The sequence below is a fragment of the Campylobacter sp. BCW_6464 genome (assembly GCF_001762775.1).
Lineage (GTDB): Bacteria > Campylobacterota > Campylobacteria > Campylobacterales > Campylobacteraceae > Campylobacter_D > Campylobacter_D jejuni.
Genome location: NZ_MJXM01000046.1, coordinates 1 through 57671, shown reverse-complemented (window position 1 = coordinate 57671; position 57671 = coordinate 1). Strand labels below are relative to the sequence as shown.

General features: G+C 30.7%; 53 protein-coding genes, 1 other RNA gene and 2 pseudogenes. 42 read left to right on the top strand and 14 right to left on the bottom strand.

Features of this window, described 5'->3' with window-relative positions; all coding sequences use genetic code 11:
- The 3 genes from hemH to AJ885_RS04610 are packed head-to-tail and all read right to left on the bottom strand — an operon-like array spanning nucleotide 1 to nucleotide 2859.
- Nucleotides 1-918, bottom strand: coding sequence for a ferrochelatase (gene hemH / locus AJ885_RS04620; protein ID WP_002861236.1), 918 nt, complete (start codon nucleotides 916-918; stop codon nucleotides 1-3).
- Nucleotides 915-1781 carry a Gfo/Idh/MocA family protein gene (locus tag AJ885_RS04615; protein WP_070209759.1) on the bottom strand — a complete coding sequence of 289 codons (867 nt, stop codon included), beginning with the start codon at nucleotides 1779-1781 and terminating at the stop codon, nucleotides 915-917. The genes hemH and AJ885_RS04615 overlap by 4 nt, the downstream gene beginning before the upstream one ends.
- A gap of 4 nt (nucleotides 1782-1785) precedes the next feature.
- Nucleotides 1786-2859, bottom strand: a complete 1074-nt coding sequence (locus AJ885_RS04610) for a DegT/DnrJ/EryC1/StrS family aminotransferase (protein ID WP_070209760.1) — start codon at nucleotides 2857-2859, stop codon at nucleotides 1786-1788.
- Nucleotides 2860-2973: 114 nt separating this feature from the next.
- Here AJ885_RS04610 and alaS point away from each other — a divergent pair, with 114 nt between their 5' ends.
- Genes alaS through AJ885_RS04595 form a run of 3 tightly spaced genes read left to right on the top strand, consistent with a single transcriptional unit; the run spans nucleotide 2974 to nucleotide 7981 of the window.
- Nucleotides 2974-5502 (top strand): alanine--tRNA ligase, encoded by a 2529-nt coding sequence (gene alaS, locus AJ885_RS04605; protein WP_070280811.1) that lies wholly within the window; start codon nucleotides 2974-2976, stop codon nucleotides 5500-5502.
- A complete protein-coding gene (gene maf / locus AJ885_RS04600) occupies nucleotides 5502-6053 on the top strand; it encodes a septum formation inhibitor Maf (protein WP_044779938.1) in 552 nt (183 codons plus the stop codon). Before alaS ends, maf begins: the two co-directional genes overlap by 1 nt.
- A complete protein-coding gene (locus AJ885_RS04595; RefSeq protein WP_070209762.1) occupies nucleotides 6050-7981 on the top strand; it encodes a penicillin-binding protein 1A in 1932 nt (643 codons plus the stop codon). The genes maf and AJ885_RS04595 overlap by 4 nt, the downstream gene beginning before the upstream one ends.
- Before the next feature lie 28 nt (nucleotides 7982-8009).
- Here the strand turns inward: AJ885_RS04595 and AJ885_RS04590 are convergent, their stop codons facing one another.
- Together AJ885_RS04590 and AJ885_RS04585 are read right to left on the bottom strand one after the other, a co-directional pair.
- A complete protein-coding gene (locus AJ885_RS04590) occupies nucleotides 8010-10583 on the bottom strand; it encodes an ATP-dependent Clp protease ATP-binding subunit (protein WP_044794215.1) in 2574 nt (857 codons plus the stop codon).
- 111 nt (nucleotides 10584-10694) lie between these two features.
- Nucleotides 10695-10985, bottom strand: coding sequence for a metal-sensing transcriptional repressor (locus tag AJ885_RS04585; RefSeq protein ID WP_002859054.1), 291 nt, complete (start codon nucleotides 10983-10985; stop codon nucleotides 10695-10697).
- Nucleotides 10986-11102: 117 nt separating this feature from the next.
- Between AJ885_RS04585 and AJ885_RS04580 the strand changes: the two genes are divergently transcribed.
- The 11 genes and pseudogenes from AJ885_RS04580 (at nucleotide 11103) to AJ885_RS04530 (ending at nucleotide 20700) form a co-directional block, all read left to right on the top strand.
- Nucleotides 11103-12437 carry a S41 family peptidase gene (locus AJ885_RS04580; protein ID WP_079860275.1) on the top strand — a complete coding sequence of 445 codons (1335 nt, stop codon included), beginning with the start codon at nucleotides 11103-11105 and terminating at the stop codon, nucleotides 12435-12437.
- Nucleotide 12438: 1 nt separating this feature from the next.
- Complete coding sequence (gene purC, locus AJ885_RS04575; RefSeq protein ID WP_002880951.1) at nucleotides 12439-13149, top strand: phosphoribosylaminoimidazolesuccinocarboxamide synthase; 711 nt, start codon at nucleotides 12439-12441, stop codon at nucleotides 13147-13149.
- Nucleotides 13150-13157: 8 nt separating this feature from the next.
- Complete coding sequence (gene purS / locus AJ885_RS04570) at nucleotides 13158-13403, top strand: phosphoribosylformylglycinamidine synthase subunit PurS (RefSeq protein ID WP_070209764.1); 246 nt, start codon at nucleotides 13158-13160, stop codon at nucleotides 13401-13403.
- 1 nt (nucleotide 13404) lies between these two features.
- A pseudogene (gene purQ, locus AJ885_RS04565) lies at nucleotides 13405-14077 on the top strand (phosphoribosylformylglycinamidine synthase I).
- Nucleotides 14049-15245: an SH3 domain-containing protein gene (locus AJ885_RS04560; protein ID WP_070280807.1), complete on the top strand. Its 1197-nt coding sequence runs from the start codon at nucleotides 14049-14051 to the stop codon at nucleotides 15243-15245. The pseudogene purQ and the gene AJ885_RS04560 overlap by 29 nt, the downstream one beginning before the upstream one ends.
- A complete protein-coding gene (locus AJ885_RS04555) occupies nucleotides 15226-15918 on the top strand; it encodes a lysophospholipid acyltransferase family protein (RefSeq protein ID WP_070209766.1) in 693 nt (230 codons plus the stop codon). The genes AJ885_RS04560 and AJ885_RS04555 overlap by 20 nt, the downstream gene beginning before the upstream one ends.
- Nucleotides 15912-16280 (top strand): fluoride efflux transporter CrcB, encoded by a 369-nt coding sequence (crcB, locus tag AJ885_RS04550; RefSeq protein ID WP_070209767.1) that lies wholly within the window; start codon nucleotides 15912-15914, stop codon nucleotides 16278-16280. Before AJ885_RS04555 ends, crcB begins: the two co-directional genes overlap by 7 nt.
- Before the next feature lie 72 nt (nucleotides 16281-16352).
- Nucleotides 16353-18179 carry a molecular chaperone HtpG gene (gene htpG, locus AJ885_RS04545; protein WP_070209768.1) on the top strand — a complete coding sequence of 609 codons (1827 nt, stop codon included), beginning with the start codon at nucleotides 16353-16355 and terminating at the stop codon, nucleotides 18177-18179.
- Nucleotides 18176-18493, top strand: a complete 318-nt coding sequence (locus AJ885_RS04540; RefSeq protein ID WP_002861250.1) for a rhodanese-like domain-containing protein — start codon at nucleotides 18176-18178, stop codon at nucleotides 18491-18493. Before htpG ends, AJ885_RS04540 begins: the two co-directional genes overlap by 4 nt.
- Nucleotides 18493-18927: a hypothetical protein gene (locus AJ885_RS04535; RefSeq protein ID WP_070248437.1), complete on the top strand. Its 435-nt coding sequence runs from the start codon at nucleotides 18493-18495 to the stop codon at nucleotides 18925-18927. Before AJ885_RS04540 ends, AJ885_RS04535 begins: the two co-directional genes overlap by 1 nt.
- Nucleotides 18928-18930: 3 nt before the next feature.
- Nucleotides 18931-20700 (top strand): Na/Pi cotransporter family protein, encoded by a 1770-nt coding sequence (locus AJ885_RS04530; RefSeq protein ID WP_053872542.1) that lies wholly within the window; start codon nucleotides 18931-18933, stop codon nucleotides 20698-20700.
- Here AJ885_RS04530 and AJ885_RS04525 read toward each other — a convergent pair.
- From AJ885_RS04525 to mltG, 5 genes are all read right to left on the bottom strand, one after another.
- On the bottom strand, nucleotides 20697-22505 hold the full coding sequence (locus tag AJ885_RS04525; RefSeq protein ID WP_053872541.1) for a peptidoglycan D,D-transpeptidase FtsI family protein: 1809 nt from the start codon (nucleotides 22503-22505) through the stop codon (nucleotides 20697-20699). The two genes, AJ885_RS04530 and AJ885_RS04525, sit on opposite strands and share 4 nt — an antisense overlap.
- A gap of 6 nt (nucleotides 22506-22511) precedes the next feature.
- On the bottom strand, nucleotides 22512-22808 hold the full coding sequence (fliE, locus tag AJ885_RS04520; RefSeq protein WP_002856884.1) for a flagellar hook-basal body complex protein FliE: 297 nt from the start codon (nucleotides 22806-22808) through the stop codon (nucleotides 22512-22514).
- A 6-nt stretch (nucleotides 22809-22814) separates the two neighbouring features.
- Nucleotides 22815-23309 carry a flagellar basal body rod protein FlgC gene (flgC, locus tag AJ885_RS04515; RefSeq protein WP_002855235.1) on the bottom strand — a complete coding sequence of 165 codons (495 nt, stop codon included), beginning with the start codon at nucleotides 23307-23309 and terminating at the stop codon, nucleotides 22815-22817.
- A 9-nt stretch (nucleotides 23310-23318) separates the two neighbouring features.
- On the bottom strand, nucleotides 23319-23750 hold the full coding sequence (gene flgB, locus AJ885_RS04510; RefSeq protein WP_070209770.1) for a flagellar basal body rod protein FlgB: 432 nt from the start codon (nucleotides 23748-23750) through the stop codon (nucleotides 23319-23321).
- A gap of 79 nt (nucleotides 23751-23829) precedes the next feature.
- Nucleotides 23830-24831: an endolytic transglycosylase MltG gene (gene mltG / locus AJ885_RS04505; protein ID WP_053872539.1), complete on the bottom strand. Its 1002-nt coding sequence runs from the start codon at nucleotides 24829-24831 to the stop codon at nucleotides 23830-23832.
- Between mltG and AJ885_RS04500 the strand changes: the two genes are divergently transcribed.
- The 21 genes from AJ885_RS04500 to AJ885_RS04400 all read left to right on the top strand — a co-directional run bounded on the left by AJ885_RS04500 (nucleotide 24746) and on the right by AJ885_RS04400 (nucleotide 46496).
- Nucleotides 24746-27316, top strand: a complete 2571-nt coding sequence (locus AJ885_RS04500) for a DUF3971 domain-containing protein (protein ID WP_070209771.1) — start codon at nucleotides 24746-24748, stop codon at nucleotides 27314-27316. The genes mltG and AJ885_RS04500 overlap by 86 nt on opposite strands.
- 115 nt (nucleotides 27317-27431) lie before the next feature.
- Nucleotides 27432-29636 (top strand): NADP-dependent isocitrate dehydrogenase, encoded by a 2205-nt coding sequence (locus tag AJ885_RS04495; protein WP_053872537.1) that lies wholly within the window; start codon nucleotides 27432-27434, stop codon nucleotides 29634-29636.
- On the top strand, nucleotides 29633-30535 hold the full coding sequence (locus tag AJ885_RS04490; protein ID WP_053872536.1) for a malate dehydrogenase: 903 nt from the start codon (nucleotides 29633-29635) through the stop codon (nucleotides 30533-30535). The genes AJ885_RS04495 and AJ885_RS04490 overlap by 4 nt, the downstream gene beginning before the upstream one ends.
- Nucleotides 30536-31699 carry an ADP-forming succinate--CoA ligase subunit beta gene (sucC, locus tag AJ885_RS04485; protein ID WP_002855069.1) on the top strand — a complete coding sequence of 388 codons (1164 nt, stop codon included), beginning with the start codon at nucleotides 30536-30538 and terminating at the stop codon, nucleotides 31697-31699.
- Between the two features lie 9 nt (nucleotides 31700-31708).
- Nucleotides 31709-32578, top strand: a complete 870-nt coding sequence (gene sucD, locus AJ885_RS04480; RefSeq protein WP_044779927.1) for a succinate--CoA ligase subunit alpha — start codon at nucleotides 31709-31711, stop codon at nucleotides 32576-32578.
- Nucleotides 32579-32590: 12 nt separating this feature from the next.
- Complete coding sequence (locus AJ885_RS04475) at nucleotides 32591-32902, top strand: 4Fe-4S binding protein (RefSeq protein ID WP_032599199.1); 312 nt, start codon at nucleotides 32591-32593, stop codon at nucleotides 32900-32902.
- An 8-nt stretch (nucleotides 32903-32910) separates the two neighbouring features.
- A complete protein-coding gene (locus AJ885_RS04470) occupies nucleotides 32911-34035 on the top strand; it encodes a 2-oxoglutarate synthase subunit alpha (RefSeq protein WP_002921590.1) in 1125 nt (374 codons plus the stop codon).
- A complete protein-coding gene (locus tag AJ885_RS04465; protein WP_002854895.1) occupies nucleotides 34036-34881 on the top strand; it encodes a 2-oxoglutarate ferredoxin oxidoreductase subunit beta in 846 nt (281 codons plus the stop codon).
- Nucleotides 34878-35435, top strand: coding sequence for a 2-oxoacid:acceptor oxidoreductase family protein (locus AJ885_RS04460; RefSeq protein ID WP_002870949.1), 558 nt, complete (start codon nucleotides 34878-34880; stop codon nucleotides 35433-35435). Before AJ885_RS04465 ends, AJ885_RS04460 begins: the two co-directional genes overlap by 4 nt.
- 138 nt (nucleotides 35436-35573) lie before the next feature.
- Complete coding sequence (locus AJ885_RS04455) at nucleotides 35574-35837, top strand: DUF2018 family protein (RefSeq protein WP_002854834.1); 264 nt, start codon at nucleotides 35574-35576, stop codon at nucleotides 35835-35837.
- A 2-nt stretch (nucleotides 35838-35839) separates the two neighbouring features.
- Nucleotides 35840-36376 carry a hypothetical protein gene (locus AJ885_RS04450; RefSeq protein ID WP_002870948.1) on the top strand — a complete coding sequence of 179 codons (537 nt, stop codon included), beginning with the start codon at nucleotides 35840-35842 and terminating at the stop codon, nucleotides 36374-36376.
- A 13-nt stretch (nucleotides 36377-36389) separates the two neighbouring features.
- Nucleotides 36390-37283: a hexaprenyl-diphosphate synthase gene (locus AJ885_RS04445; RefSeq protein WP_044779925.1), complete on the top strand. Its 894-nt coding sequence runs from the start codon at nucleotides 36390-36392 to the stop codon at nucleotides 37281-37283.
- Nucleotides 37283-38581, top strand: coding sequence for a glutamyl-tRNA reductase (hemA, locus tag AJ885_RS04440; protein ID WP_053872533.1), 1299 nt, complete (start codon nucleotides 37283-37285; stop codon nucleotides 38579-38581). Before AJ885_RS04445 ends, hemA begins: the two co-directional genes overlap by 1 nt.
- Complete coding sequence (locus tag AJ885_RS04435; protein ID WP_079860276.1) at nucleotides 38565-40274, top strand: proline--tRNA ligase; 1710 nt, start codon at nucleotides 38565-38567, stop codon at nucleotides 40272-40274. Before hemA ends, AJ885_RS04435 begins: the two co-directional genes overlap by 17 nt.
- Nucleotides 40271-40660 (top strand): FxsA family membrane protein, encoded by a 390-nt coding sequence (gene fxsA / locus AJ885_RS04430; protein ID WP_002861266.1) that lies wholly within the window; start codon nucleotides 40271-40273, stop codon nucleotides 40658-40660. Before AJ885_RS04435 ends, fxsA begins: the two co-directional genes overlap by 4 nt.
- On the top strand, nucleotides 40657-41580 hold the full coding sequence (hemC, locus tag AJ885_RS04425) for a hydroxymethylbilane synthase (RefSeq protein ID WP_053872531.1): 924 nt from the start codon (nucleotides 40657-40659) through the stop codon (nucleotides 41578-41580). Before fxsA ends, hemC begins: the two co-directional genes overlap by 4 nt.
- Nucleotides 41577-43379 carry a menaquinone biosynthesis decarboxylase gene (locus tag AJ885_RS04420; protein WP_070280798.1) on the top strand — a complete coding sequence of 601 codons (1803 nt, stop codon included), beginning with the start codon at nucleotides 41577-41579 and terminating at the stop codon, nucleotides 43377-43379. Before hemC ends, AJ885_RS04420 begins: the two co-directional genes overlap by 4 nt.
- Before the next feature lie 154 nt (nucleotides 43380-43533).
- Nucleotides 43534-43899 carry a FlaG family protein gene (locus AJ885_RS04415; protein WP_044778755.1) on the top strand — a complete coding sequence of 122 codons (366 nt, stop codon included), beginning with the start codon at nucleotides 43534-43536 and terminating at the stop codon, nucleotides 43897-43899.
- Nucleotides 43900-43901: 2 nt separating this feature from the next.
- Nucleotides 43902-45842, top strand: coding sequence for a flagellar filament capping protein FliD (gene fliD, locus AJ885_RS04410; protein ID WP_070280797.1), 1941 nt, complete (start codon nucleotides 43902-43904; stop codon nucleotides 45840-45842).
- A gap of 11 nt (nucleotides 45843-45853) precedes the next feature.
- Nucleotides 45854-46240: a flagellar export chaperone FliS gene (gene fliS / locus AJ885_RS04405; RefSeq protein WP_002861271.1), complete on the top strand. Its 387-nt coding sequence runs from the start codon at nucleotides 45854-45856 to the stop codon at nucleotides 46238-46240.
- The gene (locus AJ885_RS04400; protein WP_002861272.1) at nucleotides 46221-46496 is read left to right on the top strand and encodes a hypothetical protein; all 276 of its coding nucleotides are present in this window, start codon (nucleotides 46221-46223) and stop codon (nucleotides 46494-46496) included. Before fliS ends, AJ885_RS04400 begins: the two co-directional genes overlap by 20 nt.
- Here the strand turns inward: AJ885_RS04400 and rnpB are convergent.
- Nucleotides 46493-46813, bottom strand: an RNA gene (gene rnpB, locus AJ885_RS04395) — RNase P RNA component class A. The genes AJ885_RS04400 and rnpB overlap by 4 nt on opposite strands.
- 127 nt (nucleotides 46814-46940) lie before the next feature.
- Between rnpB and efp the strand changes: the two genes are divergently transcribed.
- The 3 genes from efp (at nucleotide 46941) to AJ885_RS04380 (ending at nucleotide 49971) form a co-directional block, all read left to right on the top strand.
- Nucleotides 46941-47510 (top strand): elongation factor P, encoded by a 570-nt coding sequence (efp, locus tag AJ885_RS04390; RefSeq protein ID WP_002855210.1) that lies wholly within the window; start codon nucleotides 46941-46943, stop codon nucleotides 47508-47510.
- Nucleotides 47511-47870: 360 nt separating this feature from the next.
- Nucleotides 47871-49163, top strand: coding sequence for an SLC13 family permease (locus AJ885_RS04385; RefSeq protein WP_079860277.1), 1293 nt, complete (start codon nucleotides 47871-47873; stop codon nucleotides 49161-49163).
- A gap of 10 nt (nucleotides 49164-49173) precedes the next feature.
- Nucleotides 49174-49971: an amidohydrolase family protein gene (locus tag AJ885_RS04380; RefSeq protein WP_070248451.1), complete on the top strand. Its 798-nt coding sequence runs from the start codon at nucleotides 49174-49176 to the stop codon at nucleotides 49969-49971.
- On the opposite strand, the gene AJ885_RS04375 is transcribed toward AJ885_RS04380, so the two are convergent.
- Both AJ885_RS04375 and AJ885_RS04370 read right to left on the bottom strand, forming a co-directional pair.
- On the bottom strand, nucleotides 49968-51053 hold the full coding sequence (locus AJ885_RS04375) for an FUSC family protein (protein WP_070248453.1): 1086 nt from the start codon (nucleotides 51051-51053) through the stop codon (nucleotides 49968-49970). The genes AJ885_RS04380 and AJ885_RS04375 overlap by 4 nt on opposite strands.
- Entirely contained in the window at nucleotides 51050-52282 is a 1233-nt protein-coding gene (locus tag AJ885_RS04370) for a glutamate-5-semialdehyde dehydrogenase (RefSeq protein ID WP_052821944.1), read from the bottom strand. The genes AJ885_RS04375 and AJ885_RS04370 overlap by 4 nt, the downstream gene beginning before the upstream one ends.
- A gap of 70 nt (nucleotides 52283-52352) precedes the next feature.
- Between AJ885_RS04370 and AJ885_RS04365 the strand changes: the two genes are divergently transcribed.
- Together AJ885_RS04365 and AJ885_RS04360 are read left to right on the top strand one after the other, a co-directional pair.
- Nucleotides 52353-53288, top strand: coding sequence for an NAD(P)-binding domain-containing protein (locus AJ885_RS04365; RefSeq protein ID WP_070280795.1), 936 nt, complete (start codon nucleotides 52353-52355; stop codon nucleotides 53286-53288).
- Between the two features lie 206 nt (nucleotides 53289-53494).
- The gene (locus AJ885_RS04360) at nucleotides 53495-54823 is read left to right on the top strand and encodes an MATE family efflux transporter (protein WP_070280794.1); all 1329 of its coding nucleotides are present in this window, start codon (nucleotides 53495-53497) and stop codon (nucleotides 54821-54823) included.
- Between the two features lie 49 nt (nucleotides 54824-54872).
- On the opposite strand, the gene AJ885_RS04355 is transcribed toward AJ885_RS04360, so the two are convergent.
- Nucleotides 54873-55802, bottom strand: a complete 930-nt coding sequence (locus AJ885_RS04355) for a DUF2860 family protein (protein ID WP_070248457.1) — start codon at nucleotides 55800-55802, stop codon at nucleotides 54873-54875.
- Between the two features lie 139 nt (nucleotides 55803-55941).
- Between AJ885_RS04355 and AJ885_RS04350 the strand changes: the two genes are divergently transcribed.
- Nucleotides 55942-57318, top strand: coding sequence for a replicative DNA helicase (locus AJ885_RS04350; RefSeq protein WP_070248459.1), 1377 nt, complete (start codon nucleotides 55942-55944; stop codon nucleotides 57316-57318).
- Between the two features lie 248 nt (nucleotides 57319-57566).
- Nucleotides 57567-57671 (top strand): annotated as a pseudogene (locus AJ885_RS10960) (autotransporter); the annotation flags it as partial.

The following is a 57671-nucleotide window of genomic DNA, read 5'->3' as shown; positions in this document are numbered from 1 at the left end:
TCATTCTTGGTTAAGATCAGATAAATATTTTAAAATAAATTCCATAAATTCATCACTATCATTAGGACAACTTATTAAATCATAATCACATTTTGCTAAATGTTTATACTCCATACCTAGTTCAAAAATCGTTTCAGAACAATCAATGCAAAAAGAAATAGGATAAATCAAAGCTTTATCGTTTAAATTTGCCAAAATATCGCTTGTATTTGGTTCAAGCCATTTTACAGGGCCTAGTTTGGACTGATAAGCTAAAATAAATTCATCAAAATGATCTTTTAATTTTTCTTTTAAAATTTCTACATGATTATTTACATGCTTTTCGTATAAATCACCCTTATCAATAATGCTTTGTGGTAAAGAATGCGCTGAAAAAATCAAAATTTTGGCATCAAATTTACTTTTTTTATCCAAAATGTGCGAAACTATCATCTCATTATAAAGCTCATTTTTGTAAAAAATATCTATAGTTTTTACTTTTGCTTGAATTTTTTGCTTTGAAATTTCATTTTGCAGAACTTCTAAAGATGAAGTTACTGTGGTGCAAGAATGGTGCGGATAAAGTGGAAAAAGAATAATTTCATCATTTTCATTTAAAGTGTATTTTTGCAAAATTTCTGTGGCAAAAGGAGGCACATAAAGATTTACAAAATCAAATTTAAATTCATCTTGTTTTAAATTAAGTTTATTACACAGGCTTTGAGTAAGTTCGTTTAAAGGGGATTTTCCACCCATTTTTCTATAGTTTTCTTGCATGGCTTTAACGCGAGCCTTTGTTATGATCCATGCTACAAATTTTCTTAAAAATCGATTTTTGATTCCTAAAATATAAGGATCATTAAACATATTTTTTAAAAAAACTTCACAATCTTGTAAATTTGTAGCTCCGCCCATATTTAAAAATAAAACTAATTTCACGCAAACCTTTCTAAAATTTCTTGAACTTTGTAAGCATCGCTCGTACTGGCTAGATGATTGGGTTGATTATCGATAAGTTTTAACAAAGCTTCGTGTTCTGAAAAAAGTGGACTTTGTTGAGTAAGTTCTATAAAATTTCCATCTTTTAATAAAGAAAAATCATTTAAATTGGCTTCATAAAAATGATTTTTAGTAATAAGATGAATTTTTCTTAGTTTTTGTGTGCTATTCCAACTTTGATGTATGCTAGCAATACATTTTTCAAGCTCACATAGAATAATGCTTTCACTTTCTCTTGTTTGATCTTGGGTGTATTTTTTAAGCAAATTGGTTTTTGTTATTTCTTGTTTGCTTAAAAAACAAAGCAAATCAAGATCATGCACAGCCAAATCTTGCAAAATTCCTACATCGCCGATTCTTTGCGGGTAGGGTGAAAATCTTTGTATGTTAATGCTGATAATTTCTTCATTTTCAAGCTCTTTTTTTAGGGCTAAAACCGCAGGATTAAATCTTTCACAAAAACCTACGCCTACTTTTACGCTGTATTCTTTAGCTAAATTTGAAATTTCGTCTATTTCTTTTAAATTTAGAGCTAAAGGCTTTTCGATTAAAACGCATTTGCATTGTTTAAAAATTTTTTTTGCTATTGCTAAATGTGAATTTGTAGGTGTTGCTATGATGATAATATCATTATTTTGATTTAAAAATTTATCCAAATCATCATAAAAAATATCATCAAAAATATTTAGATTTGGATTTTTGCAAAGATCAAAAAGTGCATTAAGTTTAAAATGAGAATTTTTACTAAGTTCATTTAAGTGGTTTTGCCCCATTTTTCCAAGGCCTATGATACCTATTTTCATGGAATTAATCTTTAAAAATACAAATAACTTGCTCTTGCTCTTCTTCACTTAAAAAAGGTGAAAAAGGCAAAGATAAGATGTGTTTGCTTGCATATTCTGAATTTTTAAGTTCTAAATTTGAAAACTCACTAAAGCAAGGTTGTTTATGCAAAGGGGTTGGATAGTGTATAGCATAAGGTATATTAGTTTTTTCGAATTTTTGCAATACACTAGCTCTATCTTCAACTAAAACGCTGTATTGCGCATAAGCGCTAAAAGCATTTGGATCAATTTGTGGAATTTGGCAGTTTTTTAAATTTGCATTATAAGTTTGTGCTAATTTTTGTCTTTTGTCTAATTCTTTTTCTAGGTATTTTAACTTAACATTTAAAATCGCCGCTTGCAAGGTGTCAAGGCGTCCATTTATACCTATAAATTCATGTTTATAACGCTGAGTTTGTCCGTGATTGAGTAAAATTCTTATTTTTTTAGCAATTTCATCATCATGGCAAAAAATAGCCCCACCATCGCCATAAGCTCCCAAAGGTTTTGAAGGAAAAAAGCTTGTGCATGAAATTTTAGCTATAGAGCAGGATTTTTCTCCTTTGAAACTTGCGCCAAAACTTTGTGCACCATCTTCGATCAAAGTGATATTTTTATCTTTTAAAATTTCTTCTAAAGCCCTTAAATCACTCATTTGTCCAAACATACTTACTGCTATAACAGCTTTAGTTTTTGGGGTTATTGCTTTTTGCACTGCTTCAAAATCAAGATTGTAATTTGATAAATTTATATCTACAAAAACAGGTTTTGCGCCTGTTAAGGCCACAACTTCAGCTGTTGCTATGAAAGTAAAACTAGGCACTATAACTTCATCATCTTTGCCAATATCTAAGGCTCTTAAGGCAAGATATAAAGCACTGGTTCCACTTGAACAACCTATAGCGTGTTTAACACCTAAAAAATGAGATAAATTTTGCTCAAATTCGTTAAGCTTTGCACCGCCTATAAAAGAAGAGCTTGATAAAACACTTTCAATTTCAGTATTGATTTCATCTTTGTATGCGAGATATTGGGCTTGAAGATTGATAAAATTCATAAAAAACCTTAGAGAAATAAAATTAAATAAAAATGTTTATTGTATTTTAGTTTTACTTAATTTAAAGTAATTTTGGTATGATATGTTTTTATAAAAATTTCTTTAGGAAAATTCATGGATATTAGAAAAGCTTATTTGGATTTTTTTGCATCAAAAGGACATGAGATAACCCCGTCAAGTCCTTTAGTTCCTGATGATGCAACTTTACTTTTTACTAATGCGGGTATGGTGCCTTTTAAAAGTATATTTACAGGAGAAATTCCACGCCCAAACCCTCCACGCAAAACAAGCTGTCAAACTTGTATAAGAGCGGGTGGAAAACACAATGACTTAGATAATGTAGGATATACCGCACGCCATCATACTTTTTTTGAAATGCTTGGAAATTTTAGCTTTGGAGATTATTTTAAAGAACAAGCCATAGCTTATGCTTGGGAATTTGTAACTGAAGTTTTAAAACTACCTAAAGACAGACTTTATGTAACCGTGCATGAAAACGATGATGAAGCTTTTAATCTATGGCAAAAACACATCCAAAAAGAAAGAATTTACAAATTTGGTGATAAAGATAATTTCTGGCAAATGGGCGATACTGGTCCTTGTGGTCCTTGTAGTGAGATTTTTTATGACCAAGGACAAGAGCATTTTAACTCAAGCGAAGATTATATGGGTGGAGATGGAGATAGATTTTTAGAAATCTGGAATCTTGTTTTTATGCAATACGAAAGAAGCGCTGATGGAGTGCTTAGCCCACTGCCAAAGCCAAGTATTGATACAGGAATGGGGCTTGAAAGGGTAACAGCGATTAAAGAAGGTAAATTTAGCAATTTTGATAGCTCGCTTTTTATGCCAATCATCAATGAAATTTCAAAACTTTGTAATAAAACTTATGTTTATGAAAGTGGAGCAAGTTTTAGAGTAATAGCCGATCATATAAGATCAAGTGTATTTTTACTTGCGCAAGGGGTAAGTTTTGACAAAGAAGGCAGAGGCTATGTTTTGCGTCGTATTTTGCGTCGTGCTTTAAGGCATGGATATTTGCTAGGTTTTAAACAAGCTTTTATGTATAAACTAGTTGATGTTGTATGCGATTTAATGGGTGGACATTATACCTATCTTAATGAGAAAAAAGACTTTATAAAAGAACAAATTCGCCTTGAAGAGGAAAGATTTTTAAGCACTATAGAAAATGGAATTGAAATTTTTAATGAAGAGCTTAAAAACACCAAAGAAATTTTTAGCGGAGAAGTAGCCTTTAAGCTTTATGATACTTATGGTTTTCCGCTTGATTTAACGGCTGATATGCTAAGGGAAAAAAACCTCAAAGTTGATGAAGAAAAATTTGAACTTTTAATGAATGAGCAAAAAGCACGCGCTAAGGCTTCTTGGAAAGGAAGTGGAGATAAAACTGCAAGCGGAGATTTTAAAAACTTGCTTGAAAAATTTGGAGAAAATCATTTCATAGGTTATGAAAAAGCAGAATGCGAAAGTAAAATTTTAGCCCTTTTAGATGAAGATTTTAAAGAAGTTTCTACCCTTAAAGATGCGGGTTGGGTGATGCTTGAAAACACACCTTTTTATGCGACAAGTGGGGGGCAAAGTGCTGATAGTGGGTTTATAGCTAAGTGTGAAGTTTTAGATACGCAAAAGTTTTTTAATCTCAATCTTAGCTTTGTAAAAGCAGGTGAAGAACTAAAAGTTGGCGATACGGTTCATGCAAAAATCGATACAGAAAAAAGAGAGCAAATCGCACGCCACCACTCAGCTACTCATCTTTTGCACCATGCTTTAAGAGAAATTTTAGGTTCTCATGTAAGCCAAGCAGGATCTTTGGTTGAAAGCAATAAACTAAGATTTGATTTTACTCATCATAAAGCTTTAAGCAAAGAAGAGCTAGAAAGCATTGAAAAAAGAGTGAATGAAATGATTATAAACTCAAGTGAAGCTATATTAGAAAATATGCCTTTAGAAGAAGCTAAAAAAAGCGGTGCCATAGCATTGTTTAATGAAAAATATCAAGGCAATGTGCGTGTTTTAACTCTAGGTGAAAGCAAGGAACTTTGCGGAGGAACTCATGTTAAAAATACTGCTCAAATAGGAAGTTTTTACATAGTTAAAGAAAGTGGTGTGAGTGCTGGAGTTAGACGCATTGAAGCTGTGGTTTCTAAAGCGGCTTTAGAATTTGTAAAAAATCAACTTGAAGAACTTTCTAAAGCAAAAAATGAGCTTAAAAATAATGATATTTTAAGCGGGATTAAGAAACTTAAAAATGAAATTTTAAGTTTAAAAAATGAGCTTAAAAACTCAAGTAAAACCGAGCTTGATTCTAAAAATATCCAAGGTGTTGAAATTTGCGTAAAGCGTATAGATAATGGCGATATTAAAGCTATGATTGATGATTTTAAAAACAAATTTGCTAAAGCGGTGATTTTACTTATCCAAGTAAAAGATGAAAAAATCACTTTAGCAGCTGGTGTTAAAGATGCGCCTTTAAAAGCAGGAGCTTTAGTTAAAGAAGCGGCGCAAATTTTAGGTGGAAATGGTGGCGGAAGAGATGATTTTGCTACTGCAGGTGGAAAAGATTTAAACAAAATTGATGAAGCTTTAAAACAAAGCTTAGAAACGATAGAAAAAGCACTTTAATGTTAATTCTTGCTTCAAGTTCCATTTCAAGGGTTAACTTGCTTAAAACCGCAAAGATTGATTTTAGGCAAGTTAGTTTTGATTATGATGAAAATTTAAATAAAAATATTTCACCTTTTTTATATGTTCAAAAAATAGTTCTTGAAAAAGAAAAACAATTTTTAAGTGCTTTAGGCAAAGATTTTCAAAACCAAAATTTACTTTTTGCAGATAGTATAGTTTGTATAGATGAAAAAATTCTTACCAAAGCAAAGGATAAAAAAGAAGCCTATGAAATGCTTGCCTTGCAAAATGGCAAGTATGCAAGTATTTTATCGGCTTTTTTGCTTGTAAAACCTGAAAAAAGAGTTTTTTCTCTTTCAAAAACTACGCTTTATTTTAAAAATTTTGATGAAAATGCTTTAAGAGATTATGTAGAAAATGATCTTTATAAAGGCAAGGCGGGTTGTATTATGTGTGAGGGTTTTCATCAAAATTTCATCACCCAACAAGTAGGAAATCTAAGCACTGCTTTAGGGCTTGATATCCAAACTTTAAAGGCTTATTTATGAAAATATTAAAATATATTTTTTCATTTTTTACTCTTTTGTTTATAGCTGGATTTATTTATGTGGCTTATCTTTTCACAAGTGCTGATACTGAGGGTTATACTTTTAAAGAATACAAACCTCCTCTTACAACACAAATTTACGATAGAAATGGCAAGCTCGTGGCTAATATTTTTGAACAACATCGTTTTTACGCTCCTTATGAAGAGCTTCCTCCACGCCTTATAGAAGCTTTGGTTGCTATAGAAGATACAAGCTTTTTTGAACATAATGGAGTTAATATCGATGCCATTTTTAGAGCTGCTGTAAAAATCATAAAAAGCGGTGGAAAAACCATGGAAGGAGCTTCCACTCTTACCCAGCAATTTATTAAAAATACGGAATTAACCCCTGAAAGAACTATTACGCGTAAAATTCGCGAAGCTTTGCTTGCTTATAAAATGGAAACCATTTTAACTAAAGAGCAAATTTTAGAAAGATATTTAAATTTTATCTTTTTTGGACATGGGTATTATGGAGTAAAAACCGCAGCTTTGGGGTATTTTCATAAAAATTTAAATGAATTAAGCCTTAAAGAGATTGCTATGCTAGTAGGTATGCCAAAAGCACCTAGCAGTTATGATCCTACAAAGCATTTAGATCTTTCCATTTCAAGAGCAAATAATGTTATTTCAAGAATGTATAATCTAGGTTGGATTTCAAAAGCAGATTATGATACGGCCATCAAAGAAATTCCGCAAGTTTATGATGATACGCTTACTCAAAATACTGCTCCTTATGTCGTAGATGAAGTGATTAAACAATTAAGCCCTAATATCAAAGACTTAAAAACAGGTGGATATAAAATCATTTTAAATATAGACTTAGATGTTCAAAATATGGCGCAGAATGCTTTGAAATTTGGTTATGATGAGATAGTAAAACGCGATAAAGATGCAAATTTAAGCACTTTAAACGGAGCCATGGTCGTGGTAAATCATCAAAGTGGTGATGTTTTAGCTTTGGTAGGTGGGGTTGATTATGAAAAAAGTAATTATAACCGCGCTACTCAAAGTATGCGTCAACCTGGAAGCTCTTTTAAACCTTTTGTGTATCAAGTGGCGATTAATTTAGGATATTCGCCTATGAGTGAAATTGCTGATATTTCTAGAATTTTTGAAGGTGGAGCGGGTAATAATGAGGATTGGAAACCTAAAAATGAAGGGGGTAAATTTTTAGGTTTAATTACCTTAAAAGAAGCTTTAACAAGATCAAGAAATTTAGCTACCATTAATCTCGCACTTGATATGGGGCTTGATGTTCTTTACTCTAAACTAATGGAATTTGGATTTAAAGATATACCGCCTAATTTATCAATCGTATTGGGAAGTTTTGGTATTTCTCCTTTGGAGTATTCGAAATTTTATACCATGTTTGGGAACTATGGTATAATTAAAGATCCTCAAATTATCAGACAAGTTCAGGATAAAACCGGTAAAACCATCATGGAATTTAACTCAAATGAGCGTAAAGTCAGCGATGAAGCGCAAAGTTTTCTGGTTTTAGATATGATGAGAAATGTTGTTGAAAAAGGCACAGGGCGTAATGCAAGAGTAAAAGATATAGAAATAGCAGGAAAAACAGGAACAACGAATAAAAGTGTTGATGCTTGGTTTTGTGGACTTACGCCTGAAATAGAAGCAATCATTTGGTATGGAAATGATAACAACAAGCCTATGCGTTATACAGAAGGTGGCGCTAGAACGGCTGCTCCTGTGTTTAGAGAATTTTTAACTCAATATATAGAAAAATTCCCTGATACAACTAGAAAATTTAGCATTCCTAATGGAGTTTATCGTGGAAATTATAAAGGAGAAAGTGCTTATTATACCACCAAATCACCATTACCAAAAGTAAATATGAAATTTAATGAAAGTGAGATTATATTTTGAAAGTAGTTCCTTTCTACTTTCAAAATGATTAAGCTTTTTTGATGATTATTTCATCATCTTTTGCATCAATGATAATGCTATCATTTTCATGAAGTTCATCAGCAAGTATCATATCGCTTAATTTATCTTCTATAAGATCATAAATAGCTCTTCTTAAAGGTCTAGCACCAAAATCAGGATCAAAACCATCTTTAGCGATTAAAAGGGCTGCATTTTCGCTTAAACTTGCTTTTATCCCCTTGTTTTCTAAGCTCATTTGTAAATCTTTAAATAAAAGCTTGACTATTTCATAAGCTTCATCTTTTCCAAGTGGATTAAAGGTGATAATATCATCTAAGCGGTTTAAAAACTCAGGTTTAAAGAAATTTTTTAACTCATTTTTTACCGCATCTTCTTGTTCTTTTCCACTTAAATTCATAATAGCACTTGAGGCGATATTAGAAGTTAAAATGATAATGGTATTTTTAAAATCCACTGTTACACCTTTGCTATCGGTTGCTCTACCATCATCTAAAATCCCTAAAAGCACATTAAATACATCTTTATGTGCTTTTTCAACTTCATCAAACAAAAGCACGCTATAAGGTTTTCTTCGTACAGCTTCAGTAAGCTCTCCACCTTCTTCATGCCCTATGTATCCTGGAGGCGCACCTAAGAGTCTTGAAACACTATGTTTTTCCATAAATTCACTCATATCAAAGCGAATCATTGCTTTTTCATCATCAAATAAAAATTTCGCCAAAGCTTTAGCTGATTGTGTTTTTCCTACCCCTGTTGGCCCTAAAAATAAAAAGCTTCCTATAGGTTTATTGTCCGCATTAAGTCCTGCTTTGTTGCGTTTAATGGCTCTAGCTAAAGCACTTAAGGCCTTATCTTGTCCTATGACACTTTCTTTTAAATGTTTTTCCACTTCTAAGAATTTTTGTTTTTCAGAGGTTAGCATTTTTTGCACGCTAATACCTGTCCATTTGCTTAAAATTCCAGCAACCAAATCCTCATCTACTTGATTTTTAAGTAAAACTCCATTTTCGCTCATTTTTTTCCATTTATCTTCTAAAATTTCTACTTCTTTTTCAAGACTTGGAATTTTTCCATATTCTAGCTCGGCTGCTTTTTGAAATTCACCTCTAGCTTTAGCTAAAGAAGCTTCATTTTTAAGTAGATCAATTTCTTTTTTCTTAGTGCTTATATCATCAAAAACACTTTTTTCATTTTCAAACTGTGAATTTAGGGCATTTTGTTTTTCTTTTAAATTAGCTAGTTCTTTTGTGATTTCATCGAGTCTTTTTTGATTTTTCTCATCATTTTCCATTTTTAAAGCTTCATTTTCAACTTCTAAAGTTTCTATATCTTTGCGTACTTTTCTTAAAGAACTTGGTTCACTTTCAATTTGCATTTTCAGTTCAGCTGCAGCTTCATCGATTAAATCAATGGCTTTATCAGGTAAAAAACGATCTGCTATATAACGCTTTGAAAGTTTAGCTGCGGCTACTAAAGCGCTATCATTTATAGTTACATTATGATGAATTTCAAGCTTTTCTTTTATACCCCTTAACATAGCCAAAGCCTCATTAACACTTGGCTCACCTACATTTACAGGCTGAAAACGGCGCTGCAAGGCTGCATCTTTTTCAAAATATTTACGATATTCTTTTAAAGTAGTTGCGCCTATGGTATGGAGTTCACCTCTTGCAAGAGCGGGTTTTAAAATATTTGCCGCATCCATACTGCCTTCACTCGCTCCAGCACCTACTATAGTGTGAATTTCATCGATAAAAAGAATGATATTTTCACTTTTTATCACTTCATTAACCACAGCTTTTAATCTATCTTCAAATTCTCCTCTGTATTTTGCACCTGCAATTAAAGCACTCATATCAAGAGCGATGACTTTTTTATTTTGTAAAGATTTTGGAACATCTTTTTTGATAATTCTTTGTGCTAAAGCTTCTACTATAGCTGTTTTTCCTACGCCTGGTTCACCTAAAAGTATAGGGTTGTTTTTGGTTTTGCGTATTAAAATTTGCATCAAACGTTCGATTTCTTCTTCTCTGCCTATAACAGGATCAAGTTTACCCTCACTTGCTTTTAAGGTTAAATCTATACCAAATTTATTTAAGCTGTCTAAGGTTTCATCGCTTGTTTTGCTATCGATTTTTCGTCCCGCTCTTAGACTTTCAAGCTCTTTTTGAAATTCTCTTAAATCTAAAAATTGCGCCAAAATTTCTTTAATAGGACTTTTTTGACTTTCACTTATAAGCCAAGTATCCACACTTAAATAACTATCTCCATTAGCACTCATCAATCCTTTAGCATTTTCTAATGAATTTATAAGTTCATTGGAAAAGCGTATATTTTCACGGCTTACATTTGAACTCGTTGCAAGTTTTGAAATTCTGCTTTTAATTTCAAGCTCTAAGGCTTCTTTAGAAATATTTAATTTATTTAAAATTTGATTTAAAATACTTGTACTATCTACGCTTAAAGCCCATAAAAGGTGCAAAGATACGACTTCGGTATTTTTAGAATGTATAGCTAAAGATGCTGCACTTTCAAGGTTTGAAAGCATATTATCAGTTAAAAAATCTTGTATATTTGCCATGTTTTATCCTTTATTTAGTTTATATACTTGACATTATATAACTTTAGTCATATAATGTCAAGTTAATTGAGTAAAATTTTTTAAATAATAGGACAAATGACTAATTTTAGACTATTTCATAAACATATCTATAGCCTTGTTTAATTCTTCTATGCTTTGAATATCATTTTCTTCTATAGCATGTACCATACAATGAGCTAAATGTTCTTTTAAAACTACTTTTGCGGTATTGTTAACTTCGGCTTTTACGGCAGCAAGCTGGATTAAAATTTCACTACAGTCTTTGTCATTTTCAACCATTCTTTTAATAGCACTTAAATGCCCTATGGTTCTACTTAGACGATTGCAAACTGCTTTAAGATGTTTTTGAGAATGTGTATGAGTATGTTTTTCTTGGCACATTGTATTAACTTTCTTTTTGGAATTTTTAGTCTATTTTAACATATTTTTAAGAATTTAAATTTATTTACGAAGTTTTAAGTAATTTTTATTAAAATTTACTCTTTAAACTAAAACTCAATAATGGAGCTTATTTTGAAAACAAAACGATTTTTTGCAGGTCTTGCAGGCTTTGTCACTACTTTTATTTTATGTCTATTTTTAACGAGTCATTTACAAGCTAAAGTTGATCAAAAAGAAGAGCAGGTTCAAAAACGCCTAGAAGCTTTAGATAAGCTTACAAAAACTCTTGCCATAGTAGAGCAATATTATGTGGATGATCAAAATATCAGCGATTTGGTGGATAAATCTTTATCAGGGCTTTTAAGCAATCTTGATGCGCATTCTTCTTTTTTAAATGAAAAAGATTTTAATGATATGAAAATTCAAACCAATGGTGAATTTGGTGGCCTTGGTATAACCGTAGGTATGAAAGATGGTGCTTTAACAGTTGTTTCTCCTATAGAAGGAACACCAGCAGATAAAGCAGGGATAAAATCAGGAGATATTATTTTAAAAATTAATGATGAGGCCACTTTGGGAATTAATCTCAATGATGCTGTGGATAAAATGCGTGGTAAGCCAAAAACTCAAATCACTTTAACCATCTTTAGAAAAGGTGCAACAAAACCTTTTGATGTTACACTTACAAGAGAAATTATTAAGATAGAAAGTGTTTATGCAAAAATGATAGAAAATGAAAACATTCTTTATCTTAGAGTTACAAATTTTGATAAAAATGTTGTAGATGTGGCAAGTAAAGAACTTAAAAAATATCCTAATGTTAAAGGGGTTATTTTAGATCTTAGAAATAATCCTGGTGGACTTTTAAATCAAGCCATAGGACTTGTAAATTTATTTGTAGATAAAGGTGTTATTGTTTCTCAAAAAGGACGCATCGCAAGTGAAAATCAAGAATATAAAGCCGATCCTAAAAACAAAATTTCTAATGCTTCTTTGGTTGTGCTTGTAAATGGTGGAAGTGCTAGTGCAAGTGAAATCGTAAGTGGAGCTTTACAAGATCTTAAACGCGGTGTTATTGTGGGTGAAAATACTTTTGGAAAAGGTAGTGTTCAACAAATCATACCTATTAATAAAACTGAAGCTTTAAGGCTTACTATTGCAAGATATTATCTTCCAAGCGGCCGTACTATTCAAGCAGTGGGTGTAAAACCTGATATTGAAGTTTTTCCAGGTAAAGTAAATACTCAAGAAGATGGTTTTTTTATAAAAGAAAGCGACTTAAAACAACATTTAGAAAGTGAGCTTGAAAAAATAGATAAAAATAAAAAAGAAGATAAACAAGAAAATAAAGACAATAAAAATCTAATCAGTCAAAAACAAATCAATGATGACGCACAGTTAAAATCAGCTATTGATACTATTAAAATTTTAAATATCAAACAAGGACAATAAAATGACAAAAAAAGAAATGCTCTACGAAGGAAAAGGTAAAAAACTTTTCAAAACTGATGATGAAAATTTACTAATTAGTGAGTTTAAAGATGATTTAACTGCTTTTAATGCAGAAAAAAGAGGCAATGAAAGTGGAAAAGGCGCATTAAACTGTAAAATCAGTACTGAAATTTTTCATTTGCTTGAAAAAAATGGGATTAAAACCCATTTGGTAGAAACTATAAGCGATACAGAACAAGTGGTTAAAAAATGTAAAATTGTTCCTATTGAAGTTATAGTACGCAATGTTGCAACAGGTTCTCTTACAAAAAGACTGGGCATTAAAGATGGCACTGTACTACCTTTTGCTTTGGTGGAATTTTGTCTTAAAGATGATGCCTTAGGCGATCCTTTTATCAATGATGAGCATTGTTTGATTTTAAATTTAGTGCAAAATGAAGCTCAAATTAGTGAAATTAAAAATATAGCTAGAAAGATTAACTCTATTTTAACTCCATTTTTTGACAATAAGAATTTAAGGCTGATTGACTTTAAAATCGAATTGGGTTTAACTAAAGATAATGAGCTTGTTTTAGCTGATGAAATAAGTCCTGATAGTTGTAGATTTTGGGATAAATTTAGTAATGAAAAATTAGACAAAGATAGATTTCGTCAAGATCTAGGTAATGTAAAAATGGCTTATGAAGAAGTTTTAAAAAGAATATTAAATTAAGGAAAAATATGGAAGTTATTGTAAATATTTCTTTAAAAAATGGGGTTTTAGATCCACAGGGCAAAGCGGTGGAAAAAGCTTTGCATTCTTTAAATTTTAATAGCATAAAAGAAGTAAAAATAGCAAAACAAATCAAAATTTCTCTTGATGAGAAAGATGAAAAATTAGCCAAAGAACAAGTCAAAAAAATGTGTGAAGAGTTGTTGGTAAATAGCGTCATTGAAGATTATGAGCTTATAATTGAGAAAGAGTAAAATGAAAGTTGCTATTATTAGATTTCCAGGGACAAATTGTGAATTTGATACAGCTTATGCCTTTGAAAAACTTGGAGTAAAAACGCAGATTGTTTGGCATGAAGAAAAAGAATTTGATGCAGATTTAGTTGTTTTGCCAGGCGGATTTTCTTATGGAGATTATCTAAGATGTGCAGCTATTGCAAAACTTGCTCCTGTTATGCAAGGTGTTTTTAATCATGCAAAAAAGGGAGGATATATCTTAGGTATTTGCAATGGTTTTCAAATTTTACTTGAAAGCGGTCTTTTAAAAGGTGCAATGAAGCATAACAACAATCTTAGCTTTATCTCAAAAAACCAAAATTTAAGAGTAGTTTCTAATGATAATGCCTTTTTGAAAAATTTCAAAAAAGATGAAATTATTAATTTGCCAATTGCCCATGGAGAGGGAAATTATTACGCTGATGAGGCTACTTTAAAAGAATTGCAAGATAAAAATCTTATTACTCTAAAATACGAGTCAAATCCAAATGGTTCTGTATTTGATATCGCAGGAATTTGTGATGAAAACAAAAAAATCTTTGGACTCATGCCACATCCTGAGCGTGCTTGTGAAAAAGTTCTAGGTAATGATCTAGGTTTGAAAATGCTTAAAGGCTTTTTATTTTGAAAATTTTATTAACTTTAGTTTTTAGTGTTGTTGTATTGTTCGGCAGAGGTGAAATTTCTGTATTTAGCGGTCAAGATGAAAATATGCAAAAAGAATTACAAAAATTACCCCAAGAAGAACAAAAAATTTATCAAAATATTCTGCCAAGCGATGAAAATAATGACTTTGAAAGCAATGTAGATGATCCTTTTATAGCTAAAGGGAGTTTGGTTCTTACAAATGATGAATATCCAAGTAGGGTATATGTTGGAGAAGTTTTTCCTATTACGATCTATGCTCGCACTACGGAAAATACAAAATTTGATTTTAACATAAGCGTAGAAAAAACTAATTTATCTTTTTTAAATCCAGATGCAAAATGGGAATTTATCAATAACGAATATAAAACAACTTTATGGTTTGAAGCTAAAAATTCAAATGCTAGTTTGAGTAAAATTTCTATCAAACTTCTTAGAAATAATGAAGCTTTTCAAGAGGCTGATATCAATCTTAATCCTATCAAATTTGAAAATACTTTATCCAATAAAGATTTTTCACACCTTGTGGCAAGTTCTTTGGAAATTAAAAAAGTTAAAGCGAGTTATTTTGATGATGCTAATATCATTATGATGGTAGAACTAAACGCAACCAATACAAATCTTAAAAGCTTTTTTATAGAAGGAATTCAAAAGCAAGGCATTGAAAATTTAAAAGGGGATTTTAATGCTTCTAGTGCTTTTTATTATGCTATTTTGCCATTAAGTAAAACAAATTTTGAATTTTCGTATTTCAATAAGGACAGTAAAAAGCTTGAAAATATAAATTTAAAACTAAAAATTAGTGACGATGAGATCAGCACTCAGAGTGATTTAAATCCTGTAAATAAAGACTTAAATATTTATAAACAATATACCTTATGGTTTTTAGCGGTTTTATTTGGAGCTTTATTTGTATGGAGAAAAAATTACATTATTCTGGCTTTGGCAGTTGTTTGTTTTGCGCTTAGTTTTCTTGTAGATACCAATACTCAAAATGCAATTATCAAGGCTGGTTCTAGGGCTAAAATTTTACCTACAGAGCCTTCAACTTATTTTTATACGGCAAATGCAGATGAAAAAGTAGAAGTTTTAGGCAAAAGACAAAATTATATTAAAGTACTGTTTTCTGATGGAAAAATAGGTTGGGTTAATAAAGATGATTTACAAAAAAATTAAAGCTCTTTATTTTTGGATTTTTTTTGTTTTAAGTGTTGCTTTGGTGGTTTTTTGTTTTTACTTTACAAAATCTCAAAACACACTTTGGAAAATCCGCAAAATTTGGGCTAAATTTCAAAGATATACCATCTCTTATAAACAAGAAATCATTGGTACTTTTAATCCACAAGCTCAGATGATTTTAATGAATCATCAAAGTGCTTTAGATATTATCGCTTTAGAAGAATTATATCCTAAAAATTTATGCTGGATTGCCAAAAAAGAATTAGGAGAAATTCCTATTTTCAAAGTTGCTATGAAAAAACCAAAACTTCTTTGTATAGATAGAAAAAATCCGCGTGATTTGGTACGAGTTTTAAAAGAAGCAAAAGAAAGAATTAGCGAAGATAGGGTTTTGGCTATTTTTCCAGAAGGAACTAGATCTAAAAATGAAAAAATGCTTAAATTTCAAAGTGGAGCAAAAATTTTAAGTGAAAAATTAAATCTTAAAGTTCAGCCTATTTTAATTGTGGATTCTGCAAAAATTTTAGACACAAAAAGTTTTAGTGCAAGCAGTGGAGTGCTTAAAATCATTTGCATGGATTTAGTCGATACAAATAATGACAAATGGCTTGAAAACACTAGAAAAAAAATGCAAGAATTACTCGATCAAGAAAGAGCTAAGCTTTGCTAAATACCCTTTTAGTTGTTGGTTTTGGGGGATTTATAGGAGCAATATTAAGAATGCTTTCTATTAATTTAGTGAATAAATTTTTTCCTTATTCTATCAACCTTGGAACTCTTTTTGTTAATGTTTTGGGTTCTTTTATCATAGGACTTTTGTTTTCTTATGTACAAAATAAAGGTTTATCTCCTTTACTTAAAAGCTTTATAAGTACAGGTTTTTTAGGAGCTTTTACAACTTTTTCTACTTTTTCTTATCAAAATTTACTTCTTTTGCAAAGTGGAAATTATCTTCATTTTGCGTTAAATATTATCTTAAATGTCTTTCTTTGCTTATTTGCCGCATGGCTTGGTTTTATAATTTTCAAATAAATCTTTAAATTTACTTTAGAATTTGTATTTTTTGCTAAAATACCACTTTAAAAAATTACAAAGGAGATTAAAATGCAATTTCAAACCGAAGTAAATCAGCTTTTACAGCTTATGATACACTCTTTATATTCTAATAAAGAAATTTTTTTAAGAGAACTTATTTCAAACGCAAGCGACGCTTTAGATAAGCTTAATTTTTTGAGCGTAAGTGATGATAAATATAAAAGTTTAAAATTCGAACCTAAAATTGAAATCAAAATTGACAAAGATAAAAAAACTTTAAGCATTAGTGATAATGGTATAGGTATGGATAAAGATGATCTTATCAACAACCTTGGAACCATAGCAAAAAGCGGTACTAAAAGCTTTTTAGAAAATTTGAGCGGTGATGCTAAAAAAGATTCTCAACTCATAGGACAATTTGGAGTAGGTTTTTATTCTGCTTTTATGGTGGCTAGTAAAATCGAAGTTTTAAGTAAAAAAGCTTTAGATGATAAAGCTTATCTTTGGAGTTCTGATGCAAATGGTTATGAGATTGATGACGCAAGCAAAGAAGAACAAGGTACAAGCATTACTTTATACTTAAAAGATGATGAGTTTGCTAATACTTATAAAATCGAAAGCATTATAGAAAAATATTCTAATCATATTCAATTTCCAATTTTCATGGAAAAAGAAGAATTTACTCCTGCTAAAGAAGGCGAAGAAGAAGGGAAAACTGAACTTAAAATTTCTCAAATCAATAAAGCCAATGCTTTATGGAGAATGCAAAAATCAAGCCTTAAAGCAGAAGATTATGAAAGATTTTATGAGCAAAATTTTCATGATTCAAACAAACCTTTACTTTATCTTCACACTAAAAGTGAAGGAAAATTAGAATACAATTCTTTATTTTTTATACCACAAAATGCACCTTTTGATTTATTCCGTGTGGATTATCAAAGTGGCTTAAAACTTTATGTAAAACGCGTATTTATCAGCGATGACGATAAAGAACTTTTACCAACTTATTTGCGTTTTGTGCGTGGGATTATCGATGTAGAAGATTTACCACTTAATGTAAGCCGTGAAATTTTGCAAGAAAATCAAATTTTAAAAGGTGTTAAAGAAGCTAGCGTTAAAAAGATTTTAGGTGAACTTGAAAAACTAAAAAACAATGATAAAGAAAAATACTTATCTTTCTTTAAAACCTTTGGTAAAGTATTAAAAGAAGGACTTTATGGTTTTGGCGGAGAAAAAGATAGTCTTTTAAAACTCATGCTTTATAAAAGCACTAAAGGTGAAAATTTACGCTCTTTAGAGGAGTATAAAAATGACCTTCAAGGCGAACAAAAGGAAATTTTTTATATAGCAGGAAATAATGAAAGTTTATTAAGAACTTCTCCTTTACTTGAAGAGTATAAACAAAAAAATATAGAAGTTTTACTCATGGACGATGAGATTGATTCTTTAGTAACTCCTATGCTAGAATTTGAAGGTTTGAAATTTGTAGCCATCAATCAAGTAGAAGATAAAAATGAACTAAGCGATGAGGAAAAAAATACTTTTGCTCCACTTGTAGCTAAATTTAAAGAACTTCTAAAAGATCAAGTTGAAGATGTAAGACTAACCAGTCGTTTAAAAGATAGCCCAAGTTGTATAGTTTATGATAAAAATAAACCTGATTTTGCTATGCAGCAACTCTTAAAACAAATGGGTCAAGAGCAAAATTTCAAACCTATTTTAGAAATCAATCCAAAACACGCTATTTTTACAGGTCTTAAAAACAACGAAACCTTTAGCGCAGATATAGCAACCCTAGTTTTAAATATGGCAAAACTAAGCGAAGGTATGGGCGTGGATAATCCTGCTGAATTTAATGCAAGCCTTACAAAAATCATCAACAAGGCTTTTTCATGATAGAAAATATCCCTGCAAGTCTTTGGACAAAGCAAGATTTAAACGCATATCAAATTTTTGATGTGCGCACTCCTTTAGAATGGGAAGAAGGTATTTTACCTAATGCGCAATGTGTGGCTTTATATGATAATAAAGGGCTTTTAAATGCTAAATTTTTAGATGAATTTCAAAGTAAAAGAGATGAAAATAAAAAACTTGCTTTTATTTGTCGTAGTGGTCATAGAAGCATGGTTGCAGCTGAATTTATAGCCGAAAAATTGGGACTTGAAAGCATTAATTTAGATGGTGGCATGCTAGCCCTTAAGGGTTATTAATGCTAGGAATTTATTTACTCATAGCAGCTTTGTCTTTTTTAGCTCTTTATTTTGCTGTTAAAAAGCTTACTTTAAATATAGATGAGCGAACTCTTTTAGAGCCTATTAAAATGGATATTTATCCGAAATTTTGTGATTTAATCGATGAAAAAATCAGAGAATTTAAAGAAAATATCCAAAATACTAATTTAGCATTAAAAATTTCTTATCAAAAAGATGAATTTTTAGAAAAAATTGGGGATTTAAGCAGGGAGCTGACTTTCATACAAACCATGAATTTGAGTAATAAAAACGATAGTATTTGGCAAAATGAACTTTTTTCTTTTTTAAAAGAATTAGAAAATTTATTGCTTGAGTATCTAGAAAAAGGCGAAGAAGAAGCTGAAAATTTGAGGGAATTTCTGATGAATGAATTTGAAAAATTAAAAGGTTAGGTATTGCAAGAGGAAAGAAATTCTTTAAAATATTTTAAATTTATTTCATGGAGCATTTTTGCTTTAGTTCTGATTTTTATTTTAATTCGTTATGACGAGCTTGCCAATCTTTTAGCAGGAGTGGCAATACTTCTTATTGGAATGACTAATTTAGGTATAGGTTTTAAAGCTTTTAGTGGTGGTTTGCTTGAAAAAATTTTAGCAAAGTCAACTGATACAAAGATAAAAAGTATACTTTTTGGTACTTTAAGTACTTTAATTATGCAATCTTCAACTTTAGTTTCTATTATTACGATTTCTTTTTTGAGTGCAGGGCTTATTTCTTTAGGTGCGGGCATAGGGATTATTTTTGGAGCAAATTTAGGAAATACGGCAAGTTCTTGGCTGATTGTTGGTTTGACAAATATTAAAATTTCAATGTTAGCTATCCCACTTTTGATTATTGGAGTATTATTTTTCTTTCAAAAAGATAGTGTATTAAAGGGTTTGGGTAATATTTTTATTGGTATAGGATTTTTCTTTTTGGGTGTGGATTATATTAAAAGTGGTTTTGAAAATTTTAAACATATAATTGATCTTTCTCGCTTTGATTTTGCTGGTTTTAAAGGAGTTTTTGTTTTTTTAGGATTAGGTGCTTTGCTTACAGGAGTTATACAATCAAGCACAGCTACAATGGCTATTATTGTTGCTGCTTTACTTGCTGGACAAATCAGTTTGGAAAATTCCTTAGCAGCAAATTTAGGTACTAGTGTTGGAGGGGTTGTAACGGCTGTTTTAGCTTCTTTAAGTACCAATATTGAAGGAAAGAAATTAGCGTTTGCAAATTGTATTTTTAATTTTGGTATAGCTTTTTTAATAGTGCTTATTTTTCCTTATTTTATACATTTTCTTAATTTTTTATCCATTATATTAAACATAGAAGATATAGCTTTGAAAGTAGCATTATTTCACACTTTGTTTAATTTAATTGGTGTTGTGCTTTTTTCATTCTTTACTCCTCAAATTGTTCTTTTTTTAAATAAGATAGTAAAAGCTCCTAAAGATAAGAATAAAGACAAGCCTTTATATCTTGATAGTAGTTTGGTTAAGTTTAGTGACACAGCCATCGAAGCTTTAAGGAAAGAAAGCGAGCATCTTTATAACAATACCTATGCAATTGTTGCTCATGCTATAGGTTTTAGTCGTAAAGATATACAAAGTGATAAAAGTTTTAAAGAAATTTTAGAAAATAAAAGGTGGTTTAGTAAAAATGTGGATTTGGACTATTTGTATCAAACTAGGATAAAGGTTCTTTTTGAAGCTATTATTGATTTTTCAACTAAAGCACAAGTTTATATTAACGATGAAACAAAGAATCATAAAATTTTTACCTTTAAGATGGCAGCTAAAAATTTAGTCGAAACAACTAAAAATTTAAAAATTATCCAAGCAAATATTAAGAAATATTCTAGTTCTTCTAATGAATTTTTGGCTTTAGAGTATAATAAAATTAGATCGAATTTAGGAGAGCTTTTAAGAAGTATCGAAGAGCTTAGAGTGGTTGAAGATCGTGAAAAGCTTTATTTGATTATTAAAAATCTTCAAAAAGGAAAAGAAATTTTAAAAGAAATCGATACTTTAACCTTGAGCAATGTTGAACATCTTATTTCAGTAAGAAAAATCACAACAGCTGAAGGAATTTCAATACTTAATGATACAACTTTTGCTGCTAAGATTGCTGAAGAACTTATAGGTGCTGTTGAGGTGATATTTTCTAAAGATATATCAAACTAGTTGTTTGTGTTAGTTTGGTTATTGTCTTGTATAGGCGTTAGAAATTCTTCATTGATTAAAATATCAACAACATCTTTAAACATAGGCAAAGCACTTTGTGCAGCATAATAACTATAGGGTTTAGTAGGATGTCTTACGAGAACTCCTATGGTATAGGCGTGATTTAAATCATTTGCAAAACCAAAAAAGGATGCATTGTAGCGATTTGAGGTGTAACCTTGTCTTTCGGCTATTCTTGCCGTTCCTGTTTTACCTCCTGCAATAATACCTTGTGTAATTGCCTTTTTTCCTGTTCCTTTTTCTATAACATTTATAAGAACATTTTGCATCGTTTTAGTGGCTTCGCTAGAAAGAATTTTTTCTTTTTTTACATCATTATCAAGATTTGTAAAGCGTCCATTTTGATAGAATTTTTCAGCTAAACGCGGTGTGATATAAAACCCATCATTGTTGAAAACATTATAAGCTGCAAGGAGTTGTATAAAGGTTGTTTTAAGTCCATAACCATAACTTAAAACAGATTTTTCTATATCTCTTAAGCGCTTAGGATTTGGAATTTCTCCTTTTTGTTCATAGGGTAGGTCAATACCACTTTTTTCGCCAAATTTAAATATTTTAAGTCCTGATACGATTTCTATATTGTTAAGTCTTTTAGCAATTTGTATCATGCCTATATTTGAAGAATATCTTATAACTTCCTCCATAGTCATTTTGTCCATTTTGTGATCGTCTTTGATGGTGAAACGTCCTAGCTTATAAGAACCGCCATAAGTATTAATTACTTCATCCATTTTTATTTTACCAAGTCTTAAGGCTGTTGTAAAGATAAAAGGTTTTATAACAGAACCTGCTTCATAGCCGTATTCTATAGCACTTGCATTAAGAACTGATAGATCTTTTCCACGATTTTGCGGGTCATAGCGCCTTGAGCTTGCTAAAGCTAAAATTCTTCCTGTTTTGCTTTCCATTACCCCAACGATGATTTCATTGGCTTTTAAATCCTCATTTCTTTGATCTATGGCTTTTTCTATGCTTTTTTGTAGTTTCAAAGAAAGATTTAAATATAAATCACAACCATTGATCTTTTTTTGTTGTAGTGAATTTAGATTTAAAATAATATTTCCACCTATATCTTTAAGTCCTTGAATTTTTTCATTTTGAACAGGACTTAGACATTCATCGTAGTATTTTTCTAAACCTTTAACTCCTATATTTTTTAAAATTCCACTTTCTGGATCTAATATCATTTTAGTATAACCGATAATAGGAGTAAAAGAATCTTTTGACATGTAAATTCTATCTTCTTCATGTTCGATGATATTTAATCCTCTTGTTTCAACTCTTCCAGAATTATTTGTAAAAGCTTTGAAAAAGCCTTGTATATAAAGTTTTTTAGCAAGGTCTTTAAGGTAGCTTGCTTGCTTGGAATCTAAGTTTTGTAAAAGAACAAAATTATAAGAACGTTTTTTTTGATTTTGCATTCTTTTTTTAATATCTGCTACTTGATCGTTACTTATCCCACTATAAATTTGAAAAAGCTTTAAAAATAGATCAAATTTATCTTTGTTAATACTTCTAAGATCAATTTCAGCGCGATAAATTTGTTTAGAACTTGTGATAGTAAAATTATCTTTAGTTATAATCGATCCTCTTAGAGCAAGAGCGTATTGATCTTTTTCAGTGTTAGGTATATGACGTTTTGATGTAAGAAAAAAAGTAGAGCTGATAAAAATAATCATAAACAAAAGTGCCATGCAGTAGGCAAAGGCAACTTTTGAAACCCTATTTTTTTTATATTCTTGCATTAGGGTTTAAATTTGAGTTCTTGTGATTTCTTTATAAGCACTGATCGCTTTATTTCTTACTTCTAGCATAAATTTCATACTGCTTTCAGCTTTAGTGATAGCTATAGCTGCTTGATGCAGATCTTTTACTTGTCCTGTGGCAATGTCTGTCATTGCAGCTTCTCCACTTTCTTGTGCTTTATTTAAATCATCGATTTCATTTTTAAGCATCTTGGCAAATTCATCACCAATTCCTGTGGAATTTTGACTTTTGTTGGTATTTGAAATATTATTATTTAATCTTAAATCATTAATATTGTTCATTTTTTATTATCCTCTTAATAAATCAATCGCACTTTGAGCTATAGTTTTTGCACTTGTAAAAGCACTTACATTCGCTTGATAAGCTCTTGTAGCTTCAATCAAATCTGCCATTTCAATAACAGGATTTACATTTGGATACGCTACATAACCTTCAGCATTTGCATCAGGATGGCTTGGATCATACTTCATGCGAAAATCTTTGTCATCTCTGACCACTTTATCCACTACAACACTTTGAATAGCAGGTTTAGCTTCTTCTGGCGAACTTGGATCATTTAAAGGATTTTCATATTTTAAAAAATTATTATCTTTGTTAATTTGCTCATTTAAAAGCTTATCAAAATCTGTTGCTTTAAAGATCACTTCGCGTCTTCTATAAGGCCCACCCTCAGCTGTTCTTGTAGTGTTTGCATTAGCTATATTAGAGCTAATAACATTCATTCTAAAACGTTGAGCACTTAAACCATAACCACTAATATCAAAATCACTTAAGTATGCCATAATTTACCTTTAACTTAATTTAGAGCTTGCATCAAGTATAGAACTAAAGATATTGCTTTGTCTTCTTAAAACTCCATCAAGAGCTGTTATCATAATTGTATTTTTACTCATTTCTGTGGTTTCCACATCTAGATCAACAGTATTTGCATCATTTCTTGCTAAATGTCCGTCTCTTAAGTAAATAGTAGATTTACTAGGATCTGGAAATTTCCAAGGTTTTTGATGTCCTTCTTCAGTTACAGCTAATTGCAATTCTTTATTATCATTTTTTTTAAAAATTTCATTTGCACGACTTACCAAAGCTGTTTCAAATTCAATATCTCTTGCTTTATAAAAAGGAGTATCAACATTTGCAAGATTGGCATTGATGAGTTGATTTCTTAGATTTCTACCCGCTAAAGCACCAGTAACTAGTTCTTTTGATTTAAATGGGTTGATCATTTTTTATCCTTTTTATAATTTTTAATATTAGCAAGCAAATACTGTTCCAATTTAACTATTTTGTATAAAAATATCAAAATTATTTTCCTTTTTGTAAATTTATGGCTTTATTGTGATCATCTATATTTGTGCTAAAAATATGAACTCCAGTATTTTTATCACGCACAAAATATAAATAATCTGTCTTTAAAGGAAAAATAGCTGCGCGAATAGCAGCTAAAGAAACATTACAAACCGCTTCTTTAGGCAATCCTGTAAATTTATAGGTATTATAAGAACTATTATCTTGTCTTATTCTTTGTGGGGTAACTTTTACATGGGAATAAATTCCATAATTTAAAGTTCCATCCATTTGAAGCTTCATACCTTTTTTAAGTCGATTGTAAATTACGCTTGCAACTATAGGCATTTCATTTTCGTTAGCAGCTTCTTTTTGTATTACAGAAGCGATGATGATATATTGGTGCCATTTTTTTGGATTATAATCCCCAAAAATTTTCTCAGAAGTTTTTTTATTGGAAATTTCAGCATGGTTTAAAAGCATTTGAATGAGTAGATTTTCCGTAATGCCTTTTGGAATTTTATAAGTTTCTGGTAAAAAAACTCCTTCATCATAAGGAGCTTGAGCTTGAAATTCTTTTAAAAGTATATCTTTATCAAGTTCAAGTTGTTTGGCTGCTTGTTCTAAAAAGATTACACTTGTTTCCCCTGGGATAAGAGTAATGGTTTGAAGTGCTGCTTTAGCAATAGTGAGTTTATGTAGAAATTCAGCTCTATTTAAATCTTTTGTACCTATGTTGATCCAGCCTGATTGAGGGTGTCCTAAAAAAAATAAAATATATTTATCAATACTACTCATCTGATATTTATTTTGCTTTAAATATGTTATAATTTGAGAAATTGAACCTTGGGGAATAAATACCACAGAATTGCTTTTTAAAGGCTGAGTTAGATAATAAAAAATCCCCAAAATAAATATCAAAAAGAAGTTGCGTATGAAAAAGAAAATTTTATATATTGTTGTATTTTTTGTTGTGCTTATATTAGCTTTGTTTATAGTGCTTAAAAATGGGATTGTCATCTCTAGTATCCAATTTGATTTTTTAAAATTAGAACAATTATATATTAAATTAGATAAAAAATTAATTGTACGAGCAAAAAATATCACTATAAATGAGACTCAAAATTCCGAAATTTCATCACAAACTCACTCTTCTGATAATGCTTCAACAGAGATTTTAAAAATAACAAAAAATTTAAAATATCTATATACTTTTGTTGAAGAGATTGATATACAAAATTTAAATATAAAAGATAATCATGTGCGTATTTTATTTAAAGATAATGAATTTTTTATAGATAATGATTTATTGTTTTTAAAATTAACATTACAGCGTCAAAATAAAGAACTTATAGCTGGTATTAAAAAACTTTTATTAAAAGATTATGATTTAAATATTGATGGAAATTTAAGTATCAATACTAAGAGCGAGTTTTATTATTTTCAAGGTAGAGCAACTGGAGAATTGCTTGACTTTAACGCAAGTATCTCTTACAAAGATAAAAATTTAGCTTATAAAATAGAAGATTTAAATATTAGAAATATTACGGAAATTTTTAAAAGAGTTAATAAAAGAATAGAACTTCCACAGAGTTTAAATCTTTGGATGGCATATAGGGCTAAGGGAGAATTTTATCATTTAGATTATTTGCAGGGCTTTATAGATTTTACTAAAAATAATTATTATTTAGACAATATTAGCGCATCAGGTTATGTTAATAATGTCAAAGTTCGTTTGGATGATAAAATGAATGCTATTGAAATTCCAAAACTCGATTTAAATTTAAACAAACAAAAGCTTGATTTTGTCTTTAATAAAGCTTTCTATAATGGTGCTGATTTAAGTTCTAGTAAGGTTTATCTATATGATTTGTTTGATGAAAAAAAAGCTGGGATTTATTTGCGCATTAAGTCTAATAATCTAAAATTTGACGAAAAACTTGCTAAAGCTTTGGAAGATTATCATTTTTCATTACCTTTTTATCAAAAAAGCGGAAAAATTAAAAGTGATTTAGAGCTTAAAATTGATTTTCATGATAAGGGTGAAATTTTTTATAGTGGTATTTTAGCTTTAGAGAATGCTAGTATTTCTTTGGCTGATTTTAATATTGCAAAAGCATTTGTCAAATTAAATCAAAATAATTTAAATATAGAAAATGCTAGTGTTAAAAATGGCTTTTTAGAGGCTGATTTTAATGCTAAATTTGACTTACAAAAACAGCAAGGAAATTTCAATACTCAGATTTCAAGGCTTTATTTTGACAATGGGAAGCTTTTAGATTTAAAAAATCAAAATGTAGAAGTAAAATTAGATTATTCGCAAAATGTTAACATTAGCATTCCTCAGTGGAATTTGATTTTAAATTTTAAAGATGGACTTGAGGCTAATCTTAGTAATCCTAAGATTTTATTTTCATTTTCTCCATTGCTTAAAAAGTTTGGGTTTATCGATGCTAAAAATGTTTATTATAAAACTTTAAATTTCGAAGATTTTAATGCAAGCGTTAATGATGCTTATTTTAAAAATAATTTACTTATCAACGGTCAAACTCCTTATGAAAATGATAGCTTTGATATTGTAAAAAATAAAGGCGTTATGGAAATTCATACTCAAAGTGATACAGCAAGTGCTAAAATAAGTTCTGATAATAAAGAAATTCATTTGAAAAATTTAAGTTATATTTATAGAAAAGATTCCAACTCTTCAAATTCAACATTTGATATTTCTACTAATACCCAAAATATTAGTTTTGGTGGAGCAAATGTAGCTTTAATTTTGCCAGATTCTAATAAAACTTTGGCTTTTGATAGGGTAGAGGCTGATTTAAAAGGCAATGCTTTGGATCTTAAAGGTTCTAGAGGAAATGCAAAATTTGATCTTTATTATTCTTCTAATGATTTAAATTTAAACGTTAGCAATATTGATGATAATTATTTAAATGAGTTTTTACAAAAACAAGCTGTTCAAGATGGAGTGTTTAACTTAAGTATAAAAGGAAGTGGATTGGAGTATTTTGACGGACAGATCGATTTTAAAAACACTTATGTGAAGGATTTAAAAGGTGTAAATCAGCTTATTTCCTTTATTGATACTGTACCAAGTTTATTGATGTTTAAATCTCCAACTTTTAATCAAAAAGGTTTAAGCCTACATGATGGAAAGATTATTTTTAATAGAAAAAAAGATCTTTTAAGAGTTTCAGCTATTAATTTAAACGGCGATAGTGTAGATATATATGGTTTAGGATCAGCAAATTTAAGATTAAATACAGTGGATTTTAGTTTAGAGCTTAAAACTTTAAAATCAGCTTCAGAAGCTATATCCAAGGTTCCAATTTTAAATTATGTAATTTTAGGTAAAAATCAAGAAATTAGCACAAACTTAAAAATAGATGGAAGTATAGATGACCCTAAATTTCATACCGAAATTTTAACAGATACCCTAAAAACCCCTTTTAATCTTATTAAAAATATCATACAACTTCCTGCTAATTTACTTAATTAAAAATATTTAAAGTTTGTTTGAAAACTAAAACAAACTTTAAACTTACTCTTGCATTTTTTTTTATTTGTAATATACTTAAAAATGAAAATAAAAATAAGTTTTTAAAGGACTAAAAATGCAAATTACTTATACCTTAACAGATGAGTCCCCAGCTCTTGCGACTTATTCGTTTTTGCCTATAGTGAAAGCTTTTTTAAGTAGGGCGTATATAGGAGTAAAAACCTCGGATATTTCTTTATCTGGAAGGATTTTAGCTACTTTTAGTGAGTATTTAAAAGAGGAGCAAAGATGTGAAGATGCTTTAGAGCTTTTAGGCGAGCTTGTCAAAAGATCGGATGCAAATCTTATTAAAACCCCAAATATTTCAGCTTCTATTCCTCAGCTTAAGGCGGCGATTAAAGAATTGCAAGATAAGGGTTACATGTTACCAAATTACCCAGATGAGCCAAAAAATGATGAAGAATTGCAAATTAAAACAAAATATCAAAAAGTTTTAGGTTCAGCGGTTAATCCTGTATTAAGACAAGGAAATTCAGATCGTCGTTCAACAAAAGCGGTAAAAGACTATGCAAAAAACAATCCTTATCGTGTGGTTGAGTTTAATCCAAACTCAAAAACTCGTGTTTCTTACATGAAAGAAGGGGATTTTTTCTCTAATGAAAAAGCGGTTTTAATCGATCAAGATTGTGTGGCTAATATAGAATTTACAAGCGTTGATGGTAAAAATGAAATTTTAAAAGAGGGCTTAAAACTTGAAAAAAATGAAATTTTAGACGCTACTTTTATGGATGTGCAAAAACTTCAGGAATTTTATGCAAAAGAAATTAAAGCAAGCAAAGATGATGATGTGCTTTTTTCTTTGCATTTAAAAGCTACAATGATGAAAGTAAGTGATCCTATACTTTTTGGCTATGCGGTAAAAGTATTTTTTAAAGAATTATTTATCGAATTTCAAGATGAATTTGAAAAATTAGGTATTAATCCAAATAATGGTTTAAGTGAGCTTTTAAGTAAGATCGAAAATTCAAGCAAAAAAGATGAAATTTTAAAAAAATACAATGAAATTTTAGCTAAATCTGCAGATATTTCTATGGTAAATTCAGATAAAGGCATCACAAATCTTCATGTTCCAAGCGATGTTATCGTTGATGCTTCTATGCCTGCAATGCTTAAAAATGGCGCAAGATTGTGGGATAAGGAAGGTAAGGAAAAGGACACAAATGCCGTAATTCCTGATCAAACTTACGCAACTATTTATGAGGCGGTTATTGAAGATTTGCATAAAAATGGTACTTTAAATCCTTCAAAACTTGGCAGTGTATCTAATGTAGGTTTAATGGCTAAAAAGGCTCAAGAATATGGCTCGCACGATAAAACCTTTGTGGCTAAAGAAGAAGGAACTTTTAAAATAGTTTCTAACGGTAAAGTTTTATTAGAGCATAAGGTTAGAAAAGGTGATATTTATAGAGTCAATCAGGCTAAATTTGATGCGGTGCTAAATTGGATTGATTTAGGTATAGAAAGATCAGAACTTAGTGGAGCCGAAGCTATTTTTTGGTTAGATAGCAAAAGAGCTAGCAATAAAATCATGATAACTTTGGTACAAAATCGTTTAAAAGAAAAGGGTAGAAATATAGCCATTTTAGCTCCAAAAGAAGCTTGTTTAAGAAGTTTAGAGTTAATCCGAGAAGGTAAAGATGTTATTTCTATCACGGGTAATGTTTTAAGGGATTATTTAACCGATCTTTTTCCTATTTTAGAGCTTGGAACAAGTGCAAAAATGCTTTCTGTTGTGCCTATGTTAAAGGGTGGAGCTATGTTTGAAACAGGAGCAGGGGGTTCAGCACCTAAACAAGTAGAACAATTAGTCGAAGAAAATCATCTGCGTTGGGATAGTTTGGGTGAATTTTTGGCTTTGCAAGCAAGTTTGGAATTTTATGCAAATAAGTGTAGTAATCATAAAGCTAAGGTTTTAGCAGAATGTCTTGATGAGGCTATAGGCGAATGGCTTGAAAATAATAAAGCTCCATCAAGAAAAGTTAAAGAAGATGACAATAGAACAAGTCATTTTTACTTAGCAATGTATTTTGCAAATCATTTAGCAAGACAAGCAAGTGATATGGAGCTTCAAAGCTTTTTTAAAGATATTGCCCTAGAGCTTTCTTCTAATGAAGAAAAAATCAGAGCCGAATTTAATGATGCACAAGGTGTGAAAGTGGATTTGGGTGGATATTATAAATTTGATGATGAAAAAGCAAATAAAATCATGCGTCCAAGTGCAACTTTTAACGCTATTTTAGAAAAAATAGGACAAAGATGAAAATTACTGTTATAGGGGCTGGTAATGTGGGCTCAAGCGTAGCTTATGCTTTGATTTTAAGAGAAATAGCAAATGAAATTGTTTTAGTAGATATCAATGAGGATTTACTTTATGCAAAAGAACTAGAACTTACTCAAAGCATAGCTGCTTTAAATTTAAATATAGATTTACTTTGCACTAAAGATTATACTCATACCAAAAATTCAGATATAGTGCTTTTTAGTGCAGGTTTTGCTAGAAAAGATGGGCAAAGTAGAGAAGAATTGCTTCAGTTGAATACAAACATTATGCTTGATTGCGCTAAAAAAATTAAAGATTTTACAGAAGATCCGCTTTTTATTATTTTAACTAATCCTGTGGATTTTCTACTTAATACTCTTTATGAAAGCGGAATTTTTTCATCAAAGAAAATTATAGCCATGGCGGGAGTTTTAGACAATGCAAGATTTAAGTATGAGCTTGCCAAAAAACTTAATGTCAAAATGTCAAGCGTGGATACAAGACTTATTGGTTTTCATAATGATGATATGGTTTTGGTAAAATCTTACGCAAGTGTTAAAAATAAAAATATAAGCGAATTTTTAAATGAAGAAGAATTTGATGATTTGGAAAATGAAGTTAAAACAGGTGGAGCTAAAGTAATCAAACATCTTAAAACTTCAGCTTATTTAGCCCCTGCTAGTGCTTGCATAAGAATGCTTGAGTCCATAAGAAGTGGCGAGTTTTTACCCATGAGTGTGATTTTACATGGAGAATTTGGAGTGCAAAACAAAGCCTTGGGAGTTATGGCAAGATTAGGACTTGAAGGTGTGATTGAAATCATGAGATTAGATCTTAGTTCACAAGAAAAAGACAAATTGGAAAAATCTTTAATCAAATATCAATATAAAGGAGAATAAATGAACATACATGAGTATCAAGCAAAAGCAATTTTTGCGGATAATGGTATCCCTACCTTAAAGGGAAAAGTTGCATTTAGCGTAGATGAAGCTGTGGCTAATGCTAAAGAATTAGGCGGTAGTGTTTGGGCGGTTAAAGCTCAAATTCATGCAGGAGGCCGTGGTCTTGGTGGTGGTGTTAAAATCGCTAAAAATTTAGATGAGGTAAAAGATTATGCAAGTAAAATTTTAGGAATGAATTTAGTAACTCATCAAACAGGACCTGAAGGTAAGCTCGTGCAAAAACTTTATATAGAAAGTGGCGCTAATATAGTAAAAGAGTATTATTTGGCTATTTTATTTAATAGAATGGCAGAGCAAATTACCATTATCGCTTCAAGTGAAGGAGGGATGGATATAGAAAAAGTAGCCAAAGAAAGTCCTGAAAAAATTGCAAAAGTAGGCATTGATCCACAAATTGGTTTTAAAATGTTTCATGGACTTGAAGTAGCGAGAGTTTTAGGACTTGATAAAGATGAAGGCAAAAAACTTATTTCTATGATAGCTAAACTTTATAAGCTTTACATGGATAAAGATATGAATATGCTTGAAATCAATCCTTTAATTAAAACTGCAGAAGGGGATTTTTATGCCCTTGATGCAAAATGCAGTTTTGATGATAGTGCGCTTTATCGTCATCCTGAAATTGCTGAACTTAGAGATATTACTGAAGAAAATCCTGCTGAAAGAGAAGCGGCTGAATTTGGCTTAAGCTATGTGAAATTAGATGGAGATGTAGCTTGTATGGTAAATGGTGCGGGTCTAGCAATGGCAACTATGGATATTATTAATTATAGTGGTGCAAAACCTGCAAATTTCTTAGATGTAGGCGGGGGAGCTTCTCCTGAAACTGTTGCAAAGGCTTTTGAAATCATTTTAAGAGATAAGAATGTAAAAGTTATATTTATCAATATCTTTGGTGGTATTGTTCGTTGTGATAGGATAGCAAATGGAATTTTAGAAGCTACTAAGAATGTTGAGGTAAATATTCCAATTGTAGTGCGTCTTGATGGCACTAACGCAGCAGAAGCAAAGACAATTTTAGATAATTCAAATCTTAAAAATATCAAAGCAGCAACCAATCTTAAAAACGGTGCAGAGCTTGTAAAAAGTTTAGTAGGATAAGGATAGAAAATGAGTATATTGGTTAATAAAAATACAAAAGTAATAGTTCAAGGTTTTACAGGTAAAGAAGCAACTTTTCACGCTGAGCAATGCATGGCTTATGGTACAAATATAGTTGGAGGTGTCACCCCTCATAAAGGCGGACAAACTCATTTAGGTAAACCAGTTTTTGATACCGTTGTAGATGCGGTTAAAGCAACAAAGGCTGATGTGAGCTTGATCTTTGTACCTGCTTTTGCTGTGGGTGATAGCGTGATTGAAGCAGCTGATGCGGGTATTAAGCTTGCAGTTGTAATCACCGAGCATACGCCTGTAAAAGATATGATGTTTGCTAAGCAATATGCCAATAAAAAGGGTATGAAAATCATTGGACCAAATTGTCCAGGTATTATCACTTCTGAAGAATGCAAATTAGGTATTATGCCAGGTTTTATTTTTAAAAAAGGTTGCGTGGGGCTTATTTCAAAAAGTGGAACTTTAACTTATGAAGCTGCTAATCAGGTAGTTCAAGGTGGTTATGGAATTTCTACTGCAGTAGGAATTGGTGGTGATCCTATCATAGGTCTTGCTTATAAAGAACTTTTAAGTGAATTCCAAAAAGATGATGAAACTAAAGCTATTGTAATGATAGGTGAAATTGGTGGTAGTTTGGAAGTGGAAGCGGCTAAATTTATTAAAGAAAATATTAGCAAACCTGTGGTAGCATTCATTGCAGGTGCAACTGCTCCAAAAGGTAAAAGAATGGGGCATGCAGGTGCCATAGTAGGAAGTGCTGATGAAAGTGCTGCAGCTAAAAAAGAAGCTTTGAAAAGTTACGGAATTCATGTGGTGGATTCTCCGGCTTTAATTGGTGAAGAAATTCAAAAAATATTAGGTTGATAAAGGAAAAACATGAGTATGACAGCTCCAAAAGATACCCCTGTTTGGGTAGATGAGCATAGATGCAAAGCATGCAATATTTGTGTTAGCTATTGCCCCGCTGGGGTTTTAGCTATGCGCGATGATGTGCATGCGGTTTTAGGACAAATGATAGAGGTGGTACACCCTGAATCCTGTATAGGCTGTACCGAGTGTGAGACACATTGCCCTGATTTTGCTATTATGGTGGCAAAAAGAGATGAATTTAAATTTGCCAAACTTACTGCTGAGTCTAAAGATAGAGCTGTAGCCGTAAAAAATAACAAATACAAAAAATTAGCATAGGAAAAATAATGAGAGAAGTTATAGCAACAGGTAATGTTTTAATCGCCAAAGCTGCGATTGATTGTGGATGTAAATTTTTTGGAGGCTATCCTATTACCCCTAGTAGTGAGATAGCTCACGAGCTAAGTCATATGCTTCCTGCAAATGATGGAACTTTTATACAAATGGAAGATGAAATTTCAGGTATTAGTGTGGCTATTGGTGCGGCAATGAGTGGAGTAAAATCCATGACTGCAAGTAGCGGTCCTGGAATTTCTTTAAAAGCGGAGCAAATAGGACTTGCATTTATTGCTGAAATTCCACTTGTGATTGTAAATGTTATGAGAGGTGGTCCTTCGACAGGTCTTCCAACTCGTGTAGCACAAGGAGATTTGTTTCAAGCTAAAGCACCAACTCATGGGGATTTTGCAAGCATTGCTATTGCTCCTGCAAGTCTTGAAGAAGCTTATACAGAAACCATTAGAGCGTTTAATTTAGCTGAAAAATATATGACTCCAGTATTTTTACTTATGGATGAAACTGTAGGGCACATGAATGGTAAAGCGGTTTTACCTGATTTAAAAGATATTAAAGTGTATAACCGTAAAAAATTTGAAGGAGACAAAAAGGATTATAAACCTTATGCAGCAGGAGAAAATGAGCCTGCAACTTTAAATCCTTTCTTTACAGGTTATCGTTATCATGTTACAGGACTTCATCATGGAGATATAGGTTTTCCAACTGAAGATGGAGTTATAGTGAAAAAAAATATGGAAAGACTCATAGGTAAAATAAAAAACAATCAAGAAGATATTTGTGCTTATGAAGAGTATATGCTTAATGATGCTGAATTTTTAATCATTGCTTATGGAAGCGTAAGTCGTTCAGCAAAAGAAGCTATACAAAGATTAAGAGAGCAAGGGATTAAAGTGGGACTTTTCCGTCCAATTACTCTTTATCCAGTGGCTGAGAAAAAAATCGCTGAAGTTGTAAGCAAATTTAAAAAAGTAATGGTAAGCGAGCTTAATATGGGACAATATCTTGAAGAGATTGAAAGAGTAACTTCGCGTCGCGATTTTATTAGCTTGCACCGTGCAAATGGTCGTCCTATCACTCCAAGTGAAATTATTGCTAAGGTAAAGGAGAATATATAAATGGCTTTTAATTATGATGAATATCTAAGAGTAGATAAAATGCCTACTCAGTGGTGCTGGGGATGTGGTGATGGCGTTGTTTTAAAATGTATTATCCGTGCAATAGAAAAACTTGGTTGGAATATGGATGATGTTTGTCTTGTTTCGGGTATAGGTTGTAGTGGTAGAATGAGTTCTTATGTAAATTGCAATACAGTTCATACAACTCATGGTAGGGCAATAGCCTATGCAACAGGTATTAAATTAGCCAATCCTAGTAAACATGTTATTGTAGTAAGTGGAGATGGGGATACTTTGGCAATTGGTGGAAATCATACCATACATGGTTGTCGTAGAAATATTGATTTAACCCACATTGTGATCAATAATTTTATCTATGGACTTACGAATTCACAAACAAGCCCAACCACTCCAAAAGGTTTTTATACAGTAACAGCTCAATTTGGAAATATTGACCCTAATTTTGATGCGTGTGAATTAACTAAAGCTGCAGGAGCTTCTTTTGTGGCAAGGGGTAATGTGATCGAAGCTAATAAGCTTGAAAATTTAATTTATAAGGCTCTAGCGCATAAGGGTTATAGTTTTGTAGATGTTTTTTCAAATTGTCATATCAATCTAGGTAGAAAAAACAAAATGGGCGAAGCTGTAGCTATGCTTGATTGGATTAAAAATCGCGTTGTGGATAAAGCTAAATTTGAAAGCATGGATTTTGAAGAAAGAAAAGATAAATTTCCAACAGGAATTTTACATGAAGATAATTCTCAGCCAGAATACTGCCACGCTTATGAAGAAGTACGTCGTGCAGCCAAAGAAAAAAGAATGGTGGATTTAGGAGCTTTAAAATGAAATATCAATTAAGATTTGGCGGTGAAGGCGGACAAGGTGTTATCACCGCAGGAGAAATTTTAGCAGAAGCAGCCATTAAAGAAGGTCGCCAAGCTTTTAAGGCTTCAACTTATACTTCACAAGTGCGTGGTGGCCCTACTAAGGTGGATATTATCATTGATGATAAAGAAATTTTATTTCCTTATGCTGTAGAAGGGGAGATAGACTTTATGCTTTCGACTGCAGATAAGGGCTATAAAGGTTTTCGTGGCGGTGTAAAAGAAGGAGGCATCATAGTTGTAGAGCCAAATTTGGTACATCCTGAAAGTGAAGATTATAAAAAATGGCAAATTTTTGAAATTCCTATTATTACCATAGCTAAAGATGAGGTAGGAAATGTGGCTACTCAATCAGTTGTAGCACTTGCAATTGCTGCTTATATGAGCAAATGTATAGATTTAGATGTTTTAAAGGAAACTATGCTTCATATGGTTCCTGCAAAAACTCGTGACGCAAATGCTAAAGCTTTTGATTTGGGTGTAAAATACGCCACTCAAGCAAAACCACATTCATAATAAATTCCGCACCATGCGGAATTTAACTTCTAAAATTTTACATATTGCAAATAAAATTTAAATTTTAATTATTTTAATTTAGCTACTTTTAACGATTAAAATTTTATAATCAAAAACTTATATTTTCAAGGAAAATTAATGGATTTTTTTGATGAAATGTTTAATAAAACTCCAAAAGAAAAATTTATAGAAATTATACAAAATGGAAATTTAGGAGCCTTAGAAAAAGTTTTTGAGGAATTTTTTGCTGATCATATTGCCATGGTAGAACTTTTAGAAAAACAAGGTTTAACAGAAATGGATGTAAAAAATTTCATATTAGAAAATGGTGATTTTATAGAAGAAAGGCAAAATGATATTTATATAGAATTAGGCGCAAAAATTTTAGGACACGAAGGCTAAAATTGTTTAAAATAAGCCCTTGTTTAATTTGTATTTTTTTTATTTTTAGCAATGTTTTAGCATCTGAACCAACTTTTGATTATACTTATAAATTTATACTTAAAAAAGATGAGAGAGCTAGTGTGCAGATTAAAGAAATAGGCTATGAAGATAAGGTGCAAAATTTTGATTTTTATTGGACTTTGTTTGATAATACTAATATCATCGTACATTCGAAATTTCGCAAATATCCGCGTCAATTTGTGATGAGTTTAAGAAGAAATTTAGATTGGGTAACTCAAACTTTAATACCTGATTATACCAATCCACATATTGATAGAGCAAGACTGATTTTAGAATTTAGTGCTTATAATAAAGGTTTGGCAACTTTTACAGTTTATATAGAAGATAAGGAATCTCGTTTAATGGTAGAATTTTTAGATCCGAGAAAAAAAGCTTTACAAAATCCACCGCAAAACAATCAGGTTGTTCCTATGATTAATTTTAACGAACCTCAGGTAAAACCATTAACAAACAAAGAAAATAATAATAGCAATTAACAAGGAAAAGATAGTGCAAAAAATAGATGAATTAATAAAACAGTTTTTACAAGAACTTGGCTATGAACCTATTTTAAATATGCTTTCAAATGTAAAATCAGGAAAGAAATTACGCTCTAAATTATTATTAGCTATCGCAGATGAGAGTGAGATTGCTTTTAAAATTTGCGCAGCTATAGAATTGATACATCTTGCTAGTTTGTTGCATGATGATATTATTGATGAGAGTGAATTAAGGCGTGGAGCAAGATCTGTTAATGCTGAATTTGGCACAAAAAATGCTCTTATGTTGGGCGATATTTTGTATTCAAAAGCCTTTTATGAATTAAGCAAAATGGATACTAGATTTGCAAGTATTATTTCAGATGCTGTTGTAAAGCTTGCTATAGGCGAACTTATGGATGTTGATTTGGGAGAGAAATTTAATATCAATAAAGAAGCTTATTTGAAAATGATCTATAATAAAACAGCTGTTTTGATCGAAGCAAGTGCGAGATGCGGAGCTATTTTGGCTGGATTATATGAAAAAGATTTTGCAGAATATGGAAAAAATTTAGGACTCGCTTTTCAGATGATTGATGATATTTTAGATATTAAGAGTGATGAAAAAATTCTTGGAAAACCTGCTATGAATGATTTTAAAGAGGGTAAGACTACCTTACCTTATATTTATCTTTATGAAAATTTACAAGAACAAGATAGGATATATTTGCAGACTTTATTTAAAAAAGATTTAAATGAAAATGAAAAAGAGTGGCTAAAAACTAAATTTGAAGAACAAAAAGCTTTGGAAAAAGCTATTTTAGAAGCTAAAACTTATGCAAAAAAGGCTAGTAAAGCGATTGAAAAATATGATAATAACAAGCTTAATGATATTATTAAAGCTATGATAGATAGGGAATTTTAATGTATTATTGTATATCTTTTACTCATAAAAATACAGATATTGCCTTAAGGGAAAAGTTAAGCTTTTCCAATGAAGCTAAAAAAAGTGAGTTTTTAAAAATCATTAGCACTCATGAAAATATTGAAGAATGTTTGGTTATAAGTACTTGCAATCGTGTTGAAATTGTTGCTTTTGTAAAAATGGCCTGTGCGGAGTTTATTGTTAAATCTTTGGCTTTGCTTTGTGATGTGGATAAAGATATTTTACTTGAAAAAGCTGATATTTTTGAAGATAGTGGAGCAATCCATCATCTTTTTTCCGTAGCAAGTTCTTTGGATAGTTTGGTGGTTGGAGAAACTCAGATAGCGGGGCAGTTAAAAGATGCCTTTGCTTTTGCCGTAAAAAATAATTTTTGCGGAGTGCACCTTTCACGAGCAGTACATAGTGCTTTTAAATGTGCTGCTAAGGTACGCAATGAAACTCAAATTTCTAAAAATCCTATTTCTGTGTCCAGTGTTGCTGTGGCAAAAGCAAAAGAACTTGCAGATTTAACACAGAAAAAAGCTGTTGTTATTGGAGCTGGAGAGATGGGGGAACTTGCAGCAAAACATTTAATTGCTGCGGGTGCTAAAGTGATTATTTTAAATCGTGATTTACAAAAAGCCAAAGATTTGTGCGAGAGACTTGGTGTTTTAAGCGAATATGATAGTTTAGAAAATTTAAAAAAATATTTAAATCAATACGAGTTTTTTTTCTCAGCTACCAATGCACCAAATGCTATTATTACAAATGCTTTAATAGAAGAACTTCCTTATAAAAGGTATTTTTTTGATATTGCAGTTCCAAGGGATATTGATATCAATGAAAATGAAAATATATCTGTTTTTGCCGTAGATGATCTTGAGATTGTGGTTCAAAAAAATTTAGCGTTAAGAGAACAAGAAGCTCGTATGGCTTATGGGATAATAGGTCGTGAAACAAGTGAATTTTTTAGATATTTAAACGATTTGGCTTTGATGCCTATTATCAAAGCTATACGCTTGCAAGCTAAAGAATATGCAGATAAACAACTTGAAATTGCGTTAAAAAAAGGATACTTGAAAAAATCCGACAAAGAAGAGGCTAGAAAGTTGATTCATCAAGTTTTTAAGGCTTTTTTACACACACCTACTGTAAATTTGAAGCATTTACAAGGTAAAATGCAAAGCGATACAGTGATTAATGCTATGCGTTATGTTTTTGATTTGCAAAATAATCTTGAAGGTTTAAATCAATATAAATGTGAATTTGATATGGAGAATAATGATGAGATTTACTAAATTTTATGCACCAAGCTTAAAAGAAGCGCCAAAAGATGCGAGTTTACCTAGTCATATTTTTTTAACGCGTGCAGGTTTTGTAGAACAAATTGGTAGTGGACTTTATAATTTCTTGCCTTTGGGAAAAAGAGTTTTAGACAAGATTAAAAATATAGTTAAAGAAGAAATGGATAAGGCTGGAGCACAAGAAGTAAATCTTAGTTTTGTCACTCCTGCAAGTTTGTGGCAAGAAAGTGGGCGTTATAATGTTTTTGGAAAAGAACTCTTGCGTTTTAAAGACAGAAAAGAAAATGAATTTGTTTTAGGCCCAACACATGAAGAAGCTATGCTTTCTTTGGTAAAAAATAAAATCACAAGCTATAAACAACTTCCTTTGCATTTATATCAAATCGGACTTAAATTTCGTGATGAAGCAAGGCCTAGATTTGGGCTTTTAAGATGTCGTGAATTTTTGATGAAAGATGGATATAGTTTTCATGTTAGTGAAGAAGATTTGGGGCGTGAGTTTGAGCTTATGTATAAGACCTATTCTAATATCTTAAAGCGTTTAGGGCTTGATTTTAGAGCAGTTGAAGCTGATAGTGGGGCTATTGGCGGAAGTGGTTCTAAGGAATTTATGGTTTTGGCAAAAAACGGGGAAGATGATATTTTAATTTGTGAAAATTGTGATTATGCGGCTAATGTTGAAGCTGCAAAAAGAGCTAAAAAAACTTGTCAAGATGAGCGTCCTGAAGCAAATTATGCAAGCAAATTTCACACTCCAAATATTAAAACTATAGATTCTTTAGCACAATTTTTTAAAATCAATGCTTTTTATACGATTAAAGCGGTGGTAAAAAAAGCTATTTACGAAAATGAAAGCAAATTAGTTGTGTTTTTTATAAGAGGAAGTGATGATTTGCAAGAAATCAAGGCTCAAAATGCTTGTAGTGCTCTTGAATTAGTTGATGCGAGCGAAGAAGAATTAGAAAAAGCTGGTTTGGTAGCCGGTTTTATAGGTTTTGTGGGATTAAAAGATATAGATTTTTATATAGATTTTGAGCTTGAAAACGAAAAGCAAATGATTATGGGTGCGAATGAAAAAGATTATCATTTAATCGGTATTGATGTTGTAAATTTAAACAAAGATCGTTTTAAAGATTTGATTGAAGTTAAAGAAGGGGATTGCTGTGCTAAATGTGGAGCAAAATTAAAACAAAGCAAAGGTATAGAAGTAGGCCATATTTTTAAACTAGGACAAAAATATTCCAAAGCGATGAATGCAAATTTCTTAGATGAAAATGGCAAAAGTCAGCCTTTTTACATGGGATGTTATGGCATAGGTGTTTCACGCTTGTTGGCTGTAGCTATTGAAGCAAGTCATGATGAAAAAGGATGTATTTGGAATAAAACTTTAGCTCCTTTTGTGCTTGAAATTATTGTTTCAAATCTCAAAGATGAAAAGGCTTTAGAATTTGCTAACAAGCTTTATGAGGATTTAACTAGTCTTGGATTAGAAGTATTACTTGATGATAGAAATGAGCGTTTTGGGGTCAAAATGAATGATTTTGAACTTATGGGTTTTCCTTATGCGTTAGTTATTGGTAAAGGATTAGAAAATAATGAAATAGAGTTTATCCAAAGAGAAGGTTTAGTAAAGGAACTTATAAAAACTGATGAACTTATGGAAATTCTTAAAAAGAAAGTGTTATGAATTATAAATTAAGTTTAAGCCCTTTATTTGTACTTGAAATTATTGCAAGTATATTTTTTATAGTGTTTTTTGGTTTTGGTAATTTTTTGTTTTTCATACTTTTGAGTATGATTTTTGGTGCGGTTTTATTGGGAATTTTTTGGAAAAATATGCTTGAATTTCAAATGGGTGGCTTAAAGGATATGTTAACACAATTTTCTTTTGTTATCGCAGGGTTTTTACTTGTTGTTCCAGGGATTATTACAAGTGTTTTTGGAATTTTTGTATTTTTCTTTGGTATTGCTTTGAAAATAATGACTAAATCAAAATATCAATACACTAAGCAAGAGTATCAAAATTCTAATGAAGAAATCATTGATGTTGAAATTATAGAGGATAGAAAATGAAGCTTATTATCGCAACAAGAAAAAGTCAATTAGCTCTTTGGCAAAGTGAACATGTAGCCCAAATTTTAAAAAATACACATCAAATTGAAGTGCTTTTAGAAGGTTTTAAAACAAAAGGTGATGTTTTGCTGGATTCTCCTTTGGCAAAAATTGGCGGCAAAGGACTTTTTACAAAAGAACTTGAAGAAAGTATGTTAAGAAAAGAAGCGCATTTAGCGGTACATAGTTTAAAAGATGTGCCTAGTTTTTTTCCTCAAGGTTTAGTTTTGGCAGCGGTAAGTAAAAGAGAGCAAAGCAATGATGCTATGTTAAGTCAAAATTATAAAGATTTTCTTTCTTTGCCAAAAGGTGCAAAAATAGGCACTACTAGTCTTAGACGTAAAATGCAGCTTTTATTGTTAAGACCTGATTTAGAGATTATTTCTTTGCGTGGTAATGTTAATTCTCGTATAGAGAAATTAAAAAATAATGATTTTGATGCGATTATTTTGGCAATGGCGGGAATTAAACGCTTAAACTTAGATAAGCAAGTGAATTTTGTTTATGAATTTAGCAAGGATGAACTAATCCCTGCAGCCTCTCAAGGAGCTTTAGGTATAGAAAGTATAAATGATGAAAAAATTTTAGAACTTTTAAAATGTTTAAATGATGAAAATGCTTTGATTGAAACAAGCATTGAAAGAGAATTTATTGCTACTTTAGAAGGGGGTTGTCAAGTTCCTATAGGTATTAACGCAGAGCTTTTAGGAAATGAAATTTGTGTGCGTGCAGTGCTTGGACTACCCGATGGAAGAGAAATTTTAAAAGATAAAAGAATGATTAAAAAAGATGATTTTAAAGGTTTTGGAGAGAGTTTGGCTAAGGAGTTTATTGCTAAAGGTGCTAAAGAACTTTTAAAAAAAGCTGAGAGTATGATATGAAAGAATTTATTCAAATTTTAAAAGAAAATGATCTTTTAAGGGTAATTGAAGAGCCTGTAGATGTAGATCTTGAAATCGCTCATTTAGCCTATATAGAAGCTAAAAAAGGAGAAAAAGGTAAGGCTTTATTGTTTAAAAATCCTATAGATAAAAAATTAAATAAACAATATAAATTTCCTGTTTTGATGAATACTTTTTGCAATGAAAAGGCTTTAAATTTAGCTTTTGGGCGTGATTATGAAGAGGTGGCTGAAGAAATTTCAAAACTCACCAAGCTTCATATTCCTACGAGTTTTAAAGCAAAAATGGATTTTTTTATGAATTTGTTAAGTTTTAAAAATGTTCCTCCTAAAAGACTGAAAAAAAATAAAGCCTTGTATGATTATGAAATTTTAAACTCTCTTGAAGAACTTCCAGTGCTTAGAACTTGGGAAGATGATGCGGATAAATTTATTACCATGGGGCAAGTTTATACACAAAATTTAGATAAAACTCAAAATAATCTTGGAATGTATCGTTTGCAAATGAGTGATAAAAATGAACTTTTAATGCATTGGCAAATTCATAAAGATGGGGCAAATTTTTATCACGAATACAAAAATGCTGGTTTTAAAAAAATGCCTGTAAGTATAGCTATAGGTGGAGATCCACTTTATATTTGGTGTTCTCAAGCACCTTTACCTAAGGGAATTTTTGAACTTTTGCTTTATGGTTTTATTAAAAAAACTCCTGCAAAACTTACCCCTTGTGAAAATGGTATTTTTGTACCTTATGATAGCGATGTAGTTATTGAAGGTTATGTGGATTTAGAAGAGTTTAAAATCGAAGGTCCTTTTGGAGATCATACAGGTTTTTATACTCCTGCTGAACTTTTTCCTGTGATGAAAGTAGAAAAAATTTATACTAAAAAAGATGCGATCTATCAAGCAACGGTTGTAGGAAAGCCTCCTTTAGAAGATAAGATCATGGGGCTTGGTACTGAAAGAATTTTTTTACCCTTGCTTCAAACTTCAGTACCTGATTTAATTGATTATAATATGCCTGAAAATGGGGTCTTTCATAATCTTATCTTAGCAAAAATTGATGCAAAATATCCCGCTCATGCGCAACAAATTATGCATGCATTTTGGGGAGTAGGGCAAATGAGTTTTGTTAAACATGCAATTTTTGTAGATAAAAATGCACCTTCTTTGAAAGATTATGATGCTTTAATTCCTTATATTTTAAATCGTTTTGATACAAAGAAAATGTTAATTTCAGAAGGAATTTGTGATCAATTAGATCATGCTTCGCCTAATTCTTGTTTTGGGGGTAAAGCAGGACTTGATGCTTGTAAGGAAACACAACTAGAAGAGCTTGAAATTTTAGAAGATGAAAAATTGTTAGAACTTTTTAAAACCAAGGTAGAGCTTTTAAATTTAAAGCAATTTTATAAAGAAAGCAAAAGCCCTATAGTTTGCATTTTGCTTGACAAAAAAGAAAAAATCGAACAAAGTTTTAATAAACTTTTAGAATTTAAAAAACATTTTAGAATTTTAGTATTTTTGGATACTGAAAATAAGCTTGAAAACCCTTATATGCTTGTTTGGCGTGTGGTAAATAATATAGATGCTAAAAGAGATATTTTTATCAAAGAAGAAAGGCTTGGAGTGGATGCAAGTGCTAAGGGTGAAGTTGAAGGTTATTTAAGAACTTGGCCTAAGCAAACAGATTGCACTAAAAGCGTGATAGAAGATTTAATCTTGCGTAATATTTTAGAAAATAATCCAGATCTTTTTAATAAATTTGAAATTTTTTAAGATAGTTGAGATTTTTTTAAATTTTGGCACAGTTTTTGCTTATTGTTTTTTATATTGAAAAATAAATTTTTTCTTTACTAGGTGTTCATAAATTTATAAATTTGTCGATATAAGCTTTTAACTAGCAATAAGAAATTTTAAAAAGGATTTTAAAATGGAAATATCGAAGGCAAATGGGCAAATGGATACAGCTTTGGCAAACATTAGCCAAAGAATAAGTGAGGCACAGGCTAGTTCAAACATTCAAACCGATAGAAGTCAAAGCCAAGGAGGCGATGATGGACAACAACAAGGTGTGAATGAAAAGTTAGCTGATATTACAAAAAAGCTAAATGAACAAATGGATTCTTTAGATACTAATGTTCGTTTTGGTTATAGTGATAAAATTAATTCTATGTATATTAGCGTGACTGAAAAAAGTACTGGAAGGGAAATTCGTCAAATTCCTAGCGAAGAAGCTATGAGATTAGCTGAGTATTTTAGAGATGTGATAGGAATGATATTTGATAAGGAGAGTTAAAAATGGCATTTGGTAGTTTATCTAGTTTAGGATTTGGTTCTGGGGTTTTAACTCAAGAAACCTTAGACAAGTTAAAAGAAGCTGAACAAAAAGCTCGTATTGATCCTTATACTAAAAAAATCGAAGAAAATACAACCAAACAAAAAGATTTAACCGAGCTTAAAACCAAGCTTTCTGCTTTTCAAGCAGCTGTATCGTCTTTAGGAGACTCTACGGCTTTTGCAAAAAGAAAGGTTATAGCAAGTATCACTGATAATCCTCCTGCAAGCCTTAGTGTGACTTCAGGTGTTGCTTTGCAAAGCATGAATATCAATGTGACTCAACTTGCCCAAAAAGATGTTTATCAAAGCAAGGGTTTGGTAAATGATACAGGAATTATCAATGTAAATTTAGAAAAAGCTACAAATCTAACCTTTTTTTCTAACGGAAAAGAGTATAGCGTTACTATAGATAAAAATACAACTTATAGCGATTTAGTAGATAAGATCAATACCGCTACAGGTGGAGAAATTGTAGCTAAGATGGTAAATACAGGAGAAAAAGACGCACCTTATCGCTTAACCTTAACGAGTAAAGAAACAGGTGAAGATAGTGCTATAAGCTTTTATCCGGGTGTAAAAGGTTCTGATGGTAAATACGAGGTTGATGAAAATGCTAAAAAAGTTTTTGAAAGTCTTGGTTGGAAACTCGATGAAGATGCTTTAAAAGATTTTGATCCTGCTAAAAGTAAAAAAGGTGTTGGTATCATTGATAGTGAAGATGATCCTTTGCATATACAAAAAGCTCAAGATGCTAAATTTACCATGGATGGTATCAAGATGACAAGATCGAGCAATACTATAACCGATCTTGGAGTAGGGATTACTTTAACCTTAAACAAAACAGGCGAAATTAATTTTGATGTTCAGCAAGATAGCGAGTCTGTTACTAAGGCTATGCAAGATATGGTTGATGCCTATAATGACTTAGTATTAAATCTTAATGCTGCTACAGACTATAATAGTGAAACAGGAACTAAGGGTTCATTACAAGGTGTGACAGAGGTAAATTCTATACGTTCTAGTATCATTTCTGTGCTTTTTAAAACTCAATCAGTTGATGGTACTGTAGAAGATACTAATGGAAATAAAGTAAGTGCTAAGGTAATGCTTTCTTTACAAGACTATGGTTTAAGTATGACTGAGTCAGGAACTCTAAATTTTGACTCTTCTACTTTTGAAAGCAAGATGAAGGAAAATCCTGATTTAACTGAAAGCTTTTTTTCAGGCATTACTCAATACAAGGATATAAACTATACTGGTGATTTAATTAAAACAGATAGTCTTAAAGACTATTTAGGCAAAGAAGAGGATAATAAAGGTATAAGTTTTGAATCTGGAAAATTTCAAATTGTTACGAATTTTGAAACTTATGATTTATCTAAAAATGCCGATGGAACCACTTTTAAATTGACAGGTGAAACAGAACAAGAAATGCTTCAAAATTTGGCTGATCATATCAATAGTAAAGGTATTGAAGGTTTAACAGTTAAAGTTGAAACTTATGAAAAAGATGGAGAAAAAGGATATAAGCTTAATTTTAAAACCGACGGAAGTTCTGATTTTGCCATAAAAGGAGATAGCGAATTTCTTAAACAATTTGGCTTAAGTCAAACGAGCATTGCTGCTGAGGCAGTTGAAGGTGTGGGTGTTTTTGCGCAACTTAAAACAACTTTACAAGGTATAACAGGCAAAGATGGCTCTTTAACAAAATACGATGAGAGTTTAACAAATGATACTAAGTCTTTAACCCAAACCAAAGAATCAACTCAAACTTTGATTGATACAAGGTATGATACAATGGCAAATCAATGGTTGCAATATGAGAGCATCTTAAATAAACTTAATCAGCAATTAACAACTGTGACTAATATGATCAATGCAGCAAATAATTCTAATAATTAAGGATAAAAAAGATGCAAAATAGTTTAGCTTATAATGCTTATTCTCAAAATCAAGCGGGGATAGAATCTCCGCAAAAACTTATCGAAATGCTCTATGAGGGAATTTTGCGTTTTTGTGCAAGGGCTAAAGTGGCGATAAGAAACGAGGATATAGAGCAAAGAGTATACTTTGTAAAAAGAACAACAGCTATTTTTATAGAGCTTATTAATACTTTAGATTATGAAAAAGGTGGAGATGTGGCGCATTATTTAAGTGGGCTTTATACAAGAGAAATTCAACTTTTATCTTTGGCAAATTTAGAAAATAACGAAGAAAGAATTAATGAAGTTATAAATGTAACCAAAGGTTTACTAGAAGCTTGGAGAGAAGTGCATAGTAATGAAACAGTGGATCAATGATTTTAAACTCGCGTTAATTCAAGAAGATATTAATAAGCTTGAAAATTTACTTGATAAACTTGATATGAAAGCTTTTATTAAAAATTTAGCTAAAAGATCGCCCTCAGAAGACTTTATAAAAGAAAATATAAATGATATATTTTATCAAATTCAAGCTCTTTTGCAAGAAGCTGTTGCACTAATTGAACAAAAGAAAAAAGCAAAGGCTGTTGAAATTCAAAAATTTCAAAAAGCTTTGACCTATGTTAGATCTTAAAAAGCATAGCGATAAGCCGAGTTCTGTCTTGAATGCTCATTTATCTAGTTTTGTTTTTACAAACAAAATCAAGCGAAGGGTTAAAACAAAGACGCTAACCATCCCTTCTTGCTGCACATTGGGTTTACATAGCCGAAATTGTTGCCAAAATCGCTGGTAGGCTTTTACCCCACCGTTTCACCTTTTCCACTTGTGTGGTAGTTTTCTTTCTGTTGCACTATCCCTTAGGTTGCCCTAGCCATCTGTTAGATGGAATGCTTGTCTTTAGCAGCTCGGACTTTCCTCTTCTAAAAAGAAGCGAGCATTTACTATGCTTTAAATTTAAATTTTAGCGTAATTTTACTTATTTTTTTATCAAATAAAATAATTTTATTGTGATATCAATCAAAATTTGATAGAATTATTTTTTATTTTTTATTTTTTATTTTTTAACAAAGGAAATTTATGGCATCTTATTCAATGGGTGATTTAAAAAAGGGACTTAAAATAGAAATCGATGGAATTCCTTTTAAAATAGTTGAGTATCAGCATGTAAAACCAGGTAAAGGTCCTGCTTTTGTGCGTATTAAAATCAAATCTTTTATTGATGGCAAGGTACTTGAAAAAACTTTCCATGCAGGCGATAAATGTGAAGCTCCAAATTTAGAAGATAAAACTATGCAGTATCTTTATGATGATGGTGAAAATTGCCAATTTATGGATACACAAACATATGAACAAGTAGCTATCAGTGATGATGATGTGGGTGAGGCAAAAAAATGGATGCTTGATGGTATGATGGTAGATGTACTTTTTCATAATGGCAAGGCTATCGGCGTAGAAGTTCCACAAGTTGTTGAACTCAAAATCATCGAAACAGCTCCAAATTTCAAAGGCGATACTCAAGGATCAAATAAAAAACCAGCTACTTTAGAAACAGGCGCAGTAGTGCAAATTCCTTTTCATGTGCTAGAAGGTGAAGTTATACGCGTTGATACTGTGCGTGGTGAGTATATAGAAAGAGCGAACAAGTAATACAAAAAAAGCTTTTGGACTATTCCAAGGCTTTTTTAAATTTATACAATTTTTTATTTTATTCTTCAAGGCATTCTTTAAATTTTTAAACTTGACTTTTCTGTAGTGTTTTAATTCTATATTATAAAGATGAGCTTATGAGAATATTTTTTCTATTTTCAAATATTTTTAGATGGGATTATGGTGTTGTTTTTTTGCCTAAAAAGGGTTTTTGCTTGTTATAATTCAAGATATTCTGTAAAATATTTTATAAGATGAGTAAATTTGTTACTAAATAGATATTTTTTAAATTTTAGATTTTGTTTTTATGCTTTGAAAAATATATTTTTTGATATCATAAGCCCTATAATATTTTAAAGGATGATAATGGTTTTTTTAATCATCTCTAGTATTATAGTAGCCATCATTTTAGGCTATATTACTAGACATAATGTTGGAATTTTTGCTATGATTTTTGCTTATATTATAGGAGCCTTTTTTATGGATTTAGCTCCTAAAAAAATCATAGCTTTTTGGCCTATTTCTATATTTTTTGTTATTTTTGCTGTTTCATTGTTTTATAATTTTGCAACCGTAAATGGAACTCTTGAAAAATTAGCTGGACATTTGATGTATCGTTTTGCTAATCATCCCTATTTGCTTCCTTTTGTTATTTTTGTGGTTAGTGCTATTATAGCTGCTTTAGGAGCGGGTTTTTATACGGTTTTGGCTTTTATGGCACCCCTTACTTTTTTACTTTGCGATAAAATCGGTTTAAGTAAAATTGCCGGAGCTATGGCCATAAACTATGGTGCTTTAGGAGGAGCAAATTTTATGACTTCTCAAAGTGGGATTATTTTTCGAGGATTGATGCAAAATTCAGGTATTGAAGCAAATGAAGCTTTTATAAATTCTAGTATTATTTTTGCTTTTACTATAATTTTGCCTATTGTGGTATTATCTTTTTTTGTGTTTAATGCTTTTAAAAATAAGATGCAAACCAGTGTTATTTCAAAACCTGATCCATTTGATTGTAAACAAAAAACTACTTTAATTCTCATGTTTATGATGATTATTGTTGTTTTAATCTTTCCTGTGCTAAATATTATTTTTCCACATAATGAGACAATTAGTTATTTTAATAAAAAAATAGATATAGCTATGATAGCCATGATTTTTGTTGCCATTGCTTTATTTTTAAAATTAGCCAATGAGAAACAAGTTGTTGCTTTAATTCCTTGGGGAACCTTAATAATGATTTGTGGAGTAGGGATGTTAATTAGCATAGCAGTTGAAGCAGGGGCTATAAAATTATTTTCAGATCTTGTAGAAAATGAGGTCAATGTGATTTTTATTCCGTTAATAATGTGTGCTATTGCAGCTTTTATGTCGCTTTTTTCAAGTACTTTGGGTGTGGTTACTCCAGCGCTTTTTCCTATAGTTCCAAGCATTGCTGCAAGCAGTGGATTAAGCGAGGCATTGCTTTTTTCTTGTATTGTTGTAGGGGCTCAAGCTTCCGCTATTTCTCCTTTTTCTTCTGGAGGAAGTTTAATTTTAGGATCTTGTCCTGATAAATATAAGGAAAAATTATTTAAAGATTTACTTATTAAAGCTGTGCCAATAGGATTTATGGCGGCGATTTTAGCTACTATTATAATGAGTTTTATTTTATAAGGATAATTTAATGAAGATTGATACTCATGCACATATATTTTTGAAAAAGTTAAATACAGTTGCAAATGCAAGATATAAGCCTGATTATGACGCTAGTTTTAAAGATTATAAAGCAAATTTAGATCATTATGATTTTGATAAAGGGGTTTTAGTTCAGCCAAGTTTTTTAGGTGTTGATAATGAATTTTTGCTTCAGAGTATCGAAAAAGATGAAAATATAAAAGCTATAGTTGTGGTTGATGAAGGTATTAAATTTGATGAGCTTCAAAAACTAAAAGAAAGAAAAGCTTGTGGAGTTAGATTAAATTTAATTGGCAAAGAATTGCCAAATTTTAAAAGTACGGTTTGGACTCAATTTTTTGAAAATTTAAGTAAGCTTAAAATGCAAATAGAAATTCAAAGAGATTTGGATAATAATCTTGTTGATATTGTTAAAAATTTAATTCCTTATGGTTGTAATATTGTTATTGATCATTTAGCAAGAGCTAATGCAAACTTAACAAATTTAGAGGATTTAATTTGCTTAAAAAATTCTAGAATATTTTTTAAAATTAGCGGTTTTTATAGGGCAAAAATAGACTATGTTAATAATGAACAAGCTATAAAATTTGCAAAGAAAATATATGAAATTTTAAAAGAACATTTTCCACTTAGCAATTTTGTTTTTGGAAGTGATTGGCCGCATACAAATTTTGAAGCAAATATTAATTTTTCATCGGCTCTAGCAGCTTTTAATGAAGTTGTCGTATCTAAAAAAGAACAAGAGCAAATTTTAGGGGATAATGCTTGTGTTTTATTTGACTTTTAAGCTTTTCGTTTTATCCTAAAGATGTATTTTGCAATGCGTTCAAAATGTACTCTTAGATAAGGTTTATAAATTACAAAACCACCTAAAAGTCCTAAAATGCTTCCTATTACGACATCAATTAAACGAGCGAGTATCAATGTATCTGCATTTTCACTCATAAAATTAGCTGCTTCTGAAAGATAAGTAGCATAAGGAGTAAAGAAAATCATAGCTAAAGCATAGTTTCGATTGACTAAAAATTGTCCTATAAAAAACAAAGACATCATAAGTAAAACAAGCTCTATATCGTGAAATTGTTTAGATAAAAGCCACCATGCAAAACATACTCCTAAGGCCGTTCCTATGATGCGTTGAATTTGTTTAATCCATATAGAATTTAAAGTTACACCTTGCATAATAGCTGTGCAAGAAATGGCTATCCAATAACTTCTTTCAAGTTCTAAAAAAGTTCCTATAAATATAGAAAAAGCCACAAAAGAACCCATGATCAAAGAATCCACAAAAACTGCGTCAAAACCTATGTATTCTCTAGGTGGAATTTCGCTAGGTAAAGCATTTTTAAATCCATAAATCACAACGATAGAATATAAAAAAGCCATTAAATTAGCTACCATTGCCCCAAGAAAAACAAGACCCACTAAAAAGATAAAATCCTTAGCTTCAAAAGGAGAATAAGCTCCTAAAACACAAGAAAATACAAAGAAAAAATATCCAGGTGTACCAATGTTATAATATCTAATTAAAATAGAACTTCCCATGGCCACAAGTCCTATAGGGATGAAGGCAAAAATTGCAGGTAAAAAATGGGTTAAAATTCCTAAGAAAAAACTAGAAACTATGCCAAAAGAACAGCACATCACAACAGCCATTCTATGATATAAAGGAGTGTTTGGAACATATAAAAAAGATAAAGCTCCTATCATGGCAATGAGTCCATAGTTTAATTTTCCAAAAAATACACTAAACCCTAAAACTATACCCACACCCAAAGCCGCAAAAAAAGGCATTTGCCAAACTTGTTCACTTGAATTTAGTTTAGCAATTTCTTTAAAGTGTTGCTTTAGCATTTCTATTTTATTCACTCTCGAATTTGTCCTTCCCCATTGATTATATATTTATAAGTGCAAATATCTTCAACCCCCATAGGACCTCTTGCATGCAATTTGCTAGTTGAAATTCCAACTTCCCCGCCAAAGCCAAATTCTCCTCCATCGCTAAAACGCGTTGAAGCATTAGCATAAATACAAGATGAGTTTATAAGGCGTTGAAATTTAGCGATATTTGAAGCATCATTTGAGATAATGGTTTCAGAATGCAAGGAGCTGTGTTTGTTGATATGATCTATAGCTTCATCGCAATCTTTTACTAATTTTACACTTAAAGCAAAATCAAGCCATTCTGTATCAAAGGTATTTTCACTTGCTTTAAAAACTTCTAAATTTGAGTTGTTAAAATAAGCCAAAGCATTTTCATGGGCGTGAATTTTTACCTTAAATTTTTTAAATTCAGGGATTAAAAGACTTATAAAATTTTTAGCAATTTTTTCATGGATTAAAAGCGTTTCTAAAGCGTTGCAAACACTTACTCTTTGACACTTTGCATTAAGGATTATTTTTAAAGCCGTATCTAAGTTAGCACTTTGATCTACAAAAGCATGACACAAGCCCTTATCTTGCTTAATGAGAGGAATTTTAGTATTGTTTGCAATTTCTTGTATCATATTTGAACTACCGCGAGGTATGATCACATCGATTAAATCATCAAAAGTTAGAATTTGCTTGATTTCGTCTCTTTGAGTAAACATAGCAAAACAATCTTGCAAACCAAATTCCTTAAGTGTTTTGCTAACAAGAGTAAATATAGCTTCATTTGTAAATTTTGCTTCACTTCCACCTTTAAATACACAAGCATTAGAACTTTTTATCATTAAAGCTGCGATTTCAGCGCTAAGACTAGGCCTTGCTTCGTAAATAACACAAATGAGTCCTAAAGGAATGCTCATCTTTTGTATACTCAAACCCGCATAATTTTTCCAAGCTTTAGAAATTTTGCCTATAGGATCTTCGATATAAGCGATTTTTTCTAGACCTTCACAAAGAGCTAAAATGCGTTTTTCATCTAACAAAAGCCTATCTTTTATTGCTCCATTTTTTGTGAAATTTGCTATATCTTTTTCATTTGCTTCTAGGATAATTTTGAAATTTTCTCTTAAAATTTGAGCTAATTTTAAAATAATTTTTTCTTTATCTTTAGGTGTTAAGTTAAGTAGTTTTTGAGAATTTTTCTTAATATTTTCAAGCAAATTTCGCATTTTTAATCCTTTATTTACAAAAAACTTGATAAATTATACAAAAAAAATCAGAATTGAAAGGTAAATATAAATGAAAAAAATAGATTTAATTATAGTAGGTGCAGGTCCAACAGGCATAGGCTGTGCTGTTGAAGCTAAGCTTAAAAACAAAGAAGTTTTGATACTGGAAAAATCAAATAACATTTGCCAAACTTTAATGCAATTTTATAAAGATGGCAAAAGAGTAGATAAAGCTTATAAGGGATGCGAAGGAACTAATCATGGACATGTTCCTTTTGAAGATGGCACCAAAGAAAGTACTATAGAAACTTTTCAAAACGCATTAAAAGAGCACAATATAGAAGTTGAATTTGGCTCTGAAGTTGAGAGCGTTAAAAATGAAAATGGAGTTTTTTTAGTAAGCACAGCTAAAGGCGTTTATGAGTGTAAAAACATCATCGTTGCTATAGGTAGAATGGGTAAGCCTAATAAGCCTGATTACAAACTTCCTATGACTTTAACAAAAATCATTAATTTTAATGCCAATTCAGTTTTGGGAAATGAAAAAATTCTTGTTGTAGGTGGTGGAAATTCAGCGGCAGAATACGCTGTGGATTTGGCTAATTCAAATCAAGTTAGCCTTTGTTATCGCAAAAAAGAATTTACAAGATTAAATGATATCAATCTTAAAGATATTCACGAAGCTGGAAATTCGGGTAAAGTAGAGTTAAAACTAGGAATTGACATTAATGAGATAGAAGATGATAGTGGCAAGGCTAAGGTAAATTTTACCGATGGTACAAGCGATATTTATGATAGAATCATTTATGCTATTGGTGGTTCTACTCCACTTGATTTTTTACAAAAATGCGGGATTAATGTTGATGATAAAGGCGTGCCTTTAATGGATGAAAATAAACAAAGCAATGTTAAAGGTATCTTTGTAGCAGGAGATATTGCTACTAAAAATGGAGCAAGTATAGTTACAGGGTTAAATGACGCTGTAAAAATTCTTTCCGTGCTTTAAAATTTAGCCTTTGGGCTAAATTTGACTTATTAATAAGTAAATTTTATAATTCTTATTATTTTAATTTAAATCTATGAAAATGCAAAATAAAACCAATACAAAAACAACAATAAGAACTTATCGTCTAAATTTCTATATTTTAGGACTTCAAGCACTCTACTAGCGTCTTTAAAAATATTTTATTTTAATATTTTTAAAGGATTTGTATGTCAAATATTTTTAGCACTTTAAGCCCTTTTAGGCTTTTTATAAAATGCGCCGTGCCAAATGTCATAAGCATGGCCTTTATTTCTTTTTATTATATAGTTGATGGAATTTTTGTTGGAAAATATCTAGGAAGTGATGCTTTAGCAGCACTAGCCTTGATTATTCCTTTTATTATGATGTCTTTTGCTTTGGCTGATATGATAGCTATAGGTTCAGCAGTGCAAATTTCTATGCATTTGGGTTTAGGCAAGAAGAATTTAGCTAGAAAGATATTTAGTTCTAGTATATTAATTATTTTTCTAATCTCTTGTTTTATTGGAATTTTGGAGTATTTTTTAGGACCTGTTTTGATTGATTGTCTAAATGTCAGCGATGAGATTAAAACCATGGCTAAAGAATGTATGTTTGTTTTTGCTTTATTTGCACCTTTTACTATGCTTTCTTTTGCCTTGGATAATTATTTAAGAATTTGTGGAAAAACAACCTATAGTATGATTATGAACATAATCATAGCTTTAAGTAATATTGTATTTGATTGTCTTTTTATAGTTGTATTTGGTTGGGGCTTGTTTTCGGTAGCCCTTGCAACTTGTTTGGGACTTGTTTTAGGTGGTATTTTTGGAATTTTTCCTTTTTTATTTCAAAATTTAGAGCTTAAATTCTCAAGTTTATATATAAATTTGAGAATTTTAAAAAATATTCTTTATAATGGAAGTAGCGAGTTTTTTGGCAATGTTTCGGGTTCTTTATATAGTATTTTTGCAAATTTTGTTTTGTTAAAAATTTCTACCACTCAAGCCGTGGCAGCTTTTTCTATAGTTTTATATATTGATAGTTTTATTATAATGCTTATTATTGCTATGGGAGATGCGATGCAACCTGCACTTAGTTACAACTATGCTAAAAAAGATTTTTCAAGGATTAAAGCTATTATAAAAGTGGTATTTTTTGCAGGGGGAATTTTATCTTTATTTTCTATAGTATTTATATTGATATTTGGAGAAAATTTAATAGCACTTTTTGCAAAAGAAAATGATCAAGAATTTAAAACTTTTGCTTATACAGCTTTGATGCTTTTTGCTTTTAATTATCTTTTTGCATGGTTTAATATCCTAAGCGGTTCTTTTTTGACAGCTTTTAATAAAGCAAGTTTTTCTTTGGTTTTAAGCTTAATGCAAAATTTATTCATGCCTTTATTTTTTCTTTTGCTTTTATCTTATTTTATAGGTTTAAATGGAGTATGGTTAAGTCCATTTTTTGCTGAATTTTGTGTTTTGATTTTAGCTTGGATTTTTCTTAAAAGGATTTTTAAAGATCTATCTTTATAGTGGATAGATCTTTTTTAAATTTTATCAAAGGAGCTTTTTTTATAATTTTTTAGAATTTATATCCTATTCCAGTTAAAACAACTTGATAGGTTTCATCATAAAATCCTATATCGCTATTTCTTTTTTCTATACCATAATTTGCAAAACCATAAAGTCCGTTATAGCCCAAAAATTGATTTTTAACAACTTTTAGATTAAGCTTAACTATATTACCGTCTTGTTTTTTGTGGAAGATAGGGTCTGTTCCTACTGCTTCATATTTACTAAGACTTAAATTTGGGGTGAAGATATAGTCATTAGCAAAAGCTAAATTTGCTCCCATGCTTAAACCATATCTTGAGTAACTTTGAGCTTTTCCATCTGCATCATTATAATCATAGCTTAGTCCTAAATTTAACAAACTATAATTGTAATTTAATTCAAACTCGTGATAATACCCCTTTCTTTTTAAAGAGTTGTACTCAACTGCGTCTTTATCATATTTGTTTTTGCTAAATAAATATGAAGCTGTAAATTTTCCTAAATCACTTTCGTAAAGTTGAGAGATTTTAAAACCATATCTATCAACATCAGTTTCTTCTCTATTGCCTATTTGATAAGGATTTGCATAAGCTTTTTCTCTTAAAGAAGAAATTACAGAAAAAGAAGTGCTAAAACGCTCTAAATAGGCTTTTTCATAACCTAAAGCTATACCGCTGATATCTCTTCCATTGTAGTTTTTGATAAAAACTCTATCATTGTCTATAAGGTTGCCATAGTAAAGTTCTACACCGATAAAAGGAATAAAAGAAGAGTCCGAATTATCAGCATCATAACCACCTAAGTAATCACTATCCGCTAAAGTTGAAATATTGCTTTTAATATCTCTTGCACCTACACCTATGCTTAAATTTCCACTAAAACCTTCTTGAAAATCTACAGCCATAGCTGACTGGGCTAAGATGGAAGCTAAAATACATGAAAATAAATGTTTTTTCAAACGTTCTCCTAATAAAATAAATGTTGTGATTATAATTGTAACTAACATTACTTTAAATATTTATAAAAAATTAAAGTTTATAATTTTAAGTTTTTTTAGATAAAATTTTTAAAACTATTTATATTTATAAGGAAATTTAGTGCAACAAGAGTATTATGACTTGGATTTAGAGCGAGCTATTTTAAGCAGTTGCATCATGAGTGAAGAAGCTTACGCTAGTATAGCAGGCGATATTAGTCCGAAAGATTTTAGTCTTAAAGCTCATGAAGATATTTTTAAAGCAATTATAGCTTGTAGCAACAACAAAGAGCCCATTTCTATAAGTTTTTTAAAAAAACATAAAAAAATAGATGAAGAGATTTTAGCAGAAATTCTTGCCACTCCTTCTATGATAGATTTGCCTGCTTATGTAAATGAACTTCGCGAAAAGTCCATCAAAAGACAACTTTTGAGTTTTGCACATCTTTTACCAGCTCGTATTAATGAAAATCGTGCCGTAAGTGAAATCGCAGATGAAATTGGTAAAGAAATTTTTAGCATTACAAATCGTGTAAATTTTAGAGATATTAAAGATGTTAATATAGTAATATCAGAACTTTTTGAAGAATTTAAAAAGCAAAAAACTTTAGAAAATAAAAATATCATAGGGCTTGATACAGGTTTTGAGGGTTTAAATAAAATGACAAAAGGTTTTAAAGGAGGTGAACTTATAATAATCGCTGCGCGCCCAGGTATGGGAAAAACAACCCTTTGTTTAAATTTCATCGATAAAGTTTTAAGACAAAATAAAGGTGTGGCTTTGTTTTCTCTTGAAATGCCCGCAACTCAAATCATGCAAAGAATGCTTTCTTCAAAAACTTCTATCCCTTTACAAAGAATTTTAACCGCAGATTTAAACGATGATGAATGGGAGCGTTTAGGAGATGCTTGTAATGATTATAGTCAAAAGAAATTATATATTTATGACAGTGGTTATGCAACTATTGCTGATGTAAGGGCTATTTTAAGGCGTTTAAAATCTCAAGATGAAAGTATAGGACTTTGTGTGATTGACTATATAGGGCTTATGATGAGTAATTCAAATTTTAATGATAGGCATTTGCAAGTGAGTGAAATTTCAAGAGGACTTAAGCTTTTGGCTAGGGAGCTTGATATGCCTATTATCGCACTTTCACAACTTAATCGTGGCTTAGAGCAAAGAGCAAATAAGCGTCCTTTGATGAGTGATTTGCGAGAAAGTGGAGCTATAGAGCAAGATGCGGATGCTATTTTGTTTGTATATCGCGATGAGGTTTATAGAGAGCAAGAAGAAAAAGAAAGAGAGAATAAAGCTAAAGCTGAAGGCAAAGCTTATCAAAGGCTTTTTATACCAAATCCTATGCAAGAAAATGCTGAAATTATTGTTGGAAAAAATAGAAATGGGCCTGTTGGAACTATAGAAGTTGTATTTTTAAAAGAAAAATCTTGTTTTGTAGATAAACCTATAGGCTACGAAGCTACTGAATTTACAGGCTAGTTTTAATTAATATAAATTAATTAAAAATATCTCACAAATAATTTTAATATTTAATTAAATTTACTCTCATTAAATCAATTTTTTTTATAAAATAAAATTTTAAATTCAAATCATATAGTTTTATAATAATAAGTATTTAATAATATTTTAAGTATAACTATTTTAATATTCTGTCGTTTTATTTTGTATTTTATATTATTTTTAAAAAATATAACATATAGAACAAATTATAAAGGGAGGAAAATCTTATGAAAAATATCACATTAACTAAAATACCTATAGGAGAGGGCAAAGAACCCTGTTTAAATTCTAAAAAAATAGTTTTATCTTTAGCTACTATTTCTTTTTTGGCA

Excerpts from the sequence above, each read along its gene's own strand:
- AJ885_RS04615 (WP_070209759.1), bottom strand. The coding sequence starts at position 1,781 with ATGAAAATAGGTATCATAGGCCTTGGAAAAATGGGGCAAAACCACTTA.
- AJ885_RS04610 (WP_070209760.1), bottom strand. The coding sequence starts at position 2,859 with ATGAATTTTATCAATCTTCAAGCCCAATATCTCGCATACAAAGATGAA.
- alaS (WP_070280811.1), top strand. The coding sequence starts at position 2,974 with ATGGATATTAGAAAAGCTTATTTGGATTTTTTTGCATCAAAAGGACAT.
- maf (WP_044779938.1), top strand. The coding sequence starts at position 5,502 with ATGTTAATTCTTGCTTCAAGTTCCATTTCAAGGGTTAACTTGCTTAAA.
- AJ885_RS04595 (WP_070209762.1), top strand. The coding sequence starts at position 6,050 with ATGAAAATATTAAAATATATTTTTTCATTTTTTACTCTTTTGTTTATA.
- AJ885_RS04590 (WP_044794215.1), bottom strand. The coding sequence starts at position 10,583 with ATGGCAAATATACAAGATTTTTTAACTGATAATATGCTTTCAAACCTT.
- AJ885_RS04585 (WP_002859054.1), bottom strand. The coding sequence starts at position 10,985 with ATGTGCCAAGAAAAACATACTCATACACATTCTCAAAAACATCTTAAA.
- purC (WP_002880951.1), top strand. The coding sequence starts at position 12,439 with ATGACAAAAAAAGAAATGCTCTACGAAGGAAAAGGTAAAAAACTTTTC.
- purS (WP_070209764.1), top strand. The coding sequence starts at position 13,158 with ATGGAAGTTATTGTAAATATTTCTTTAAAAAATGGGGTTTTAGATCCA.
- AJ885_RS04555 (WP_070209766.1), top strand. The coding sequence starts at position 15,226 with ATGATTTACAAAAAAATTAAAGCTCTTTATTTTTGGATTTTTTTTGTT.
- htpG (WP_070209768.1), top strand. The coding sequence starts at position 16,353 with ATGCAATTTCAAACCGAAGTAAATCAGCTTTTACAGCTTATGATACAC.
- AJ885_RS04540 (WP_002861250.1), top strand. The coding sequence starts at position 18,176 with ATGATAGAAAATATCCCTGCAAGTCTTTGGACAAAGCAAGATTTAAAC.
- AJ885_RS04535 (WP_070248437.1), top strand. The coding sequence starts at position 18,493 with ATGCTAGGAATTTATTTACTCATAGCAGCTTTGTCTTTTTTAGCTCTT.
- AJ885_RS04525 (WP_053872541.1), bottom strand. The coding sequence starts at position 22,505 with ATGCAAGAATATAAAAAAAATAGGGTTTCAAAAGTTGCCTTTGCCTAC.
- fliE (WP_002856884.1), bottom strand. The coding sequence starts at position 22,808 with ATGAACAATATTAATGATTTAAGATTAAATAATAATATTTCAAATACC.
- flgC (WP_002855235.1), bottom strand. The coding sequence starts at position 23,309 with ATGGCATACTTAAGTGATTTTGATATTAGTGGTTATGGTTTAAGTGCT.
- flgB (WP_070209770.1), bottom strand. The coding sequence starts at position 23,750 with ATGATCAACCCATTTAAATCAAAAGAACTAGTTACTGGTGCTTTAGCG.
- AJ885_RS04500 (WP_070209771.1), top strand. The coding sequence starts at position 24,746 with ATGAAAAAGAAAATTTTATATATTGTTGTATTTTTTGTTGTGCTTATA.
- mltG (WP_053872539.1), bottom strand. The coding sequence starts at position 24,831 with ATGACAATCCCATTTTTAAGCACTATAAACAAAGCTAATATAAGCACA.
- AJ885_RS04495 (WP_053872537.1), top strand. The coding sequence starts at position 27,432 with ATGCAAATTACTTATACCTTAACAGATGAGTCCCCAGCTCTTGCGACT.
- AJ885_RS04490 (WP_053872536.1), top strand. The coding sequence starts at position 29,633 with ATGAAAATTACTGTTATAGGGGCTGGTAATGTGGGCTCAAGCGTAGCT.
- sucC (WP_002855069.1), top strand. The coding sequence starts at position 30,536 with ATGAACATACATGAGTATCAAGCAAAAGCAATTTTTGCGGATAATGGT.
- sucD (WP_044779927.1), top strand. The coding sequence starts at position 31,709 with ATGAGTATATTGGTTAATAAAAATACAAAAGTAATAGTTCAAGGTTTT.
- AJ885_RS04475 (WP_032599199.1), top strand. The coding sequence starts at position 32,591 with ATGAGTATGACAGCTCCAAAAGATACCCCTGTTTGGGTAGATGAGCAT.
- AJ885_RS04470 (WP_002921590.1), top strand. The coding sequence starts at position 32,911 with ATGAGAGAAGTTATAGCAACAGGTAATGTTTTAATCGCCAAAGCTGCG.
- AJ885_RS04465 (WP_002854895.1), top strand. The coding sequence starts at position 34,036 with ATGGCTTTTAATTATGATGAATATCTAAGAGTAGATAAAATGCCTACT.
- AJ885_RS04460 (WP_002870949.1), top strand. The coding sequence starts at position 34,878 with ATGAAATATCAATTAAGATTTGGCGGTGAAGGCGGACAAGGTGTTATC.
- AJ885_RS04455 (WP_002854834.1), top strand. The coding sequence starts at position 35,574 with ATGGATTTTTTTGATGAAATGTTTAATAAAACTCCAAAAGAAAAATTT.
- hemA (WP_053872533.1), top strand. The coding sequence starts at position 37,283 with ATGTATTATTGTATATCTTTTACTCATAAAAATACAGATATTGCCTTA.
- AJ885_RS04435 (WP_079860276.1), top strand. The coding sequence starts at position 38,565 with ATGATGAGATTTACTAAATTTTATGCACCAAGCTTAAAAGAAGCGCCA.
- fxsA (WP_002861266.1), top strand. The coding sequence starts at position 40,271 with ATGAATTATAAATTAAGTTTAAGCCCTTTATTTGTACTTGAAATTATT.
- hemC (WP_053872531.1), top strand. The coding sequence starts at position 40,657 with ATGAAGCTTATTATCGCAACAAGAAAAAGTCAATTAGCTCTTTGGCAA.
- AJ885_RS04420 (WP_070280798.1), top strand. The coding sequence starts at position 41,577 with ATGAAAGAATTTATTCAAATTTTAAAAGAAAATGATCTTTTAAGGGTA.
- AJ885_RS04415 (WP_044778755.1), top strand. The coding sequence starts at position 43,534 with ATGGAAATATCGAAGGCAAATGGGCAAATGGATACAGCTTTGGCAAAC.
- fliD (WP_070280797.1), top strand. The coding sequence starts at position 43,902 with ATGGCATTTGGTAGTTTATCTAGTTTAGGATTTGGTTCTGGGGTTTTA.
- fliS (WP_002861271.1), top strand. The coding sequence starts at position 45,854 with ATGCAAAATAGTTTAGCTTATAATGCTTATTCTCAAAATCAAGCGGGG.
- AJ885_RS04400 (WP_002861272.1), top strand. The coding sequence starts at position 46,221 with ATGAAACAGTGGATCAATGATTTTAAACTCGCGTTAATTCAAGAAGAT.
- efp (WP_002855210.1), top strand. The coding sequence starts at position 46,941 with ATGGCATCTTATTCAATGGGTGATTTAAAAAAGGGACTTAAAATAGAA.
- AJ885_RS04385 (WP_079860277.1), top strand. The coding sequence starts at position 47,871 with ATGATAATGGTTTTTTTAATCATCTCTAGTATTATAGTAGCCATCATT.
- AJ885_RS04380 (WP_070248451.1), top strand. The coding sequence starts at position 49,174 with ATGAAGATTGATACTCATGCACATATATTTTTGAAAAAGTTAAATACA.
- AJ885_RS04370 (WP_052821944.1), bottom strand. The coding sequence starts at position 52,282 with ATGCGAAATTTGCTTGAAAATATTAAGAAAAATTCTCAAAAACTACTT.
- AJ885_RS04365 (WP_070280795.1), top strand. The coding sequence starts at position 52,353 with ATGAAAAAAATAGATTTAATTATAGTAGGTGCAGGTCCAACAGGCATA.
- AJ885_RS04360 (WP_070280794.1), top strand. The coding sequence starts at position 53,495 with ATGTCAAATATTTTTAGCACTTTAAGCCCTTTTAGGCTTTTTATAAAA.